Annotated in this window: 56 protein-coding genes, 1 tRNA gene and 1 pseudogene (2 of these 58 only partly in view); 40 read left to right on the plus strand and 18 right to left on the minus strand. The window is 63.7% G+C overall.

All coding sequences use genetic code 11. The features are described from left to right. On the plus strand, positions 1 to 410 hold the 3' portion of the coding sequence (locus tag ABCV34_RS14760; protein ID WP_345796972.1) for a mandelate racemase/muconate lactonizing enzyme family protein. Its footprint begins 781 nt before the window's first position; the window shows 410 of its 1,191 coding nt (coding positions 782-1,191); its start codon lies off the left edge, out of view; its stop codon occupies positions 408 to 410. Between the two features lie 150 nt (positions 411 to 560). Here the strand turns inward: ABCV34_RS14760 and ABCV34_RS14765 are convergent, their stop codons facing one another. The 5 genes from ABCV34_RS14765 to ABCV34_RS14785 form a co-directional block, all read right to left on the minus strand. Further along, the gene (locus ABCV34_RS14765; RefSeq protein ID WP_345796973.1) at positions 561 to 1,451 is read right to left on the minus strand and encodes an aldose epimerase; all 891 of its coding nucleotides are present in this window, start codon (positions 1,449 to 1,451) and stop codon (positions 561 to 563) included. Between the two features lie 15 nt (positions 1,452 to 1,466). Next, on the minus strand, positions 1,467 to 2,333 hold the full coding sequence (locus ABCV34_RS14770; protein ID WP_345796974.1) for an ABC transporter permease: 867 nt from the start codon (positions 2,331 to 2,333) through the stop codon (positions 1,467 to 1,469). Positions 2,334 to 2,337: 4 nt separating this feature from the next. Beyond that, positions 2,338 to 3,213 (minus strand): sugar ABC transporter permease, encoded by an 876-nt coding sequence (locus tag ABCV34_RS14775; protein ID WP_345796975.1) that lies wholly within the window; start codon positions 3,211 to 3,213, stop codon positions 2,338 to 2,340. Next, complete coding sequence (locus ABCV34_RS14780) at positions 3,210 to 4,289, minus strand: ABC transporter ATP-binding protein (protein ID WP_345796976.1); 1,080 nt, start codon at positions 4,287 to 4,289, stop codon at positions 3,210 to 3,212. The genes ABCV34_RS14775 and ABCV34_RS14780 overlap by 4 nt, the downstream gene beginning before the upstream one ends. A 71-nt stretch (positions 4,290 to 4,360) precedes the next feature. Then, positions 4,361 to 5,503, minus strand: a complete 1,143-nt coding sequence (locus tag ABCV34_RS14785; protein ID WP_345798801.1) for an extracellular solute-binding protein — start codon at positions 5,501 to 5,503, stop codon at positions 4,361 to 4,363. Positions 5,504 to 5,868: 365 nt separating this feature from the next. Between ABCV34_RS14785 and ABCV34_RS14790 the strand changes: the two genes are divergently transcribed. From ABCV34_RS14790 to kdgD, 3 genes are all read left to right on the plus strand, one after another. After that, positions 5,869 to 7,143, plus strand: a complete 1,275-nt coding sequence (locus ABCV34_RS14790; protein ID WP_345796977.1) for a glucarate dehydratase family protein — start codon at positions 5,869 to 5,871, stop codon at positions 7,141 to 7,143. Between the two features lie 83 nt (positions 7,144 to 7,226). After that, a complete protein-coding gene (locus tag ABCV34_RS14795) occupies positions 7,227 to 7,970 on the plus strand; it encodes a FadR/GntR family transcriptional regulator (RefSeq protein ID WP_345796978.1) in 744 nt (247 codons plus the stop codon). A gap of 285 nt (positions 7,971 to 8,255) precedes the next feature. Continuing rightward, positions 8,256 to 9,167 carry a 5-dehydro-4-deoxyglucarate dehydratase gene (kdgD, locus tag ABCV34_RS14800; protein WP_345796979.1) on the plus strand — a complete coding sequence of 304 codons (912 nt, stop codon included), beginning with the start codon at positions 8,256 to 8,258 and terminating at the stop codon, positions 9,165 to 9,167. A gap of 30 nt (positions 9,168 to 9,197) precedes the next feature. Here kdgD and ppc read toward each other — a convergent pair whose 3' ends face one another. Further along, positions 9,198 to 12,047, minus strand: coding sequence for a phosphoenolpyruvate carboxylase (gene ppc / locus ABCV34_RS14805; RefSeq protein ID WP_345796980.1), 2,850 nt, complete (start codon positions 12,045 to 12,047; stop codon positions 9,198 to 9,200). A 115-nt stretch (positions 12,048 to 12,162) separates the two neighbouring features. Here ppc and ilvD (ABCV34_RS14810) point away from each other — a divergent pair, with 115 nt between their 5' ends. From ilvD (ABCV34_RS14810) to nadE, 4 genes are all read left to right on the plus strand, one after another. Next, a complete protein-coding gene (ilvD, locus tag ABCV34_RS14810; protein ID WP_345796981.1) occupies positions 12,163 to 14,019 on the plus strand; it encodes a dihydroxy-acid dehydratase in 1,857 nt (618 codons plus the stop codon). Between the two features lie 5 nt (positions 14,020 to 14,024). After that, positions 14,025 to 14,711 carry a Crp/Fnr family transcriptional regulator gene (locus ABCV34_RS14815; RefSeq protein WP_345796982.1) on the plus strand — a complete coding sequence of 229 codons (687 nt, stop codon included), beginning with the start codon at positions 14,025 to 14,027 and terminating at the stop codon, positions 14,709 to 14,711. Between the two features lie 111 nt (positions 14,712 to 14,822). After that, a complete protein-coding gene (gene ilvD, locus ABCV34_RS14820; RefSeq protein WP_345796983.1) occupies positions 14,823 to 16,511 on the plus strand; it encodes a dihydroxy-acid dehydratase in 1,689 nt (562 codons plus the stop codon). A 189-nt stretch (positions 16,512 to 16,700) separates the two neighbouring features. Next, positions 16,701 to 17,507, plus strand: coding sequence for an ammonia-dependent NAD(+) synthetase (nadE, locus tag ABCV34_RS14825; protein WP_345798802.1), 807 nt, complete (start codon positions 16,701 to 16,703; stop codon positions 17,505 to 17,507). On the opposite strand, the gene ABCV34_RS14830 is transcribed toward nadE, so the two are convergent. Then, the gene (locus tag ABCV34_RS14830) at positions 17,494 to 18,480 is read right to left on the minus strand and encodes an LLM class flavin-dependent oxidoreductase (protein WP_345796984.1); all 987 of its coding nucleotides are present in this window, start codon (positions 18,478 to 18,480) and stop codon (positions 17,494 to 17,496) included. The genes nadE and ABCV34_RS14830 overlap by 14 nt on opposite strands. Beyond that, positions 18,480 to 18,935, minus strand: coding sequence for a PaaI family thioesterase (locus ABCV34_RS14835; RefSeq protein ID WP_345796985.1), 456 nt, complete (start codon positions 18,933 to 18,935; stop codon positions 18,480 to 18,482). Before ABCV34_RS14835 ends, ABCV34_RS14830 begins: the two co-directional genes overlap by 1 nt. A 98-nt stretch (positions 18,936 to 19,033) precedes the next feature. Between ABCV34_RS14835 and ABCV34_RS14840 the strand changes: the two genes are divergently transcribed. Then, positions 19,034 to 19,999: an EamA family transporter gene (locus tag ABCV34_RS14840; RefSeq protein WP_345796986.1), complete on the plus strand. Its 966-nt coding sequence runs from the start codon at positions 19,034 to 19,036 to the stop codon at positions 19,997 to 19,999. 66 nt (positions 20,000 to 20,065) lie between these two features. Here the strand turns inward: ABCV34_RS14840 and ABCV34_RS14845 are convergent, their stop codons facing one another. Then, positions 20,066 to 21,493: an L-serine ammonia-lyase gene (locus ABCV34_RS14845; protein WP_345796987.1), complete on the minus strand. Its 1,428-nt coding sequence runs from the start codon at positions 21,491 to 21,493 to the stop codon at positions 20,066 to 20,068. A 213-nt stretch (positions 21,494 to 21,706) separates the two neighbouring features. Here ABCV34_RS14845 and ABCV34_RS14850 point away from each other — a divergent pair, with 213 nt between their 5' ends. The 4 genes from ABCV34_RS14850 to ABCV34_RS14865 all read left to right on the plus strand — a co-directional run bounded on the left by ABCV34_RS14850 (position 21,707) and on the right by ABCV34_RS14865 (position 24,582). Next, the gene (locus ABCV34_RS14850) at positions 21,707 to 22,699 is read left to right on the plus strand and encodes a helix-turn-helix domain-containing protein (protein WP_345796988.1); all 993 of its coding nucleotides are present in this window, start codon (positions 21,707 to 21,709) and stop codon (positions 22,697 to 22,699) included. A gap of 44 nt (positions 22,700 to 22,743) precedes the next feature. Next, positions 22,744 to 22,828 (plus strand) — tRNA-Leu (locus tag ABCV34_RS14855). 42 nt (positions 22,829 to 22,870) lie between these two features. Continuing rightward, complete coding sequence (locus ABCV34_RS14860; protein WP_345796989.1) at positions 22,871 to 23,539, plus strand: DUF6088 family protein; 669 nt, start codon at positions 22,871 to 22,873, stop codon at positions 23,537 to 23,539. Continuing rightward, a complete protein-coding gene (locus ABCV34_RS14865; protein WP_345796990.1) occupies positions 23,536 to 24,582 on the plus strand; it encodes a nucleotidyl transferase AbiEii/AbiGii toxin family protein in 1,047 nt (348 codons plus the stop codon). Before ABCV34_RS14860 ends, ABCV34_RS14865 begins: the two co-directional genes overlap by 4 nt. 23 nt (positions 24,583 to 24,605) lie before the next feature. Here ABCV34_RS14865 and ABCV34_RS14870 read toward each other — a convergent pair whose 3' ends face one another. Then, a complete protein-coding gene (locus tag ABCV34_RS14870; protein ID WP_345798803.1) occupies positions 24,606 to 25,088 on the minus strand; it encodes a DUF882 domain-containing protein in 483 nt (160 codons plus the stop codon). Positions 25,089 to 25,225: 137 nt separating this feature from the next. After that, positions 25,226 to 26,686, minus strand: a complete 1,461-nt coding sequence (locus tag ABCV34_RS14875) for a L,D-transpeptidase family protein (protein ID WP_345796991.1) — start codon at positions 26,684 to 26,686, stop codon at positions 25,226 to 25,228. Positions 26,687 to 27,243: 557 nt separating this feature from the next. On the opposite strand from ABCV34_RS14875, the gene ABCV34_RS14880 reads away from it, so the two are divergent. The 21 genes and pseudogenes from ABCV34_RS14880 (at position 27,244) to arsB (ending at position 44,595) form a co-directional block, all read left to right on the plus strand. Then, complete coding sequence (locus ABCV34_RS14880) at positions 27,244 to 27,633, plus strand: hypothetical protein (protein WP_345796992.1); 390 nt, start codon at positions 27,244 to 27,246, stop codon at positions 27,631 to 27,633. A gap of 58 nt (positions 27,634 to 27,691) precedes the next feature. Beyond that, the gene (locus tag ABCV34_RS14885) at positions 27,692 to 28,780 is read left to right on the plus strand and encodes a methyltransferase (protein WP_345796993.1); all 1,089 of its coding nucleotides are present in this window, start codon (positions 27,692 to 27,694) and stop codon (positions 28,778 to 28,780) included. A gap of 10 nt (positions 28,781 to 28,790) precedes the next feature. Continuing rightward, the gene (locus tag ABCV34_RS14890; protein ID WP_345796994.1) at positions 28,791 to 29,525 is read left to right on the plus strand and encodes a beta-ketoacyl synthase chain length factor; all 735 of its coding nucleotides are present in this window, start codon (positions 28,791 to 28,793) and stop codon (positions 29,523 to 29,525) included. After that, positions 29,522 to 30,298, plus strand: a complete 777-nt coding sequence (locus tag ABCV34_RS14895) for a lysophospholipid acyltransferase family protein (RefSeq protein ID WP_345796995.1) — start codon at positions 29,522 to 29,524, stop codon at positions 30,296 to 30,298. Before ABCV34_RS14890 ends, ABCV34_RS14895 begins: the two co-directional genes overlap by 4 nt. 10 nt (positions 30,299 to 30,308) lie before the next feature. Beyond that, complete coding sequence (locus ABCV34_RS14900; protein ID WP_345796996.1) at positions 30,309 to 30,566, plus strand: phosphopantetheine-binding protein; 258 nt, start codon at positions 30,309 to 30,311, stop codon at positions 30,564 to 30,566. Continuing rightward, the gene (locus ABCV34_RS14905; RefSeq protein WP_345796997.1) at positions 30,563 to 30,847 is read left to right on the plus strand and encodes an acyl carrier protein; all 285 of its coding nucleotides are present in this window, start codon (positions 30,563 to 30,565) and stop codon (positions 30,845 to 30,847) included. The genes ABCV34_RS14900 and ABCV34_RS14905 overlap by 4 nt, the downstream gene beginning before the upstream one ends. A 5-nt stretch (positions 30,848 to 30,852) precedes the next feature. Then, positions 30,853 to 31,431, plus strand: coding sequence for a hypothetical protein (locus ABCV34_RS14910; RefSeq protein WP_345796998.1), 579 nt, complete (start codon positions 30,853 to 30,855; stop codon positions 31,429 to 31,431). A gap of 14 nt (positions 31,432 to 31,445) precedes the next feature. Continuing rightward, complete coding sequence (locus ABCV34_RS14915) at positions 31,446 to 32,792, plus strand: AMP-binding protein (RefSeq protein WP_345796999.1); 1,347 nt, start codon at positions 31,446 to 31,448, stop codon at positions 32,790 to 32,792. Continuing rightward, positions 32,789 to 33,154, plus strand: coding sequence for a hypothetical protein (locus ABCV34_RS14920; RefSeq protein ID WP_345797000.1), 366 nt, complete (start codon positions 32,789 to 32,791; stop codon positions 33,152 to 33,154). Before ABCV34_RS14915 ends, ABCV34_RS14920 begins: the two co-directional genes overlap by 4 nt. Next, on the plus strand, positions 33,151 to 34,896 hold the full coding sequence (locus ABCV34_RS14925) for a glycosyltransferase (protein ID WP_345797001.1): 1,746 nt from the start codon (positions 33,151 to 33,153) through the stop codon (positions 34,894 to 34,896). Before ABCV34_RS14920 ends, ABCV34_RS14925 begins: the two co-directional genes overlap by 4 nt. After that, complete coding sequence (locus ABCV34_RS14930) at positions 34,893 to 35,309, plus strand: thioesterase family protein (protein ID WP_345797002.1); 417 nt, start codon at positions 34,893 to 34,895, stop codon at positions 35,307 to 35,309. The genes ABCV34_RS14925 and ABCV34_RS14930 overlap by 4 nt, the downstream gene beginning before the upstream one ends. Then, positions 35,306 to 35,992 (plus strand): outer membrane lipoprotein carrier protein LolA, encoded by a 687-nt coding sequence (locus ABCV34_RS14935; RefSeq protein ID WP_345797003.1) that lies wholly within the window; start codon positions 35,306 to 35,308, stop codon positions 35,990 to 35,992. Before ABCV34_RS14930 ends, ABCV34_RS14935 begins: the two co-directional genes overlap by 4 nt. After that, a complete protein-coding gene (locus ABCV34_RS14940) occupies positions 35,964 to 38,285 on the plus strand; it encodes an MMPL family transporter (protein ID WP_345797004.1) in 2,322 nt (773 codons plus the stop codon). The genes ABCV34_RS14935 and ABCV34_RS14940 overlap by 29 nt, the downstream gene beginning before the upstream one ends. Further along, positions 38,279 to 38,845: a DUF3261 domain-containing protein gene (locus tag ABCV34_RS14945; protein WP_345797005.1), complete on the plus strand. Its 567-nt coding sequence runs from the start codon at positions 38,279 to 38,281 to the stop codon at positions 38,843 to 38,845. The genes ABCV34_RS14940 and ABCV34_RS14945 overlap by 7 nt, the downstream gene beginning before the upstream one ends. 1 nt (position 38,846) lies before the next feature. Next, entirely contained in the window at positions 38,847 to 40,037 is a 1,191-nt protein-coding gene (locus tag ABCV34_RS14950; protein WP_345797006.1) for a beta-ketoacyl-[acyl-carrier-protein] synthase family protein, read from the plus strand. After that, positions 40,034 to 40,507 carry a 3-hydroxy-fatty acyl-ACP dehydratase gene (locus ABCV34_RS14955; protein ID WP_345797007.1) on the plus strand — a complete coding sequence of 158 codons (474 nt, stop codon included), beginning with the start codon at positions 40,034 to 40,036 and terminating at the stop codon, positions 40,505 to 40,507. Before ABCV34_RS14950 ends, ABCV34_RS14955 begins: the two co-directional genes overlap by 4 nt. Further along, positions 40,504 to 41,241 carry a 3-ketoacyl-ACP reductase FabG2 gene (locus ABCV34_RS14960; RefSeq protein WP_345797008.1) on the plus strand — a complete coding sequence of 246 codons (738 nt, stop codon included), beginning with the start codon at positions 40,504 to 40,506 and terminating at the stop codon, positions 41,239 to 41,241. The genes ABCV34_RS14955 and ABCV34_RS14960 overlap by 4 nt, the downstream gene beginning before the upstream one ends. Then, positions 41,238 to 42,464, plus strand: coding sequence for a beta-ketoacyl-ACP synthase (locus tag ABCV34_RS14965; RefSeq protein ID WP_345797009.1), 1,227 nt, complete (start codon positions 41,238 to 41,240; stop codon positions 42,462 to 42,464). The genes ABCV34_RS14960 and ABCV34_RS14965 overlap by 4 nt, the downstream gene beginning before the upstream one ends. 97 nt (positions 42,465 to 42,561) lie before the next feature. Then, a complete protein-coding gene (locus ABCV34_RS14970; RefSeq protein WP_345797010.1) occupies positions 42,562 to 43,224 on the plus strand; it encodes a 4'-phosphopantetheinyl transferase superfamily protein in 663 nt (220 codons plus the stop codon). Between the two features lie 95 nt (positions 43,225 to 43,319). Then, a pseudogene (locus ABCV34_RS14975) lies at positions 43,320 to 43,439 on the plus strand (transcriptional regulator); the annotation flags it as partial. A 58-nt stretch (positions 43,440 to 43,497) separates the two neighbouring features. Continuing rightward, a complete protein-coding gene (gene arsB, locus ABCV34_RS14980; protein ID WP_345797011.1) occupies positions 43,498 to 44,595 on the plus strand; it encodes an ACR3 family arsenite efflux transporter in 1,098 nt (365 codons plus the stop codon). 51 nt (positions 44,596 to 44,646) lie between these two features. Here the strand turns inward: arsB and ABCV34_RS14985 are convergent, their stop codons facing one another. The 3 genes from ABCV34_RS14985 to ABCV34_RS14995 form a co-directional block, all read right to left on the minus strand. Next, entirely contained in the window at positions 44,647 to 45,273 is a 627-nt protein-coding gene (locus tag ABCV34_RS14985) for an epimerase (RefSeq protein ID WP_345797012.1), read from the minus strand. A 195-nt stretch (positions 45,274 to 45,468) separates the two neighbouring features. Continuing rightward, positions 45,469 to 46,392: a DMT family transporter gene (locus ABCV34_RS14990; protein ID WP_345797013.1), complete on the minus strand. Its 924-nt coding sequence runs from the start codon at positions 46,390 to 46,392 to the stop codon at positions 45,469 to 45,471. Continuing rightward, positions 46,389 to 47,300: a LysR substrate-binding domain-containing protein gene (locus ABCV34_RS14995; RefSeq protein WP_345797014.1), complete on the minus strand. Its 912-nt coding sequence runs from the start codon at positions 47,298 to 47,300 to the stop codon at positions 46,389 to 46,391. Before ABCV34_RS14995 ends, ABCV34_RS14990 begins: the two co-directional genes overlap by 4 nt. Before the next feature lie 139 nt (positions 47,301 to 47,439). Between ABCV34_RS14995 and wrbA the strand changes: the two genes are divergently transcribed. The 5 genes from wrbA (at position 47,440) to ABCV34_RS15020 (ending at position 51,417) form a co-directional block, all read left to right on the plus strand. Then, positions 47,440 to 48,033 carry an NAD(P)H:quinone oxidoreductase gene (gene wrbA, locus ABCV34_RS15000; RefSeq protein ID WP_345797015.1) on the plus strand — a complete coding sequence of 198 codons (594 nt, stop codon included), beginning with the start codon at positions 47,440 to 47,442 and terminating at the stop codon, positions 48,031 to 48,033. Positions 48,034 to 48,147: 114 nt separating this feature from the next. Continuing rightward, the gene (gene ypfH / locus ABCV34_RS15005) at positions 48,148 to 48,897 is read left to right on the plus strand and encodes an esterase (RefSeq protein WP_345797016.1); all 750 of its coding nucleotides are present in this window, start codon (positions 48,148 to 48,150) and stop codon (positions 48,895 to 48,897) included. Between the two features lie 77 nt (positions 48,898 to 48,974). Further along, positions 48,975 to 49,937, plus strand: a complete 963-nt coding sequence (gene msrP / locus ABCV34_RS15010; RefSeq protein WP_345797017.1) for a protein-methionine-sulfoxide reductase catalytic subunit MsrP — start codon at positions 48,975 to 48,977, stop codon at positions 49,935 to 49,937. Next, positions 49,937 to 50,557 carry a protein-methionine-sulfoxide reductase heme-binding subunit MsrQ gene (locus ABCV34_RS15015; RefSeq protein WP_345797018.1) on the plus strand — a complete coding sequence of 207 codons (621 nt, stop codon included), beginning with the start codon at positions 49,937 to 49,939 and terminating at the stop codon, positions 50,555 to 50,557. The genes msrP and ABCV34_RS15015 overlap by 1 nt, the downstream gene beginning before the upstream one ends. 38 nt (positions 50,558 to 50,595) lie before the next feature. Continuing rightward, positions 50,596 to 51,417: a DUF2520 domain-containing protein gene (locus tag ABCV34_RS15020; RefSeq protein WP_345797019.1), complete on the plus strand. Its 822-nt coding sequence runs from the start codon at positions 50,596 to 50,598 to the stop codon at positions 51,415 to 51,417. A 32-nt stretch (positions 51,418 to 51,449) separates the two neighbouring features. Here ABCV34_RS15020 and ABCV34_RS15025 read toward each other — a convergent pair whose 3' ends face one another. From ABCV34_RS15025 to ABCV34_RS15040, 4 genes are all read right to left on the minus strand, one after another. Next, positions 51,450 to 52,190, minus strand: a complete 741-nt coding sequence (locus tag ABCV34_RS15025) for a MipA/OmpV family protein (RefSeq protein WP_345797020.1) — start codon at positions 52,188 to 52,190, stop codon at positions 51,450 to 51,452. 106 nt (positions 52,191 to 52,296) lie between these two features. After that, the gene (locus ABCV34_RS15030) at positions 52,297 to 53,025 is read right to left on the minus strand and encodes a gamma-glutamyl-gamma-aminobutyrate hydrolase family protein (protein ID WP_345797021.1); all 729 of its coding nucleotides are present in this window, start codon (positions 53,023 to 53,025) and stop codon (positions 52,297 to 52,299) included. Next, positions 53,022 to 53,657, minus strand: a complete 636-nt coding sequence (locus tag ABCV34_RS15035) for a 2-hydroxychromene-2-carboxylate isomerase (RefSeq protein WP_345797022.1) — start codon at positions 53,655 to 53,657, stop codon at positions 53,022 to 53,024. Before ABCV34_RS15035 ends, ABCV34_RS15030 begins: the two co-directional genes overlap by 4 nt. Positions 53,658 to 53,661: 4 nt before the next feature. Further along, positions 53,662 to 54,372, minus strand: a complete 711-nt coding sequence (locus ABCV34_RS15040) for an FAD-dependent oxidoreductase (RefSeq protein ID WP_345797023.1) — start codon at positions 54,370 to 54,372, stop codon at positions 53,662 to 53,664. A 217-nt stretch (positions 54,373 to 54,589) separates the two neighbouring features. Between ABCV34_RS15040 and ABCV34_RS15045 the strand changes: the two genes are divergently transcribed. Next, positions 54,590 to 55,379, plus strand: partial view of an FAD-dependent oxidoreductase gene (locus ABCV34_RS15045; RefSeq protein WP_345797024.1) — the 5' portion only. The gene runs 467 nt beyond the window's last position; 790 of the gene's 1,257 nt are visible here — the first part of the coding sequence; the start codon lies at positions 54,590 to 54,592; its stop codon lies beyond the right edge, outside the window.

Here is a 55,379-nt window from a genome sequence, read left to right on the forward strand (position 1 = left end):
ACGCGGCGCTGGCGGCAACGTTCGACACGCCGATCGCCACCGGCGAGATGCTCACCAGCTTTCGCGAGCATGCGGAACTGATCGAGGCCCATGCGTCGGACTTCTTTCAGCCCGACGCGCCCCGTGTCGGCGGCATCACGCAGTTCCTGAAGATCATGCAGCTGGCCGACTATCACGGCCTGAGCATGGCGCCGCACTTCGCCATGGAAGTCCACCTGCATCTGGCGGCCGCCTATCCGCGCGAACCCTGGCTGGAACACTTCGAATGGCTGGAGCCGCTGTTCAACGAGCGTCTGGTGATGAAGGACGGGCGCATGCTGGTCCCGAATCGACCTGGCCTGGGCTTCACCCTCAGCGATCAGGCGCGCGCCTGGACGACGGAAACCGCCGAGTGCGGCAAGCGCCCTTGATCGTTTGCTGACGGGAACCGGAAGGGGCGGCGATGAGCCGCCCTTTCGTTTTTTTTGAACCGCCCTTGCAGTGTCAAGCGGAGGGAGCGAACCCGTGTGCCGCAGCAGACCCGTGCCGCGTCAGTGTATCGCCCGCGTGTGTCGAGTGCTTCAGCGCTGGATGTTCAGTGTCATCCCGACGCTCAGTGTTTCACCAGGATCCAGTGTGATGAGCCCGGTCCCCGGGGCGCCGGCCGCCGCCAGATTGACCGCGTCGCAGACATGGGTGGCGGGCTCCACGCACAGGTAGCGCCCGGCGTTGCAGTGCAGAACGACGTGATCCAGTGGACCCCGGACCCGCAGGGCCAGGCCCGGGCCGGATGGCCATTGGATCGCGGCATGACCCGACCAGCCTGACAGGAAGGCGGTCCAGGTGGTGTCGGTGCGCTGCCAGGAATCCTGGCGATTAGGTCTGGGAAAGAGCGCCAGTTCCTGTTCATGTGCCCAGTCGGTGGTGGCATCCAGCCGCGTGCCGCAGGCCGTGAAATAGGGGTGCAGACCCAGGCCCGCCGGCATGCGTCGGGGATCCTGATTGCGCAGGGCAAGCTCGATATCCAGACCTTCAACCGACAGCCGGATGGTCTGGCGCAGGGACCAGGCCCAGGGCCAGCCATCGTCCCCCGCCGGATGGTGGACTTCCAGCACGGCCAGATCCGCTTCCGTCTGGATCACATTCCAGGCCATGCGTTGTGCTTGCCCATGCAGGGCATGCGGGTGACCGGGCAGCGGATCGACTTTCAGAGTCCGGCCTTCCCAGCGCAGGCGGGCGTCGCGAATGCGGTTGGAAAAGGGGGCCAGGGGAAACAGGCCGCCTTTGGGCCATTCGTGCGCCGGCCAGTTAGTGGCTTCGATGGGCACCAGCCATTCGCGGGGCCCTTCAGGCAGATCGGTGGTCCAGTTCAGGATGCGGCCGCCTGCGGCGGGCGCTACCCGGACCCGATGCGGACCCTGGTTCAGGGTCAGGCATCGGTCCGGCTCGGCGTCCATCCAGGGGGGCATCATGGCCGGTTGTCCCGGTCATGCCTCACGTGGCGCATCCTTGACCCGGCTGACCAGTTGGGTCGGGCTGACGAAGCGCAGGGCGATCAACACCCAGACCATGGTGATGGCCATGTAGATCATGGCCATGGCGTCGATCGCCTGCGGTGCCCGCACCCCCGTCGAGAAGACGGCATAGTACAGGGCGACCACCAGTGTCTGGGAGTCGGGTCCGGCCGTGAAGAAGGTCAGTTCGAACATGCTGATGGTGCGCACCAGCACCAGCAATCCCGCAGCCAGCATGCCGGGCACCAGCAGGGGCGTCAGCACGTGGCGGAAATACTGATAGGTGTTGGCGCCGAAGATCCGCGCGGCGGATTCCAGGCCTGGGTCGATCTGTTCGATGAAGGGGGTCATGACCAGGATCACGAAGGGCAGGGCAGGCACCAGGTTCGACAGGATGACCCCCGCCAGGGTGCCGCCCACACCGACCTGATACATGGCCGTGGCCATCGGAATCCCGTAAGTGACGGGTGGGATCAGCATGGGGATGATGATCAGCAGCATCACCAGCCGCTTGCCCGGGAAGTTGGCGCGGGCCAATGCGTAGGCCGCCGGCACCCCCAGCGCGATCGAGAGGACGACGACCGAAACGACGACTTCGAGCGTGACCAGCAGGATGTGGCTCAGCTGGAATTCATCCCACGCGCGGCCGTACCAGCCCAGCGTGAAGCCTTCCGGCAGCAGGGTTCCGAACCAGCGGGTGGCGATGGAATTCACCACCACCGTGGCGATCATGAAGACCACGTTCAGCAGAAAGAACCCCATGACGGTCCAGACTGTGGCGCGCCACAGCCAGCCCCAGCGTCGGCGGCCGCCAGGCGCGGTATGTGTGTTGACGTTCATGTGTTTACCCCTTGCCACTGGTGGCCGGCCCGGTATAGAAAGCCCGCCGGAACGCGAAGATTGCGCAAACGATGAGCAACTGCGCAAAACCCATCACGATGGCGATCGCCGACGCCATGCCGTAGTCGTACTGTTCGAAGGCTGCCTCGTAGGCGGCGATGGATATCACCCGAGTGGGGCCCGCCGGCGCGCCCAGCAGGATCGCGGACGGGAAGACCGCGAAGGTCTGCACGAAGGACAGAGCGGCGGCCATGCTCAGGCCGGGCACCAGCAGCGGCAGGTAGATCAGGCGGAACTGCTGCCAGCTATTGGCGCCCAGCGTACCCGCGGCCTTGGCCAGCGTCGGGTCGATGCCCGAGATGTACGAAAGCGTCAGCAGAAAGACAAACGGAAAGTCGGAGATCACCAGGGAGATCAGCACGCCCCAGTAGTTATGTGTCAGCCGGACTTCGGGTGTGTACAGATGCAGGGCGTGCACCGCCTGCGAGAACCAGCCTGACGGGCCGAAGTACGTCAGCATCCCGTCGGCGATCAGCACGGTTCCCAGGGTGATGGGGATGACCAGAATGGTGGTGACGATGCGCTGCTTGCGGCTGTTGCGGCGCAGGGAGAACGCAACTGGGACGGCCATCCCGACGTTGATCAGCGTCGCCGGCGCGGCGAGCTTGAAGGTGGCCCACAGCGTGCCCCATTCGGTCGACGTCGTGAAGAAGTGAATATAGTTGGCCCAGATGTTGGTGCCTTCCATGGGCTGGAATGAAATGACCACGCCGTACAGGAATGGATAGACAAAGAGCGCCAGCAGCAGCACGACTGCGGGGGCGACCAGCCAGCCCCGGCGATCCCCTCTGGGTGCCAGGGAGAGATCTGCGGCGCTCATGCGGCCTCCGCATAGGCAAGCACCCGATCGGCAGGAATATGCAGGCGGATCCGGTCGCCGGGCTGGAAGTTGCCGCCGATGCGCACGAACAGTTCGCCGATTTCGCTGTTCACGACCAGCAGCGAACTGCGTCCGCCGAACTCGATGTGCTGGACGGTGGTGTCGATGCAGTTGTCCTGGCCATCGGCCGCGACCTCGAAATCGTCGGGCCTCATGGCGACGGCCACGGTCTGCGTGTCCGTCGGCACCGACATCGCCTCGCCGTTGAGTCGGACCGGTCCCTGAGTGACCGTGATCCGGTCGCCTTCCTGACGGGTAACCTGGAAGGGCAGCACGTTGCGATAGCCCATGAAGCGCGCGACGTGCAGATTGCGCGGGCGGCCGTAGACTTCGCGCGGGGTGCCGACCTGCTGGACGCTGCCTGCGCGCATCACGACGATCCGGTCGGCCATCGACAGGGCCTCGTCCTGGTCGTGGGTGACGTAGATCGTGGCGCGTTCCAGCTGGCGGTGAATGCGGCGGATTTCCGCGCGCATCTCGACTCGCAGCTTGGCGTCCAGGTTGGACAGAGGTTCGTCCATCAGGATCACGGGCGGCTCGATGACGATGGCGCGCGCGATGGCGACTCGCTGCTGCTGCCCGCCCGAGAGCTGACCGGGCAGTTTGGATTCGTGCCCTTCGAGCTGGACCAGCGTCAGCGCGGCCTTGACCCGGCTGGTGATCTCGTGCTTTGGTACGCCGCGCATACGCAGGCCGAAGCCGACGTTGTCGAGAACGCTCATGTGCGGAAAGAGGGCGTAATTCTGGAAGACCATGCCGAACCCACGCCGTTCAGGAGGCAGCACGTCGATTCGTGTGTCGTCCAGCCAGATACTGCCGGAGCTGAGTTCGGCCAGTCCGGCCAGGCAGTTCAGCGCTGTCGATTTGCCGCAGCCCGATGGGCCCAGCAGCGCGATGAACTCGCCGCGCCGGATGTCGAGACTGAGGTCGCGCAGGGCGGCGACATTGGAACCCGATGCCGTGGCGTACTGTCGTCCGACGCCATCCAGGCGCAGCTGTTGGAAATTTTCGTTCATGTGCAACATCCAGGGGAAAACAGGCCGCCCGCGTCCGGACAGGTGGATGCGGGCGGGTGATCAGGCCAGGTTTACTTCTTCAGGGCGCCGATGTCGGTGTCCCATTTCTGGAAGGCCGCAACCATGGCCTTGGCGTCCAGCGGAACCGCGCTGGGCCGGCGGGCGGTCAGGTCGGCATATTCCGAACGGCCATACTTCTCGATGACTTCCTGGCTTTCCTTCGGCGCGGCCGACAGCGGCACGTCGCGGATGGCCGGACCCGGATAGAAGTAGCCCGTGTCGTAGGTCATGGCCTGCTGCTTGGGTTGCAGCATGAAGTCCATGAGCTTGAACAGGACCTCCTGCTTTTTCGCCGAGACGCCCTTCGGGATCACCATGTAGTGTGCGTCGTTCACCCAGGTGAAGTTGTCGAAGGCCTGGATCTTGAAGTTGGCCGGTACGATGCCCAGCGCCCGCGGGTTGATGTCCCAGCCTGTCACGGTCACGGTCATGGTGCGGCTGCCCTGGCCGAGTTCCTTCATGATGGCCGAGGTACCACCCGGGTAGTAGGGGACGCAGTCGTTCAGCTCTTTCAGGAACTTCCAGGTGTTGTCCCAACCTTTGATCGGATCATAGGGGTCCTTGTCGCCCAGCAGGTAGGGCAGGCCCATCAGGAAGGTGCGGCCGGGGCCGGAGTTGGCCGGGCGCGCGTACAGGAACTGATTGGGGTTGGCCTTGCACCAGGCCAGCAGTTCGGCCGGGGTTTTGGGCGGATTCTTGACCTTGTCGGGGTTGTATTCCAGCAGTGGACCCGACTGCATGAAACTGACTTCCAGCCCGTAGCCTTTAGCCAGATCCTGCATCCGGGCGGCGTTGCGGTGGTACTTATTCAGGATGTCCTTGAACTTGTCCTGATGGTCGGGCAGCAGTTTGACCCACAGGTCCTGTTCGATGCCAGCGGCCAGCGCATCGGTGCCGGTCAGGACCAGATCGATGTCCGCGCGGTTGGCCTTCTGCATGGCCTTGATCTTTCCAGGCAGCTGCGGCGCCGGCGCGTTGGTGAAGGTCATGCTGGAAACCAGACCGGGATTCTGGTCACGGAAGGATTCCAGCGCTTTTTGCGTGACCGCCAGATTGCCGGCCACGTCGACTATGTTCAGCGCCACAGGTTCAGCGTGAACCGAAACGGCGGCGCATGCCAGGGTCAGGGCGCCCGCCAGCGCGTGAAATCGCATGCGTCGTGACGTCTGCTTGGTGCCTTTCATGGGTGTCTCCTTGTGTGTTCACCTATGCACGGAAAGAACCGGGTCCAGGGGAAAACAGCGCATGATGTCCCCGGGAATTGTTGTGTCCTTCCTCATAAGTCATCATATAACTTGAATTTGTCTTGGCATAGTCTATTTTTTAGGTTTAGAAGTAGAAAAATATCGTGAAAATTAATCTGCTAATGGCAACTTATTGATAAATAATGGCATTTAAGAATTTTTGACCAAAATTGGTATATTCCCTAATAGGCTGCTGGAATCCAGACCTCTACAGTCATTTCGTCATACGACATCGTAAAAACAATCACCCGGATCCGCTCCGCGGCACACCAGTCATGAAGCTCAAGACCATCAGGATCACCCCGATCGCGTTCAAGGATCCTCCGCTGCTGAATGCGGCCGGCATCCACGAACCTTACGCGCTGCGCACCATCATCGAACTCGAAAGCGACACCGGGCATGTCGGCCTGGGGGAAACCTATGGGGATGCGCCAGTGCTGGAACTGCTGCAGGCCCTGGCACCCGATCTGGCGGGGCTGGATCCTTTCAATCTGAACGGTTTGCGCCAGCGGGTGCGGGATGTCGTCGCGCGCACGCGGACCAGCGCCGGCACGGCCTTCACGCTGGCGCCGGGCACCGATCCCGCGAAGAATGTCCAGAAGCTGTATTCCGCGTTCGAGGTCGCCTTCCTGGACATGCAGGCCCGGTATCTGGGCATGCCGCTGGTCGATCTGCTGGGCGGGCGCGTGCGCGACGCGGTGCCGTTCAGCGCCTATCTGTTCTTCAAATATGCGCGCCACGTCGATGCCCACTACCAGGATGATGCCTGGGGCGAGGCATTGACCCCGGAACAACTGGTGGCGCAGGCGGAAACCATGATCGACCGGCATGGCTTCAAAAGCATCAAGCTCAAGGCCGGCGTTCTGCCGCCCGAACAGGAAGTCGACTGCATCCGGGCGCTGGCCCACCGGTTTCCGGGCATGCCCCTGCGGATTGATCCGAACGGCAACTGGTCCTTGTCCACGGCGATTGCGATGGGCGGGCAACTGGACGGGCTGCTGGAATACTACGAGGACCCGTGCCCGACGCTGGCGGACATGGCCGCCTTGCACCAGGCGACTGGCATGCTCCTGGCCACCAACATGGTGGTGACGGACCTGGATCAGTTCCGCGCCAACACCGCGACGCAGGGGTGTCAGATCATCCTGTCGGATCATCATTACTGGGGCGGCCTGCGCGATACGCAGTTGCTGGCCCGCATGTGCGAGACCTTCGGCCTGGGGCTGTCCATGCATTCGAATTCGCACCTGGGCATCAGCCTGATGGCCATGGCTCACGTGGCGGCCAGCGTGCCCTTGCTCAGCTATGCCTGCGATACCCATTACCCGTGGCTGGATCCGAACGAAGAGGTGATCGCCGGCGGGCAACTGCGCTTTCAGGATGGGGCCATCGTGCCGGGTGATGCCCCCGGGCTGGGCCTGGACATCGATCAGGATGCCCTGGCCCGATTGCATCGGCAGTATCTGGATTGCGGGATTCGTTCGCGCAACGACGCTGCGCAGATGCGAAAATACCGGCCAGGCTGGACCGGCAAGGCGCCACGGTTCTGAGTTTGTAATGGCCTGTCGTCCCTTCACCCGGTATGGGTTGAAGTATGATGACAGTCATCTAACGTCAAATATTTCCGTCCATCATGGCCACTGCCACCGCCCGCCGTTCCCGCAGTCTGACCCAGGATGTCGTGACCGCTCTGTCCGAGCGCATCCGCAACGGGGAATTCCATGTCGGCGAAAAGCTGCCGACCGAATCCGAACTGATGGAATCGTTCGGCGTCAGCCGCACGGTCATCCGGGAAGCCATCTCGCGCTTGCAGGCGGCGGGGCTGGTGGAAACCCGCCACGGGATCGGCACCTTCCTGCTGGAACCGCAGAACGAGCAGCAACTGCGCATCCGCACGGCAAACATCCTGACCATGCTGGACGTCATGGCCATCCTGGAATTGCGCATCAGCCTGGAAACCGAGGCGGCCGGCCTGGCGGCCTTGCGGCGCACGGATGCCCACGTGCATCAGCTGCGCACGATTCTGGATGAATTCGCCGAGCACGTCCGTAAAAAAACCGGCAATGCCGTCGTCTCGGACGTGGCTTTTCACCTGCTGGTGGCGACCGCGACTGGCAACCGCTATTTCCACGACATCCTCAAACAGCTGGGCAAGGCCATCATTCCCCGGACGCGGGTCGACTCGGTCGCGCACGCGGAAGGCGACCGGTCACGTTACCTGGAACGTGTCCATCTGGAACACGAGGACATCTACAACGCCATTGTCCGCAAGGATCCAGACGCCGCCAGGGCCGCCATGCGGACCCACCTGGCCAATAGCAGGGAACGCCTGCGCAAGGCCCAGGAAGTCGCGGCGCAGCAGTACCAGTCGTCCTGATCACGAATTCTGTTGTCGTACCTGTGCGCAGGCACGGGCGACGCGCGGGCGTTGGCCCACCTTGCATCCGGTCCCGATCCACCGCGTTCGATTGCCGCTCCATCGGTTCAGTGCAGACTGTGAAATGGTCTATGGGCGCCGTCTTAGGGAAAACGAGGGGTTCCAGCCATGGTCAGTGACAGTCGCTGTCATTGCGACTTCAAACTCCATGTTGTATGATAACGTATAACGTATATGCGATAAGGGGATGAAAACCCCCCTCCCTATCTACCAGAGGATGCTCTCATGATCTCTTGCCAGGAATTGAAGGAAATAATGAACGACGGGCTGCTGTCCTTTCCCGTCACGGATTTCAAAGACAACGGCGATTTCGACCCCAAGGGCTATCAGGCCCGCCTGGAATGGCTGATGCCGTACGGTGCCCGGGCGTTGTTTGCCGCTGGCGGCACGGGGGAATACTTTTCCCTGACGCTGGATGACTATTCGAAGGTCGTGGAAACTGCTGTCAAGACCTGTCGGGATCACACGCCGATCCTGGCCGGGGCGGGTGGCCCCACCCGCAACGCCATCGCCTTTGCCCAGGAAGCCCAGAAAAAAGGCGCGGTCGGCCTGTTGCTGATGCCCCACTACCTGACCGAGGCGCCCCAGGACGGCATCGCGCGCCACGTCAAGGAAGTCTGCCAGTCCGTGGACATCGGGGTGATCCTCTACAATCGCGGCCAGTGCCGTCTGTCGGCTTCCGTGCTGGAACAGCTGGCCGACGAATGTCCCAATCTGATCGGCTTCAAGGACGGCGTGGGCGACATCGAGAACATGGTCCGGGTGCGCCGCCGTCTGGGCGACCGTTTCGCCTATCTGGGCGGCCTGCCCACCGCCGAGGTCTTTGCCGCAGCCTACCGTGCCCTGGGTGTGCCGGTGTATTCCTCGGCCGTGTTCAACTTCATCCCGGCCACCGCCATGAAGTTTTATCAAGCCGTGAAATCCGGTGACGACGCCACCATCGGCCATCTGTTGGACACCTTTTTCCTGCCCATGCTGGAAATCCGCAACCGCAAGGCCGGCTACGCCGTCAGCATCGTCAAGGCGGGCGCCCGCATCGTCGGTCATCCCGCCGGCCCGGTGCGTGCGCCGCTCTCGGACCTGAATCCTGAAGAAGAAGCGACCCTGCGCGAACTGATCGAAGCCCTGCCTGCCTGATCCGCATACTGTGAGCCGCCTGCAGGCGGCTCACCCTGAGTTTCTCAGTCCGGCGGCGATGCCGTTGATGGTCATGTGGATCGCCCGCTGGTCGCGGGATTCCTGCTCGTTGGCGCGGTGCGCCGACGCGGCCCCCGAGCGCATGCGGCGCAGTAGTTCCACCTGCAGGTGGTTCAGCGGGTCGATGTAGGCGAAGCGCTCGGCCAGGGCTGCCCGCAGCGGCGCGTCGTGGGCCAGCAGGTCGTGGCCGGTGATGTCGCGGAACGCCTGCCGCGTGGCGTGGTATTCGGCCTCGATCCGGGTGAGGATCCGCTTGCGCAGCGCTTTGTCGGCGACCAGCTCGGCGTAGGCCTTGCCGATCGCCAGATCCGTTTTGGCCAGCACCTGTTCCATATTGGACAGCAGGGTGCGAAAGAACGGCCAGTCGCGGGCCATCGAACGCAAGCGTTCCAGGCGTTCCTCGCGGCCCAGGGCCTGATCGGGACCGCCTTCGTCCACATAGCGGGATAGCGCCGTACCCACGCCATACCAGCCGGGCAGCGCCATTCGGCATTGCGCCCAGGAAAACGACCAGGGAATGGCGCGCAGGTCTTCGATGCGCTGCAGTGCCTTGCGGGAAGAGGGCCGCGAACCGATGTTCAGCCCGGCGATTTCCCGGATCGGAGTCGAGGCGAAGAAGTAGTCCGTGAACCCTTCGGTGCCATAGACCAGGTCCCGGTACGTCTGGCGGGCGGTCTGCGACATCCAGGCCATGGCTTCGCCGTAGCGTGCCGCATTCTGGTCTTCGTGGCGGGCGGCCGGGGTACCCGCCAGGCTGGCCTCTAGCGTGGCGGCGACGAACAGTTCCAGGTGCCAGCGGCCGACTTCGGCGTTTTTATAGCGGCCCTGGATGATTTCCCCCTGTTCGGTCAGGCGGATCTGGTTATTCACGGTGCCCGGGGGCTGCGACAGGATCGAGTCGTAGCTGGGGCCGCCGCCGCGTCCTACGGATCCGCCGCGGCCGTGGAACAGGCGCAGGCGCGTGCGGTGTTTCTTGAAGACCTCGACCAGGCGGCGTTCCGCCTGATAGAGCGACCAGTTCGACGTCAGGTAGCCGCCGTCCTTGTTGCTGTCCGAATAGCCCAGCATGACTTCCTGGATCCCACGTTGGGCCTGCCGCACCCGGGTGGCGACTTCTGGCAGAGACAACCAGGCGTCCATGATGTCGGGGCCGCGTTCCAGGTCGGGAATGGTTTCGAACAAGGGCACGACCATCAGCCCTTCGCGGGGCTCGGTATTGCCCACCGTTGGGGCGATCAATCCGGTTTCCTGCTGCAGCACCAGCACTTCCAGCAGGTCGCTGAGGGTTTCCGTGTGCGAGACGATGGACTGGCGGATGGCGGCGGCTCCGAAGCGTCGCCGGCAGTCGGCGGCCATGCGCAGGATGGCGAGTTCCTTGGTTGTTTCGGCCGAGTATTCGATCCAGGGCGATACCAGGGGACGTGGCTCGCGCAGTTCCTGGCGCAGGATGCGGATGCGGTTGGCCTCGGACAGACGCGCATAGTGAACGGCCTTGCCGTCCAGCGTGACGCCTGCCTGGCGCATCAGTTCATCCAGCACGCGTTCGTGCACGTCGGAGCTTTGCCGCAGATCCACCGTGGCCAGGTGAAAGCCGAAGATCTCCACCGCCTGGCGCAGCTGGGTCAGGCGCAGGCGGCCGACCAGCGCGCCATGGTGCGCGTCCAGCGATTCGGCCATCGTGCGCAGATCGCCGGCAAGTTCGGCGGCGCTGGTGTAGGCGGGGGCGTCGTACGTATTGCGGCGCGCCAGCCGGCGTCCTATCAGGGTCTGCGCGGTGGCGGCCAGGCGGGCATAGATGTGGATGCAGGCGCGCCGGTAGGGTTCGTCCTGGCGATGGGGCGAAGGTTCCTGGCTGCCCGCCGCCAGCGCGGCCAGTGCCGGGGTGACCTGCATCAGGGATTGGGAGACCGACAGCCCGGCGCCCAGTTCATGCACCTCGGTCAGATAGTGGCGCAACGCGTGCGCGCACTGGCGCAGCAGCGCCTGTTCCAGGGTGGAGGCATCCACGTTGGGATTGCCGTCGCGGTCGCCACCGATCCAGCTGCCCATGTGGACAAAGGGCGGCAGCGGCGTATTGTCCACGTCGAAGACCGAGCGCGGCGCTTTGCGCAGCAGCGCGCCCATGTCCATGTGCAGCTGGGGCAGGGTGCTGAAGAAGGTGCTGGTGTAGTAGGACAGAGCGTTGTCGATCTCGTCCAGCACGGTGAGCTTGGTCTGGCGCAGCATGCGGGTTTGCCACAGGTCCGCGATCAGGCCCGTGAGGCGTTCGTGCCGATGTGCGGCTTCCAGGGGGGTTCGCGGTGCGTCCATGTGGCGCAGATGAAGCGCGACGGCCTGATGCAGGTCCAGCGTGCTTTTGCGCTGGACTTCGGTCGGGTGGGCCGTCAGCACGGGCACGATGCAGGCCTGCGACAAGTGCTGACGGATGCGCGCGCCCGACAGGCCGCTGGATTTCAGCCGGTCCACCGCGTGCTGAAGGCCGCCCGGCGTGGCCGGACCTTCAGCCTGCCATTGCTGGTGTTGCCGGCGGGTCTGGTCGCGGTCTTCCGCAATGTTCGACAGATGCAGGAAATAGCTGAAGGCGCGCGCCACGGAATTGGCCTCGCCGTCGGCCAGGCGCCGGATCTGGCGTTCCAGCATGCGGCCATCGCTGTCCAGCCCTTCGCGGCGGAATTTGACGGCGGCCCGGCGCAATTTTTCGATCACGTCGAAGACCCCGCGTCCCTCGCATTCCCGGATGACTTCCCCTAGCGTTCGGCCCAGCAGCCGGATGTCCTGTCGCAGCGGGGAAATGGCGTCGGGCGGGGTTGCGAGCTTCACGAGGTCTCCATCATCGGGGATTAACGAGGCGTGCGGCCAGCCTGCCCGGTTCTGTGGGCAGGAGGAACCGTTTATCATAAGCGGTTTTACACCTTCCGTTTTCAGGATCGTTTCCATGCCGCACTATCGTTCCCGTACCTCGACCCACGGCCGCAACATGGCAGGCGCGCGCGCGTTATGGCGTGCCACCGGCATGACGGACGGCGATTTCAGCAAGCCCATCATTGCCGTGGTGAATTCCTTCACCCAGTTCGTGCCGGGTCACGTCCACCTGAAGGACATGGGCCAGCTGGTGGCGCGCCAGATCGAAGCGGCCGGCGGCGTGGCGAAGGAATTCAACACCATTGCGGTGGATGACGGGATTGCGATGGGGCATGGCGGCATGCTGTATTCACTGCCATCGCGCGAGCTGATCGCCGATTCGGTGGAATACATGGTCAATGCGCACTGCGCCGATGCCATGGTCTGCATCTCCAATTGCGACAAGATCACCCCGGGCATGCTGATGGCCGCGATGCGCCTGAACATCCCGACCGTGTTCGTCTCCGGCGGTCCGATGGAAGCCGGCAAGGTCATTGCCAAGGACGGCAAGACCGTCGTGCGCAAGCTCGATCTGGTCGATGCCATGATCGAGGCTGGCGACCCCAACATCACCGACGAGCAGGCTGAGTCCGTCGAGCGCAGCGCCTGCCCGACCTGCGGTTCCTGTTCGGGCATGTTTACGGCCAATTCCATGAATTGCCTGACCGAGGCGCTGGGCCTGGCACTGCCGGGCAACGGCACGGTGGTGGCCACGCATGCGCGCCGCCGTGGCCTGTTCGAGCTGGCCGGCAGCTTGATCGTGCAGCTGTGCAAGCGCTGGTACGAACAGGATGACGCTTCGGTGCTGCCGCGCAGCATCGCGACGTTCCAGGCCTTCAGCAACGCCATGACGCTGGACGTCGCCATGGGCGGATCCACCAATACGGTGCTGCACCTGTTGGCGGCTGCCCAAGAGGCCGGTGTGGCCTTCACCATGGCCGATATCGACCGGATTTCGCGCCGCGTGCCTTGCCTGTGCAAGGTTGCCCCGGCCACGCAGGAATATCACGTCGAGGACGTGCATCGCGCAGGCGGCATCATGGGTATCCTGGCCGAGCTGGCCCGTGCCGACCTGTTGGACCTGAACGCCGGCAATGTGCATGCCGGCAGTTTGGGCGAAGCCATCCGTCGCTGGGATGTGCGCGGAGAACACGGAGAGTCCGTGGCTGATTTCTATCGCGCCGCGCCGGGGGGTGTGCCCACCCAGAGGGCGTTCAGCCAGGATCGCTACTACGAGACCCTGGATCTGGATCGTGAGGCTGGCTGCATCCGCGATCACGCGAATGCGTATTCGCAGGATGGCGGGCTGGCCGTGCTGTATGGCAACCTGGCACCGAACGGCTGCATCGTCAAGACCGCCGGGGTGGATGAGAGCATCCTGACCTTCACGGGGCGCGCCCGCGTCTACGAAAGCCAGGAAACGTCGGTGCAGGGCATTCTGGGCGGCGAGGTCGTGGCCGGCGACGTGGTCATCATCCGCTACGAAGGGCCGAAGGGCGGCCCCGGCATGCAGGAGATGCTATACCCCACGTCCTACATGAAATCCATGGGGCTGGGCAAATGCGCGGCCCTGTTGACGGATGGGCGGTTTTCCGGCGGTTCGTCCGGCCTGGTGATCGGACATGCCTCGCCCGAGGCCGCCGAGGGCGGCAATATCGCCCTGGTCGAGGACGGCGATACCATCGAGATCGACATCCCCAACCGCCGTATCCATCTGGCGATCGACGAACAGACCCTGGCGGCGCGCCGTGCGGCCATGCAGGCGCGTGGCGCGAAGGCCTGGAAGCCCGTCGACCGGCAGCGCGAAGTTTCCCAGGCGCTGCGCGCCTATGCCGCGCTGGCGACCTCGGCCGACCGGGGCGCGGTGCGCGACGTGGGCCAGCTGGGTTGATCGTCATGCGAGACGATCCGCCATTGGTTCTCGGGCACTCCCTGTTCCAGGGGGCTTCGCCCGCGGCCGTCAATCTGCTGCTGCGGGATGCCGCCAGCCTTCATGTCGAAAGCGGCGACTTCCTGTTTCACGAGGGCGACGAAGCCCTGGAATACCTGTACGTTCGCAGCGGCGAGATCGAGGTCCTGCGCCATGCCCGCGAGGGGCAGGAGCGCATGTTTCACCGGTTCGTCGCCGGCGAGTTGCTGGCCGAAACCGCCATGTTCATGAGCCATGGCCGGTATCCCATGGATGCCCGGGCGCATACCGATGCGGTGGTCCTGTGCCTGAAACGCGACGGCCTGCTGGCCGCCTGCGCCGCGTGGCCGGAATTGTCCTTGCGGCTGCTGACCCGGCTCAGTGATCGGGTCTATCAGCGGGTCAACGAAGTCGAGTGGCTCAGCGACAGCACGGCGGCGCAACGGCTGGCCGATTACCTGCTGGGTCTGTCCGCCGGACCGGACCACCAGGTGCAACTGCCGCTGACCCAGCGTCAGCTGGCGGCGCAATTGGGCATTCGCGCGGAAACGCTCAGCCGCCTGCTGGCGGACTGGGTGGCCCAGGGCCATATCGTAGGTGGGCGCCGGGATTGGGTCCTGTTGGACCCGGCCTTTCTCGAAGGTCTGGCGCGGCCTGCCCGGCGCGACTTCTGACCGGGCAGGCGGGCTCCAATACCCACGCGCCGCATGTGCGTGTCGGGCCTGTCGGCACCCGAAAGCCTTACACTGAACAATTGTGTATCGATTTTTCGAAAGGACTCCGTCATGGCCAAGCCGCTGCGTTCCTCGCACATCACCCAAGGGGTAGCCCGCGCACCGAACCGTTCGATGTATTACGCCCTGGGCTACACCGAGGACGACTTCAACAAGCCCATGATCGGCATCGCCAACGGGCAAAGCACCATCACGCCTTGCAATAGCGGCCTGCAGCCGCTGGCCGACGCGGCCGTGGCGGCGGTCAAGGCTGCCGGCGGCAATCCCCAGATGTTCGGCACGCCGACGATTTCCGACGGCATGGCGATGGGTACCGAGGGCATGAAGTATTCCCTGGTGTCGCGCGAAGTCATCGCCGACTGTGTGGAAACCTGTGTCCAGGGCCAGTGGATGGACGGCGTGCTGGTGATCGGCGGCTGCGACAAGAACATGCCCGGCGGCATGATGGGCATGCTGCGCGCCAATGTCCCGTCCATCTACGTTTATGGGGGCACCATCCTGCCGGGCAGCTACTGCGGCCAGGATCTGAACATCGTCAGCGTCTTCGAGGCCGTGGGCGAACACGCGGCGGGCCGCATGTCCGAAGAAGACCTGCACAACATCGAGACCCACGCCATTCCCTGCAGCGGGTCCTGTGGCGGCATGTACACCGCCAACACCATGAGCTCGGCCTTCGAGGTCATGGGCATGAGCCTGCCGTATTCGTCCACCATGGCCAACGTGCACCAGGAAAAGACCGATTCGGCCGCCGAATCCGCCCGCGTGCTGCTCGATGCCGTGAAACTGGACCTGAAGCCGCGCGACATCGTCACGCGCAAATCCATCGAGAACGCCGTGGCCGTCATCATGGCCACGGGCGGTTCGACCAATGCCGTGCTGCACATTCTGGCGATCGCCCATGCGGCCGACGTCGAATGGACCATCGACGATTTCGAGCGCGTGCGCCGCCGCGTGCCCGTCATCTGCGACCTGAAGCCCAGCGGCAAACATCTGGTGGTCGATTTCCACCAGGCGGGCGGTGTGCCCCAGGTGATGAAACTGCTGCTGAACGCCGGCCTGCTGCATGGCGACTGCATCACCATCACCGGCAAGACCATCGCCGAGACCCTGGCCGATGTTCCCGACGTGCCGCGAGCCGATCAGGACGTGATCCGCACGCTGGACAAAGCCTTGTATCCCGAAGGCCACCTGGCCATTCTGAAGGGCAATCTGGCCGAACTGGGCGCGGTTGCGAAGATCACCGGGCTGAAGAATCCCGCGATTACAGGTCCCGCCCGGGTGTTCGATGATGAACAGTCCGCCATGGACGCCATCCTGGCGGGCAAGATCCACGCCGGCGACGTCATGGTGCTGCGCTATCTGGGCCCCAAGGGCGGGCCCGGGATGCCGGAGATGCTGGCGCCGACCAGTGCCCTGGTGGGCGAAGGGCTGGGTGACTCCGTGGGCCTGATCACCGATGGGCGCTTCTCGGGCGGCACCTGGGGCATGGTCGTGGGCCACGTGGCGCCGGAAGCGGCGGTGGGCGGCACGATTGCGCTGGTCGAGGAAGGCGATTCCATCACCATCGACGCCCATCAACAGCTGCTGCAGGTGAATGTGTCCGACGAAGTCCTGGCCAGACGCCGCGCCGCCTGGACCGCGCCCAAACCCCGGTATCTGCGCGGGGTGCAGGCGAAGTTCGCGTTCAATTGCTCTGACGCCAGCACGGGCGCCGTGCTGGATCGCTTCGAGGATCGCTGACATCCCTGAATCGCCCGCCGCGCGAGCGCGGGCAATTCCGAAGTATCGTATGGGGCTGGATTTCCTGTGGGGATCCAGCCCTGTTCATTCCCTGGCGTTCCGTTTGGCTGATTCACCGAACGGGACGCTGGCTTGCCGGCTGGTCGGCCGATCTGGAGTATTGCTGTGTTGAATGCCGAACAACGTGCCCTGCAATTGCGGATTCGCCTGGGGCTGGGCGTGCGTGACGAATTCGATGCGCAGGTCGAAATCGAGCAGCGCGTGGATTTCCTGGCCGAACTGCTGCGCGCCACGCGCGCCCGTGCCCTGGTGCTGGGCATCAGCGGAGGGGTCGATTCGATGACGGCCGGTTGCCTCGCGCAGCGGGCCGTCCAGCGTGTCCGGGACGAAGGTGGCGAGGCCCGCTTCGTGGCCATGCGCCTGCCCTATGGCACGCAGCTGGACGAGGCCGACGCTCAGGCGGGTCTGGGCGTCATTCAGCCGGATGAAACCCTGACGGTGGATATCCGGCCGGCGGCCGATGCCATGCTGGCCGCCGTCCAGGCGTCCGGTCAGGTCTTCCGCGATGCCGCGCAGCAGGATTTCCTGCATGGCAACATCAAGGCGCGCCAGCGCATGATCGCGCAGTATGCCGTCGCCGGGGCGCGTGGCGGTCTGGTCATCGGGACCGATCACGCGGCCGAGGCCATGATGGGGTTCTTCACCAAATTCGGCGACGGAGCGGCCGACGTCACGCCGTTGGCGGGCCTGAACAAGCGCCGGGTGCGCGCCCTGGCCAGCGCGATGGGCGCGCCCGACGCGCTGGTGTTCAAAGTCCCCACCGCGGATCTGGAACTGCTCAAACCGCTGAAGCCCGACGAGGACGCCTTTGGTGTGAGCTACGAGCAGATCGATGATTTTCTGGAAGGCAGGGATGTATCCCCCGCAGTCTTCGAGATCATCGTCGACACCTGGCGGCGCAGCGCCCACAAGCGGGCGCTGCCTATTGCGCCCTGAGACTCGCGACGATCTCGTAGGATCGCAGCCGCGCGGCGTGGTCGTGCATGTTGCAGGTGAGCATCAGCTCATCGGCGCCTGTGCGTTCGACGAATGCCTGGATCTGTGCCGCGACCGTGTCCCGTGCGCCGATGGCCGCGCAGGACAGGATATGGTCCAGCAGATCCCGGGCAACCGGGGGCAGGGATTCCAGGTAGCCATCCACCGGCCGGGGCAGGCGTCCGGGCCGGCCGGTGCGCAGATTGACGAAAGACTGCTGCCACGAGCTGGCCAGAAGCCGTGCCTGATCGTCCGTGTCGGCCGCAAACACGTTGAACCCCAGCATGACGTAAGGTTTTTCCAGATGCGTCGAGGGGCGGAAATGCCGCCGGTACAGGCTGACGGCATCCATCATCTGGGCGGGCGCGAAATGCGAAGCAAAGGCATAGGGCAGGCCCAGCGCGGCCGCCAGCTGGGCACCGAACAAGCTGGATCCCAGGATCCAGACCGGAATCCGGCAACCTTCGCCGGGGACGGCATGGACCGGATTGGCGCCCTCGAAATAGCCCATCAGTTCGACCACGTCGCGGGGGAATTCATCCGCGTCTGTGGCCAGCGTGCGGCGCAGTGCCCGCGCCGTCGTCTGGTCCGAGCCCGGTGCGCGGCCCAGCCCCAGATCGATGCGGCCCGGATGCAGGGCTTCCAGCGTGCCGAATTGTTCGGCGATGACCAGCGGCGAGTGGTTGGGCAGCATGATGCCGCCCGCGCCGACCCGGATGCGTGAGGTCGCGGCGGCGATATGCGCGAGCAGTACGGCCGTGGCTGCGCTGGCGATGCCGCTCATGCCATGGTGTTCGGCCATCCAGAATCGCTTGTAGCCCCACGATTCGGCATGGCGGGCCAGATCGACCGAATGGGCGAACGATTCGGCGGCGCTGCCACCTTCGGTGATGGGGGCCAGGTCCAGGACCGAGAGCGGTATGGTGAGTGTCATCAGGCGCGGTCCGGTACGTTCATGATGGTCTGCTGCATCAGTGCCACAGGCGTCTTTTCACCGGCTTTCAGGGCGAAGACGTCCACCTGGACGATGGTCAGCGTGCGGCCGGCGCGGATGACCTGGCCGATGGCTTCCAGGGATTCGCCCTGGGCGGGCGCCAGCAGATTGATCTTGAATTCCACCGACAGCACCGTGCAGTTTTCCGGCGCCTGGGTGTATGCCGCGAAGCCGCCCGCCGCGTCTGCGATCGAGGCCGTCGCGCCAGCATGAAACAGGCCAAGGTGCTGGGTCAGCGCGGGTGAAAAGGGCAGATTTACATGGACGCGGCCCGGTGCCACGTCCCCCAGGTGCGCGCCCAGGTGCAGCATCAGGCCGGAGCGGTCGAAAAGAGCCTGGACGCGGCTGCGCAGGGTGGCGGCGTCCCGAGTGTCGGAAGTGCTGAAAGGCGTCATCGATGTGTCCTGTATAGTCGTATGCCCGGAAAGCCATGATTCCGGAAGTGGTCTCTGCTGTGTCCAAAACCGTATCCAACGATAAGCCATTTTCACCCATGTCCCAAAATACCGTCTCCACGCCGTCGTACGCCGCACAGCAGGCTGGCGGGCGGACTGTGCCGACAGCCGATTCCGGGACACCGTCATCCGCCGCGGCGAAACACCGGAAGATCCATGGGGGCGGCCGTCCGCTGGCCGTCGGGCTGGCGGTGGCCGCCATGATCAGCGTCCAGACCGGGGTGTCGCTGGCGGTGCCTGTCATCCAGGATTATGGCCCGCTCAGTACATCCAGCCTGCGCTTGTGTTGGGCGGCCCTGGTACTGCTGATTTTCGTGCGCCCGCCTCTGCATCGCTTCAGTGTGGTCCAGTGGCGCGCGGCGCTGGTGCTGGGGGCTGGCATGGCGGTGATGACGCTGGCGTTCTTTCTGGCGATCGAACGCCTGCCCCAGCATTTGACGGTGGCGCTGGAATTCTGCGGACCATTGATGGTAGCCGCACTGGGGGTGCGGGGGTGGCGCGCCCTGGCCTGGCCGCTACTGGCGGCCGTGGGCATCCTGATGCTGGCCTGGGGCGATGCGCACGCCCAATCCGGTGCTGACCCGATCGGCATGGCCTTTGCCTTGCTGGCCGCGACCGGCTGGGGCGTCTACATCGTCATGATGAAGAAGGTCGGCCATGCGTTTCCGGGGCTGCAAGGGCTGGCGGTGTCCCTGCTGGTCGCTGCGCTGCTGTCGTTGCCGTTCGCGGTGGCCGAGAGCGGTCCCGCGCTGTTTCCCGGACGGCAGCTGGCGCTGACGGCCGGCCTGGCCGTGCTGGTGCCGCTGGTGCCCTACATCCTGGAAATCCAGGCGCTGCGCCGCCTTCCCGCGGCGGCGTTCGGCGTACTGATGAGCCTGGAACCCGCCATCGGTGCCCTGTCTGGCTGGATGATCCTGGGCCAGGGCATGGGTGCCGGCCAGATGCTGGGCGTGGGCCTGGTGGTGGCCGCCAGCGTCGGGGTGGTGCGGGCCGGACGCGATTAACGGGGTCCGGCCCGGCCCGGATCGCCCGTTACGGCGTCCAGGGCCTGCTGGCAGGTGCCGGCCTGGTCAGCATTCGACCACGTTCACCGCCAGGCCGCCACGCGACGTTTCCTTGTATTTGGACTTCATGTCGGCGCCGGTCTGGCGCATGGTCTCGATCACCATATCGAGCGTCACGTGGTGCTTGCCGTTGCCGTGCAGGGCCAGCCGCGAGGCGTTGATCGCCTTGTTGCCGCCCATGGCGTTGCGCTCGATGCAGGGGATCTGCACCAGGCCGCCGACCGGGTCGCAGGTCAGGCCAAGATTGTGTTCCATGCCGATCTCGGCGGCGTTCTCGACCTGGGCGACAGTGCCGCCCTGGACGGCCGTCAGCCCGGCGGCCGCCATCGAACAGGCGACGCCAACCTCGCCCTGGCAGCCAACCTCGGCCCCGGAGATCGACGCGTTTTCCTTGTACAGGAAGCCAATGGCTGCGGCGGTCAGCAGAAAGTCCACCACGCCGTCCTCGGACCAGTCGGGGATGAAGGTGCGGTAATAGCGCAGCACCGCCGGCAGCAGGCCGGAAGCCCCATTGGTGGGAGCGGTGACCACGCGCCCGCTGGCGGCGTTTTCCTCGTTGACCGCCATGGCGTACAGATTGACCCAATCCATGGCGAACATCACGTCATCCGCGTCGGCCGGGTAGGGCGCGCGGCTGGCGCCGGACGTGACGGTTTCGGACTTGCGCTGCAGTTCCTGGAACAGCGCGGGTGCTCTGCGCCGGACCTTCAGGCCGCCCGGCAGGACATCGCCATCGACTGATCCTTGCAGACCGCAGCCGCGGTCGATCGCATCGTCCATGATGCGGGCAATGCGCAGTACGCCGGCCCGTACCTCGGCCGCTGTGCGCAGCGTCGATTCATTGGCCATCATCAGCTGGGCGATCGTCAGGCCATGCCGTGCGCATTGGTCCATGAGTTCGGCTGCGTTGGCGAACGGGTAGGGCATGGGGTCGTGTTCCGGCACCGTCTCGTCCGTTTCGATGCTGTCCAGCGCCCGGATGAAGCCGCCGCCGATCGACACGTAGCGTTCATCCAGGAGGACGTCCCCCTGCGCGTTCAGGGCGATGAAGCGCATGCCGTTCGGGTGTTCCGGCAGCGGTTTCACGCGGCCGGAAAATGCGGTTTTCGGGTCGAAGGGGACCCCGTGCCGGCCCCAGATCGTCAACTGCCGATCCCGCGCGACGGCGCCAATCAGCGTTCCGATCGCGGCGGGGTCTACCGTGTCGGGGGCTTCGCCCATCAGCCCCAGCATGATGCCCATATCGGTGCGGTGACCCGCACCCGTTTCCGCCAGGGAACCGTACAGATGGATAGACAGGCTGGCGACCTGCGCCAGCAGCCCGCGGGCATCCAGGTTGCGGGCAAAGTTGCGGGCGGCGCGCATCGGCCCCACCGTATGGGAACTGGACGGGCCGATGCCGATTTTGAAGATGTCGAAGACTGACAGTGCCATGATTGTCCTTCTGTAAGCGGGTTTGGGATTGATGTCGATTCTAGTGATCTGGAGAAATCATGATTGAACCTAGGCGACATTAATAGGGTAGGTAAGCGACATAATTGCCCATGGATCTTTTTGGATAATTCGCTGACGTATTCAAGTCATGTCTTTATACGACATAAAAAGCCAGTAAAATGAACAAATACGACATAAAGAGAGTGGGGAAATATGTACACCAGTCCCGTTTCCGTAAGACTTGGCTTCGTGCTGTTGCCGCAGTTCGCCATGGGCGCCTTTGCCGCTTTCGCCGATCTGCTGGGCCTGCTGGACGCACAGACCGATGCGTCCGGGCCTTGCGCGTGGGAAGTCGTGGCCGATACGCTGATTCCCGTCCGTTCGGCCAGCGGCATCCAGGTCGTGCCGACCGATCTGCTGGGCGACCCTCTGCGTTTCGACTACGTCATCGTCGTCGGTGGGCCTCAGGTGCCTGCGGCGTCACCTGGGCCGCAGCTGCTGTCCTGGCTGCGCCAGGCCGCCCGGGAAGGCCGCCACCTGGTGGGCCTGTGCAATGCCGTGTTCGTGCTTGCCCAGGCGGGGGTCATGGCCAATCATCGGCTGTGTGTCGGCGGTGATCTATATCGCGACTTTGCCTGGCGGTACCCGGCGTTCGCCCCGGATCTGCTGGTCACGGATCGCCCCGCCGTGTTCGACCGGCGGCGGATCACCTGCGCCGGTGGCCCATCAGTGACAGACGTGGCTGTGCGGATTTTGCGCCGTCATCTGCCGGAAGCCGACATCGGGCGAGCCCTGCGCCGCCTGCAGATCGATCCCGGCGAGCCCCATGGACAGGTCCAGCCACCACCGCCGGACGTACCCGCCGACAGCCCGCCCGCCGTACGCCGCGCGGTGCTGTTGATCCAGCAATACGCCGGCCAGGCTCTGGGCCTGGACGACCTGGCCGGGCGCCTGGGCCTGTCGCCGCGCCAGCTGCAGCGCCTGTTTCGCCAGCATTTGGGTACCACCCCGCAGGCCCATGCCCGGATCGTGCGCCTGCGCCTGGTGGCCTGGATGCTGCGACAAACGGACAAGAGCATCGCCGCCATCGCGTCCGATTGCGGCTTCGCCGACGCCGCGCACATGGGGCGGTCGTTTCGGGCGCAGTACGGCATGTCCCCTGGCGCCTGGCGCCGGCAGACAGCAGTCCTGGAAAACACCGTATAATGGCGATCCATTTCCGGGGTGATCGCTCTGTCGCCCCGACCCTTGCCCGGGTGGTGAAATTGGTAGACGCAGGGGACTCAAAATCCCCCGCCGCAAGGCGTGCCGGTTCGATTCCGGCCCCGGGCACCATCAGCCCTTTTATATGTCCGAAAAATATGTCATTCTTCGGACATGAACAGCGCATTCCCAGGCTCCGACCTCAAATCCCAGATCATCAATCGGATCAAGTCCAACTCAGCTGAAGTCTGGACGCCAGGGGACTTTGTTGATCTTGGAAACCGTTCGGCTATCGACAAAACGCTGCAGCGCCTAGCCAATGCGGGCGAACTGCGTCGCATTGACCGTGGCCTTTATGACTTGCCACGCAAAAATACGCTGACCGGCCAGCTCACGACCCCCGACTATCGGGCAGTCATCAGGGCGGTTGCTCGCCGGGATCAGGCCCGTACCGTTGTGGACGGAATGACTGCCGCCAACGACTTGGGCTTCACGACGGCAGTACCAGCACGGATTGAAGTGTTGATTGATGCCCGACTCAAACCCATTAAGCTCGGCAGGCAGGAAATCCATTTCAAGTATGCAGCGCCCAGCCGTCTCTATTGGGCTGGCCGGCCAGCAATGCGCGTCGTTCAGGCCTTGTATTGGATGCAAGATATGTTGTCGGAGGACACCGAGCGTCAACGTATCGGGGCCAGCTTGCTACGTTTGCTCAACGACCCTCAACACGGCAAGGCAATCAAGGAGGATTTGCGCTTGGGGCTCTTCACACTGCCTATATGGATGCAAACGTTTTTGCGTGGACTGCTGATGTCGGCAGATTCTAACGAGGCAGGCACATGAGTACATCAGCGTATCAACAGATCATCAGTGCCTCGCCACAAGACAGGCAGGATCTGTTTCTCACGACAGCCAACCGATTGGGCACACCTATCGGCAATGTCGAAAAAGATTTCTGGGTCTGCTGGACACTGAACGCGCTGTATCACGAGCGGCCTGCTGCAGGGCCACGGCTGCTGTTCAAGGGCGGCACATCATTGTCGAAAGCCTATGACCTGATTCAGCGATTCTCCGAAGACATCGATGTCACGGTCTTCCGCGATGACTTGGATGCGGCCGCGTCAGTAGAAGAGTTGGAGGCGCTTTCAAGCAAGAAGCGCCGTGCCAGGCTTAATGCCATCCGTGACGCTTGCCGTGCCTACATCACTGGCCCACTGCGTGCTTTTCTCAGCGAGCAGATTGCCGATGCAACCCGCGGCACCGGTCGCATCGAGATCGATCCTGCAGATCCTGATGGCCAGACCCTGTTGGTCTGGTATCCCGAAGTTGAACCTCGGGATGGGGCTTATGTGAGACCTGCGGTACGAATCGAGTCCGGCGCGAAGTCAGCGCTTGACCCGAACAACTCTGTCACGATTCAACCCTACATCGCTGAGGAGGTACCAGGACTGGATCTGGCCGTTCACGATGTAACCACCATCGACGCCGCACGTACGTTCTGGGACAAGGTGGTGATTACCCACGGCTTGCGTCGCTGGTACGATCGACGAGGCATCCTCCGGCAAGAGGGGCAGCGCGTCTCGCGGCATTACTACGATCTGCATTGCCTGTTTGAATCAGAGCTCAGCAAGTCCGTAATCGAGAACTCTGAGCTAGGCGCTGACTGTGTTCGCCATGCGCGGATGTTTTTCGATCGCCCGGATTACGATCTTGCTTCGGCTACTGTCGGCAGCTTTGCCATCGCACCGTCTGACGCCATGATCGATGCACTCCGGCGTGACTACGCCAACACAATAGCCATGATCTTCGGTCCCGCGCCGGACTTCGATGAAGTCTTGGCATCCATGAGACAGATCGAGCAACGCATCAATCTCAGGCCCGTATGAGATGGGTAGTCGAGCGCTACGCGTCAGCCGCTCCAAGACCGAACCCTACCGGTGTCGACATGGACAAAGGCGCTGCCTGGGTAGTAGCCGACCCCGCCCGCCTTCAGTTCCAGGGCCGCATCGCGCAGCTCTGCAAGCGGAACACCGGGTATGCGCAGATCCACCGCCTTGCCAACCATGTGCAGGCTGCTTTTGGCCACGCCTCCGCCGCGCGTGGTGCGCAGGCGTTCGTTCGTCTGGGGTGCCCGGTAGCCGGAAATAATCTGGTAGGGGGCGCTGGCCCCCAAAGCGACGCGCACCGCGTGCATGATGTCGTAAACACCCGGGTCCATATGACCGACCAGGCCTGAATAATGATCACGCAAAAAGTGATTCAGATCGACCAGCGCCTGCGGCACATACCGGCTTCCCACTGCGTAGGTCAGGTCGATTTTTTCGTGCGTGTGGGTATGGTCCATGGCCAACTCGCGCATCGACGTCCCCACCGAAGTCGCCCTGGCGATCATGGGAAAAGCGCATAGCACGGTCGTGCCCGATGCCGCCGCAAGAAAACGTCGGCGCGCGGGGTTGGTCTTCAAATTCATGATTGCATTGTCATCATCGGCTGCGTCCTGCTGCGGGTAACGCCCCGTGCCCAACGGTTTCAGGGACTCGGCTGGGTGCCGTGCAACGCCTGCTTCAGGCGCGCATCCTGATGATATATATCGGGAAAAAAGTACACTTTACCATCGCTCCTCACGACGACGGTGCTGTAGGCGATCAGGACCGGGACAGGGTGATCCAGACGCAAGGTGCGCGACTGCCCGCTCTCCATGGCATCGACAATCCGTTGCTGGGTCCATTCCGGGTGGTTGTGCAGTACGAACTGCGCCAGCGCGACGGGTGTTTCAATGCGAATGCAGCCATGGCTGAAATCGCGACGTGCGCGTGAAAACAATTCTGGCGCGGACGTGTAGTGCAGGTAAATGTTCTGATCGTTCGGAAAGATGAACTTGATGTCGCCCATCGCATTGCGCGGCCCCGGTCTTTGGCGGATACGCCATTCGCCCCGCTGTACGGCATCGATCGCTTCGGGCGACAGGGCATTGACGACTTTTCCGTCGCCGGAGACGAACTCGAATCCCTGCTGCGCAAAATAGCCGGGATCGCGGCGCAGACGTGGAAGCGTTTCGCCAAGTGCAATCGAGCGCGGCACATTCCAGTACGGGCTGAACTCGATAAAGCGCATTTCCTCCAGGAAAATCGGCGTGCGTGTATCCAGCGCCTTGCCCACCACCACACGCATTTCCAGATCCAGCCTGATCTTGTTTTCCTGCAGCTCATAGGCCCGCAATATAAATTCGGGGATATTCACCACGATCATGCGGGGCGCATACAGCAAGGGGGTCCAGCGCAGACGTTCCAGGGTCAGCGCCATCTGCTCGACGCGCTGCGCCGGAGTCACATTCAGTTGTGCCAATGTCGCCGGGCCCAGCACACCGTCCGCCTCCAGACCATGCCGTTCCTGAAACTTGCGGACCCCTTCCACCAGGCCACCCTCGTAGGATTCGGTCGCCACCGCGGGCGCCGGAAGATCACCCAGGATTGCCAGGCGTTCGGCGATGACGGCAAGTCCTGCATAGGCCTGGCCGGGCCGTACAGAACGGGCCGGCAGTGGCGGCAGCGGCCTTTTCCAGGCCGCGGGATCACCTAAAGCTCGATAGGCATTCATGATCAGCCGGAGCGACTCGTACATCGGAACCCGAGGCGGAGCCTCGTTCAGGGCCTGCGCCAGACGACCCGATTGACGGGCCTGGAGCACATAGGCATGGGCGTCGAATCGATTCAGCGGCGGAGCCTTGAACCGATGCTTCAAAACCTCGGGGCTGAGACGGCCCTGGACCAGGTCGGCCAGGTAATGTTCGAGCGCGGAAGTCAGGTCGGTGTCCAGCTTTGCCAGCACCCCCGGGACGGGCGCCGTCTGCGATGCGCGCTCGAAGGCCTGTGCAAGTTCGGATGCGCGATAGTCCCGTGGCCGCAAGCCCTGGGACTGCGCATCAGCCAATACCGCCAGGGCGACCCGGGCGTCGTTGTTCGGCTGAGCGCCATCAAACCATGAAGGCATTGGCGCCGAGGACACAGCGGCTGAAAAAAATATCAGGGTACCAGCCAGCACAATCGAGAATACAGATTTCGTCATCTGGGCAGCCCTGGGGGATATATTGAAATACATGAATAGCGACTGATCACGTGAGCCGACGGTATTCGCATCCATAAAAATCGACCGTTGATTCCTTTTTTTCAGCTGCAGAGATCATTCGCCCGGTTGATGGCAGCGAACAGGATAGCAAGAAAGCCGATGTCCAAGAGCACATCGGGTCTGAGATATAGACGATTTCGGGTATGTGTCTAAAGATTGGGTATCCCTTGCGCGCGGCGTAGCCGGCATGGTCGGGTTCCCCTGAATCCGTTGCAGCGCCGCCAGCGCATGCACGCATATGCGGCTGTGATCCGCGCTTGACTCATGGCGAGCCGTATCCATCACGGCGGATACGATTGGTCGCGTTTTAACACGACATTTACTTGTTGGTACAATGCGCGGTCTCTACCATCGCGCACGCCGTGCGGCCAGCCCTGACAGCAGGGTACGCATGGCGTTTTCATGTCTCACAAGGGGGTTTCATGAATCGTTTTTATCGTGTTCTGGCTATCGTCGTCTGCGCATTGGGCCTGGTTGCCTGTCAGCAGACCGTGCCTCTGCAACAGACACAGATCACCACCATTCACGCAAGCAGTCTCACCGTGGTCAAAGACGCCATCATTCAGGGTGGACTTGATCGGCAGTGGATCATGAAGCAGGTGTCGCCGGGGATCATCGATGGAAAGCTGCTCACGCGGGATCATGAAGTGCAGGTACGCATCACCTACAGCACAAGCAGCTACGAGATCAATTATGTCAGCAGTCGTAACATGAAGGCTGCCAATGGCAAGATTCATCGCAAGTACGGTCAGTGGGTACGCAATCTGGATATCGACATCCAGCGCCGCCTCGCCTTGAGCAACTCCAACTGATATTTCGGATCGTGGTTGGGCAGCAGGCTTGGCGGCCGCAGGCCCACGCGACAAGTGCATGAATGATTCTTCGCATTACGGGTACGACGCCGACTCTTTAACGGCGCTCGAGGCGATCACCGAGGCCCAGAAAATTGCCTTTGCCCCGATGGTATTTCAGGCGGCCAGCAGCTTGTGCGAGCTGGGCATACTGGATTTTCTATCGAGCCGTCGCAGCCAGGGGGCTACCCAGGATGAAATCTGCGAGCAGTGCTCACTGGATCGCTACGCTGTCGGGGTGCTGCTGGATCTGGCACTCAGTGCCCGCATCCTGTATCGCCGGGACGACCAGTACTGTCTAGGCAAGATTGGCCACTTCCTGGTGCATGACCCCATGACCCGGGTCAACCTGCGCTTCACGCGGGATGTCTGTTATCAGGGGCTGGCCGAACTCACGACCTCTTTGCGCGAAGGGCGGCCAGCTGGTCTGTCCGGGTTTGGTGAAGGCACCACGATCTATCCCCTGCTCAGTCGTCTACCGCAGAAGGCCAGGGAAAGCTGGTTTGGCTTTGACCATTTCTATTCGGATGGCGCCTTCAAGGCTGCCTTGCCCAAGGTCTTCGCCCTGAAGCCCCGCCATGTCTATGATGTGGGTGGCAATACCGGCAAGTGGGCCCTGTGTTGTTGCGAGTACGATACGGATGTCCAGGTAACGATTCTGGACTTGCCTGAACAGATTGCTTTGGCAGGCGATAATGTTGCAGCCCATGGCATGGCCGAGCGCATCCATTTGCACGCGGTCGATCTGCTGCGCGAGGTTGATTTGCCAGGCGAAGCCGACGTCTGGTGGATGAGTCAGTTTCTGGACTGCTTCTCTGAAGCGCAGATTGTGTCCATCTTGCACAAGACCGCGGCTGCCATGCAACCGCAAGCGCGCCTGTGCATCATGGAGCTGTTCTGGGACCGCCAGCCCTACGAGGCTGGTGCATTCAGCCTGAATGCCTCGTCCCTTTATTTCACCTGCCTGGCCAATGGCACCAGCCGCTTTTATGGGGCCGAGCAGTTTATGAACCTCATCCGGCAGGCCGGACTCGAGCTCGAGTCGCAATTCAATGGTCTAGGGGTGGGGCACACATTGCTGGTGTGCCGCAAGGCAACCTCTCAGTAAGGAAATCGAGATGGGTGGTATTCACTTTCGTCTGTCGGGCTGGCACGCACGCGTGCCGTTGGCCGACTGCGCCGGGTGGCTGCCACAGTCGCAGGCGCTGTCTGACGATCTCGTGGATGCGGCGGCCCCCATGCGGCATCTGTCCATGATGGCAGCGAGGCGCCTGGGGGCGGGCGATCGGCTGGTGGTCGATGGCGTACTGAGCCTTCTGGCTAGCCAGAAGGCGGACGCGCTGGTCCTGTGCAGTCAGCATGGCGAGCTTGAACGCAATGACCGCATCCTGCAGGCGCTCGCTGCCATGAACCCGGTATCACCCACCGATTTCACCATGTCAGTTCATAACGCGGCGGCAGGCACCTGCACGATCGTCGCTGGCCAGCCGCTGGTCAGCGCTTCCTTGTCAGCCGGGGTCGACACCTTTCAGCAGGCGCTCTTCGAGGTGATGGGGTTCTTTCAGGCGGGCCACCAGCGGGTTTTGCTGGCCGACTTCGAGGGACGCATTCCCGATTTCTATCAGAAGCAGGTAGGGGTGAAGCTTGCCGTGGCGCCATACGCGGTGTGCCTGTTGCTGGCACCTGGCTCGGACTGGTCCTGTCAGCCTCAGCCGTCCGACGTGGCTGACCGTGTGGCAGTGGCTGGTGCTTTGCCTCAGAGTCTGCAATGGTTGCAGGCGCTGGTGCGGGAACGGCGCGATCATGATGTGCAGGGGCAGTCGCATTGCTGGCACTGGAGCCGTACGCAGTGACTATTTCGCAGGCTCTCGGCTGGTGCTGGCGCCTGGTCATGACCGGGTTCTGCTTTCTGATGTTTGGTCTGGGCGGCTTATTACTGACGCTGCTGCTGTCCGCCTTGCTGCTGCATCGTGGCACGCGTCGCCGTCAATGGGCCCGGCACCTGGTTTCCATGAGTTTTCGTTTTTTTCTCTGGGCCTCCGCGCGGCTGGGGGTACTTGAGTTTCGCCTGCGGGGGGCCGAGAAGCTGCGAGCAGACCGGGGCTGTCTGGTGGTGGCCAACCACCCCACCCTCATCGATTACGTCATGCTGGCCGCAATCGTGCCAACGCTTGATTGCGTGGTCAAGGCGGATGTGCTGTCCAATCCGTTTTTTAGCGGCGTCATTCGGGCCGCGGGCTATCTGGTCAACAACCGGGCCGACACCTTTCTGGAGGATTGCCGTGCGCGTCTGTTGCAAGGGGCCTGTATCCTGATTTTTCCGGAAGGCACGCGTACCCGACCAGGGGAGGGCCTCCGCTTGCAGCGCGGCGCGGCCCAGGTGGCCGTGCGCTGCCCAAGCGACGTACGCCTGGTTGCGATTCATTGCAGTGAAGCCATTCTGGCCAAGCATAGCCACTGGTACGATGTCCCAGCCCGCAAGCCTGTCTTCACTGTTTCTGTCGGCGAACGCCTGAATCCCGACACACTGTTTTCCGATACCCGACCCGAGCCCTCATTGGCGGCCCGCCAGCTGACGCGCGAGCTGACCGACCGCCTGACGCAGAGCCTCCAGGGTCTCTCCTAGAGATCGTTCCATGCAAGACCTGATCCAACAAATCAAGATACTCATCATCGAGACTCTGAACCTCGAAGGCATGTCCACCGACGATATCGATACGCAGGCGCCACTATTTGGGGACGGCCTGGGGCTTGATTCCATCGATGCGCTCGAGCTGGGGCTGGCCGTGAAGAATCGCTTCGGCGTTGTACTGACAGCCGAGGCGGAAGACACCCGCCGTCACTTTCGCTCGGTGGCGACTTTGGCCCAGTTTATCGAGGGGCAAGCAGCATGAACACCCTGACCACGCTGGATTCCGCTGCGCTTCTGGACGAAATTTCGACCTTGCTCGTGCAGCTATTCGACCTTGCGCCCGAACAGGTTACGCCTGAGGCTCGACTTTATGAAGATCTCGAGCTCGACAGTATCGATGCCGTGGACATGGTGGTTCACCTGCAGAAAAAAACAGGTCGCCGGGTGAGCCCGGAGGTCTTCAAATCGGTGCGCACGGTGCAGGATGTCGTGCAGGTCGTTCAGACCCTTTTGCAGGAAAATCCCGCCGCCGAGACCGCGTGAGGTCCATGATGCCCGTGCCGATTGCACTGGTGACTGGCGTTGTGCTGGCTGCTTGGCCCGTTCTGATCTGGCTGGGTATCACCCGAGGCCAGATGCGCTGGCTGGCACCGGTGCTAGGCCTGCTGTTGCTCGCGCGTCTATGGTCTTTGCGTGGTGCCGCTGCGGGGGCGTCGCCCTTGCGAGCCCTGATCCTGCCTGGTACGGCTGGTGGCGCTGCGTTGGTGCTGGCCAGTCTACTACTGCGTCAGCAGGGCCTGCTTCTGTATTATCCGGTGGTCGTTAATGCTGTGCTGCTGGCGGTGTTCGCTGTGTCGCTGTGGCATGGTCGGCCATTGATCGAGCGCATTGCCCGGATGCGTACACCCAATCTGCCCGCAGCCGCGGTGACATATACCCGCCGGGTCACACAGGTCTGGGTCGTCTTTTTTGCCCTGAATGCCGCAGTGGCATTGCAGAGCTGCCTCTCGAACGACCTCGACTGGTGGGCCCTGTGGAATGGTGGTATTGCCTATGGCCTGATGGGTGGGCTGATGGTGATCGAGTATGGCGTGCGTTACCGGATGATCCGGCGGGCGGGGATGTGATGGGGATATTGCCCATGGCCGCGTGGTTGAATGTGAGTCGGCAGACCGACGCGGTGGTTGTGCGCAACGGAACCCGGCTTCTTTCGCGTGCTTGCCTGCGGGCGCAGGTGGTGGCGCTGGTCAGGCAGCTCGACGCCCGGCCCGAGCAGCGCTGGGCCTTGTGCTTCGACGATAGCGGCGCCTTCCTGGTGGCTCTGCTGGCGACGCTGCACGCCGGGCGCACGCCCGTCATTCCTGGGAATCTGCAGGAGGCCGCCCTGCGCGAGCAGGGCGCGTACTTCGATGCCATGCTGACCGACCGGCCTGCCTTGCAGCGGTCCTTGGGCGGACTCGACCTGACTATGCTGGATGCGCCGATGTCGGCCACCTCCGCCACCCAGACCGACGAACTGCCGCCGCTCTCGCCGCAGGCCTCGCTGGAGCTGTTCACATCGGGATCTACAGGCGCGCCGCGCCGAGTCGTGAAGACCGTGGCAGCCATGGACCGCGAGGCGGCCTGGCTGGCTGCCCAGTTTGGTGTGCAACTGGCGGGCTGCACGGTCGTGGCCTCGGTGACGCATCAACATTTGTATGGGCTCACCTTCCGGATTTTTCTGCCGATGGCGCTGATGCTGAGGCTGCATGCCAGGCAGATCCTGTACCCGGAAGCGCTGGGCGTGCTGCCCTGTGATCAGCCGCTGGCCTTCATCAGTAGCCCGGCCTTTCTCAAGCGCCTCGATGTGCGTCTGCACGCCCCCGATGTGCAGTGGCTGCTCTCCGCCGGCGGCGTACTGGCGGGGGGCGATGCTCGGCGAGCGGCTGATTGGTTGGGGGTGGTGGCTCATGAAATTTATGGCAGCACGGAAACTGGCGTGCTGGCCTGGCGCCAACGCGAACCGCTGGATGCCCGTTGGCAGGCCTTTGGCGCCGTCCAGTTTCAGGCGTTGTCGGATGGCTGGCAAGTGCAATCGCCACTCATCGATGCCCCCGAGGGGCAGGTGCTGGAAGATCAGCTTGAGTTCGACGCTGATGGCCGTTTCCGGCTGCTGGGGCGTCGTGACCGCATTGTGAAAATCGAAGAGAAGCGCGTGTCCCTGGACGAGGTCGAGGCCCGCGTGCGGGCTCTGGAAGGGGTGCGGGATGCCGTCGCCGTTTATCTCGACCGGGCCGGGCGGCAGGGACTGGGTGTGGTGTTGACGCTGTCTGCGCCCGATGGGCAAGCATGCGGTGAAAGCCCTGGTCAGCAAGCAGCCTGGCGCCAGCAGTTGCGTCGGTGGCTCGAACCCGTGGCGATCCCGAGGTATTGGCGGGTCGTCTCAAGCATCCCCTGCAATAGCATGGGCAAGCGCGTGCAGCCCCAGCTGCTGGAGCTCTTTCCATGAAGCCGGTCGAGGTGCGGCGCCAGTGGCTGGCAGCGGACCAGGTCCTGCTGTGGCTTCACTTGCCTGACGATCTGTTCTGGTTTCAGGGGCATTTCGAGCAATGCCCCATTTTGCCGGGCGTGGCCCAGGTGGATTGGGTGCTGGATTACGCGCAGGCCCTGTTTGGTGCCACGGCTTTCTTCGGCGGCCTGGATCAGGTGAAGTTTCAGTCGCCGGCCCGGCCCGGCGATACGCTGCGGCTGTCCCTGCATTGGCTTGCCGACCACCTGCGGCTGGATTTCGTGTATGAGCTGGAGGATCGCGATACACGCCACCCGATCAGTCGAGGCCGGGTGCGCTTCCTTGGACAGGGAACATCATGAACGGCAAACCCGTGACGAGCGCCCCGGGGGGCACGGCAGGTGCGGACGGCCTGCGGTGTTGTATCGTCATTCCCTGCTACAACCACGGTGCCAGCCTGCCGGCGGTCTTGGACCGCCTGGCGGCGTTTGGCCTGCATTGCTTTATCGTCGATGATGGCAGCGAGCTGGCCACCCGGGTGCGGATCAATGCCCTGGACCGGCAGCATGCCTGGGTGACGGCTCTGCATCTGCCCACCAACCAGGGCAAGGGTGGGGCGGTGCTGCATGGCTTTCAGGCTGCGCGGCAGGCTGGTTACCAGCACGCTTTGCAAATCGATGCCGATGGCCAGCACGAGATCGATGACATTCCCCGGTTGCTTGCCGAGGCCCGCCGTCACCCTGATGCGCTGGTCTCCGGGCAACCGGTGTACGACGAGTCCATTCCCAAGGCGCGGCGCTATGGCCGTTACCTCACGCACGTCTGGGTCTGGATCGAGACCTTGTCCCTGCAGATCCGGGATGCCATGTGCGGCTTTCGGGTCTATCCGTTGGCACCGGTGCTCAGCCTGGTGCAGCGGGTGCCCATGGGGCGCTACATGGATTTCGATCCCGAGGTGATGGTGCGCCTGTACTGGGAAGGGGTGCCGGTGCGCTTCGTGCCTACACGTGTGATCTATCCCGAGGGTGGGCTGTCCAATTTCGATGCAGTACGCGATAACGTGCGCATCAGCTGGATGCATACGCGACTGTTCTTTGGCATGTTGTGGCGCCTGCCACAGCTCCTTTCCCGGCGCAGGGCATCCCATTGGGCGCAGCGGGAAGAGCTCAAGGGGCTGCTGGGCATGCGCATCATGATGCGCCTGTACCAGACCCTGGGGCGTGGCGCCTTCGAGTTGGCTTTGTATCCTGTGGTGGCGGTGTACTGGCTGACCGCCGGGGCCGCGAGACGGGCGTCCCGGCAGTGGCTGGAGGCCGTGTGCCGGCATGCCGCTGCCACTGGGATGGCCTTGCCGCGCGGCTTGAACAGTTACCGGCATTTTCGCCGCTTTGCCCAGGCCATGCTTGACAAGATTGCCGGCTGGCGTGGTGACCTGGTGCTGGGGCGTGACGTGGTGCTGGCCCCTGGGACAGAGGCGGTACTGCACCCCTCGATGCGGCGCGGCACCTTGATCCTGGGCGCGCATCTGGGGGATCTTGAGGTCTGCCGCGCACTGGCGGAGCAGATGTCGGGCCAGGTCGTCACCGCACTGGTCTTTACGGATCACGCCCAACGTTACAACCAGATCTTGAAGGAGTTCTCGCCGCAGGCTACCGTGCACCTCCTGTCGGTGCGCGAGCTGGGGCCAGAGACGGCGCTCATGCTCCAGCAGAAACTGGATGCCGGCGAGTGGGTGGCGATCCTGGGCGACCGCCTGTCGGCCGGGCGCACGCGGGCGCAGGCCCAGCGCATCGTGTATGGCGCGTTCATGGGCCGCCTGGCCCCGTTCTCGGCGGGCCCCTTCGTTCTGGCAGCGACCTTGCGGGCACCGGTGGTGCTGCTGTTTGCCTTGCGCGACGGCCCGCAGCGCGTGATTCATTGCGAATCTTTCGATGCCCCGCGCCTGATGCCGCGCAGCGAGCGCCCCCAGCGTCTGCAGGCTATGGTGGACCGGTATGCCCAGCGGCTGGAGCACTACGCTTTGCTCTCGCCGCTGGACTGGTTCAATTTTTATGATTTCTGGCAGGCCCCGCACCAGGCGGATCCAGCCAAGGAGACGCCATGACTGGCGATCGCAGACAGGCTCAGATCGAGCTGACCATCCCGTTTCATGACGTGGATATGATGGGAGTCGCCTGGCACGGCCACTATGCGCGCTACTTCGAGCTTGCCCGCGAGGCGGTGCTCAATCAGATCGGCTTTGGCTACAAGGCCATGCGCGACTCAGGCTATGCCTGGCCCATTATCGATTTTCAGGTCCGCTACCGGCACGCCTTGCATCATGAACAGAGGGTGCTGGTGCGTGCGCGTATCGGAGACTACGAGAACCGTCTCTGCATCGATTATGAGATCCGCGATGCGCAGACCGGCAAGCGCCTGACGACGGCCCAGACCCGGCAGGTGGCGGTGGAAATGGCGACCGGCGAGATCTGCCTGGCCAGCCCCCAGGTACTGCTCGACAGGATGGCGGAGGTATGATGACGGCCGTTTTTCAGAAGCAGCTTGCGCGGTCCAAAGGACGGTTCAGGGACGGTGCCCGGATGTGGGCCTGGTTTGTTGGTTTAGGGATCAGTCTGTTGTGTCTGGGACTGGCACCAGTGCCGTCACATGCCTGGACGTTGAGCCAGGTGCAGCAGCAGCTGGCCAGCCGCCCGGTCGTGCGGGCGCAGTTCGAGCAGTCGCGATGGATTGGGACGATGCCCAAGCCCCTGAAGTCCAGCGGGCGCCTGATCATGGCGCGCGACCGTGGCCTGTGGTGGCAGCAGGAGCAGCCATTTGGCCTGACGCTGGTGCTGACCGATACCCGGATGATGCAGCAGGTGGCTGGACAGGCTCCCGAGGTGATGACGGCCGACTCCAGCCCCCAGATGTTTGACGTGGTGCGCCTGTTGCGAGCGGTCTTGCAGGCGGATCAGGCCGCCTTGCAACAAAATTTCCGGATGGATTTCAAGACCGTTGATTCGGGCTGGCATTTGCATCTGCAGCCCAGGACATCGCCGCTGGATCGTCTGTTTGACGCGATTGATCTGGGCGGCACGGCGCATTTGCGCACGGTGGTGCTGAAAGACCACCAGGGTGACCGTACGGAAATTCATTTCAGTGACCCGCTTCCCGGGGCTGATGTCTTAAGCAATGCCGAAACTCAGCACTTTCAATTTTAGGGCGGCGCTGCTCTGGCTGGCTGTGTGTCTGGCGGCGGCCTTCTGGCTGGTGGGCCGCTGGACGAGCGTGCCGATCAACAGCAGCGTGCTGGCGCTTTTGCCGGTGCAGTCGCAGGATGCGGCGCAAGCCGAGCTCGAAACGGCGTTCACGCGCCGGCTGGATCGCCAGGTGGTCTGGATGCTGTCCCCGGGCACTCAGCCTGATCCCCTGCTGGCGGCCCAGTGGCGCGCGCGGATGGCGGCAGTCCCTGGGGTGCTCGAGGTGCAAGGGCCCATGACCCCCCAGCTGCGGCAGCAGTGGCTGCAGTTCTTCTATACCTATCGCAATAGCTTGCTGGATGCTCAGACGCGGGCGCGCCTTCAGGCGGGGGGCAACGCTCAGGCGCAGTGGGTACTGGCGCAGTTGTACTCAGCCTTTGCCGGCGTGGGCCATCAGGAAATCGCGCGTGACCCCCTGATGCTGGTGCGCGGCACACAGATGGCGCTTCTGCAGGGGGCAGGGTCCCTGCGGCTGGTCGATGGCTGGCTGAGCACGCGTGATGCCGAAGGGCGTTTCTGGTATTTTTTGCCCGCCCAGCTGCAAGCCTCCAGTTTCGATGTGAGCCAGACTCAGGCACTGGTGACCGCGTTCCAGCGGGAAGAGACTGCGTTCCTGGCCGACCATCCTCAGGCCCGCGTGCTTTCGCGTGGCAGTCTGTTCTATAGCGAACACGCGGCGCAGCAGGCCGGGCACGATATCACGGTGATTGGCAGTGTCACGATTCTGGGGGTCGTGCTGCTGATACTGGCGGCTTTTCGCAGTCTGCTGCCCTTGCTGCTCTGTATCCTGTCGGTTGGCATGGGCGCCCTGTGGGGGACGACGCTCACTGTGGCCCTGTTTGGTGAAGTGCACCTCATGACGCTGGCAATGAGTCTGAGTGTCGTGGGGATTTCGGTCGATTATGCCCTGTACTATCTGGTCGAGCGCCGCTCGCGGGTGGTCGAGGAATCGCCCTGGTGCAGCATGGGGCGCGTGCGCCCGGCGCTTTTCATGGCGTTGGGCACCAGTGCAGTGGCGTATCTGCTGCTCACGCTGGCGCCATTCCCCGGTATCCGTCAGCTGGCGGTCTTCGCGGCGGCGGGGCTATGCGCAGCCTGCCTCACGGTTGTGTTCTGGCACCCGATCCTGGCCAGGCCCCTGCGTGCCGCGCCTGTCCCGTGTTTGCGGCAACTGGATGCGTGGCTGCAACTGTGGCGGACCCGGCGACTGGTGCGCGTGGGCGTGCCAGTGCTGCTGGCCGGGTTGGCCGTCCTGGCCCTGAGCCGGTTGCCCTTCAGTGACGATATTGCGCAGCTCCAGGAGCCTCCCGCCCGCATCCAGGCGCAGGATCGACACATCACTGAACTGACTGGCCAGAGCATGGACCAGAAGTGGTTCCTGATTGCGGGGCAGTCTCCTCAGCAGGCACTCGAACGCCTGGACGCGTTCGTTCCGCAGCTTGCCCAGGCGCAGGCGGCGGGCTGGCTGCAGTCGTATCGGGCCTTGCCGTTGCATTCCCTGAACCGGCAGGCGGAGGATCAGCAACTGCTTCAGTCGGCAGCCACCGAGGTGCGGCAGGCACTGGCGGCCACGGGTCTGGAAATGCCCCAGGCCGACACGCGCCTGACCCCGCTGGAGCCCGAGGTCTGGCTGCGCAGCCCCGCCAGTCAGGGCTGGCGTCTGTTGTGGTTGAGCCTGCCGAATGGTGCCAGCGGAGTGCTCGTGCCCGTGGCCGGAGTTCGCCAGGAGGCTGCACTGGCTGCGCTGGCGCAGCCTGCCGCGGGCATCCACTGGGTGGATCGCAAGGCAGCCTTCGATCAGCTGTTTGCCCATTACCGCCAGGTGCTCAGTCAGCTTCTGCTGCTGGCGTTGGGGGGCGTCTGTGTCGTATCCATCGTCCGGCTGGGATGGCGCCGGGGCCTGCGCACCAGCGTCCCATCGCTGCTGTCGCTGGCCCTGGGACTGGGGGCGCTGTCGCTCTTTGGACGCAGCGCCAATCTGTTCTCGTTGCTCGCCCTGGTGCTGGTGTTGGGGATTGGCATCAACTACACCATTTTCTTTGGCAATTCCAGAGGTACCCCTCGAACCTCGCTGTTTGCCGTACTGCTGGCAATGCTGACGACGCTCCTGACGTTGGGTGTGCTGGTTTTCAGCAGCACCCGAGCCATCAGCAGTTTTGGCATTGTGCTCAGTGCCGGTATTTTCGCGGCCTTCTTGCTGGCCCCTCTGGCGCTGCCCGACCAAGCGTCTCATCCGACGAATCCTTCATGTTGAAACGCCTGTTTGTCCTGATCTGTCTGCTGCTCCTGTCGGCTTGCGCCAGCGTGCCTGATGGCGTACATCCCGCAGCCTGGCTCAAGCCCGGCGTGCGTGTATCGCTGCCGCAGGCTGGGCTGACACCAGCTATCCAGGCGCATCAGCTGCTTACCAGCCGCTACCGGGAGCGTGAGCACGCGCTCATGGTTGTGCTTGATGCCGATGCCAGACGCTTGTCGCTGGTGGGGTTGTCGATGGTAGGCGTGCGGCTCTTCACGGTTCAGTATGATGAGCGCGGCCTGCAGGCACGCCAGGAGATCGTGGCGCCAGGCTTGCCGCCCGCAGCGCAGGTGCTCTCCGACATCATGCTGAGCTATTGGCCGGTCGCCGCGTGGCAGGCCGTTTTGCCCGCCGGCTGGCATCTGGTGGACGAGGGCTTGCAGCGTCAGTTGCTGGACCCACAGGGCGAGGTCGTCACGCGTGTCGATTACGAAGAGGCTTCTGGGGGACGCCGGCCTGTGCAGGTGCGGCAGACAGCTTTTGGCTACGAGATTCACATCCGGAACCTGGACGATTGAGATGATTTATTGCGCTGCCGCCGGACTATGCAGTGCCCTGGGCCACAATCTGCAAGAGACCGCCACCAACTTGGCTGCGGGCCACGCGCCCGGCATGTGGCTGCGAGATGGCTGGCTGCAGGATGGCCGGCTCGCCATGCTGGGTGGCGTGGAGGGTGATCTGCCGCCGATGCCCGATGCCTGGACGCGTCACGATTCGCGCAACAATCGCCTGTTGCTGCAGGCCCTTGGGCAGATTCACGCCGAAGTCGAGGCCAGCGTGCGGCGCTTTGGACGGGCTCGGGTGGCCGTTGTCCTGGGCACCAGCACATCGGGTCTGGACGAGTCCGATCGACATTACAGCCGCGTCGTGGGCGCCGCGGGTGCTGACGAGGGCGGCAACGGGCCGGATGGCTATCACTACGAGCAGCAGGAACTTGGCGACCCCTCGCGGTTTTTGTCCGGCCATCTTGGGCTTATCGGTCCGGCGTATACCGTCTCGACAGCCTGCTCCTCCAGCGCCCGGGCCATCATCAGTGGCTATCGTCTGATTGCTGCCGGTCTGGCCGATGCCGCCCTTGTGGGTGGGGCCGATACCCTGAGCCGCATGCCGATCAATGGCTTTGACAGTCTGGAGTTGCTCTGTACGGATCTCTGTCAGCCCTTTGCCCGTGATCGGCGGGGCATCAATATCGGCGAAGGGGCCGCACTCATGCTGCTCACGCGCGAGCCGCACGCGGTTGCGATCCTGGGCATTGGCGAATCCAGCGATGCATGGCACATGTCGGCACCCCACCCGGAAGGTGCCGGTGCGGTTCGCGCGATGCGGATGGCCCTGCAGGGTGCCGGACTGCCGGCTTCCGAGATTGCCTACATCAATTTGCACGGCACAGCCACGCAAGCCAATGATCAGGTCGAGGCGCAGGCTGTGGCGCAGGTGTTTGGTACCCGGACGCCCTGCAGCTCGGTCAAACCGCTGATGGGGCATACGCTGGGCGCGGCAGGTGCCTGCGAGGCCACCTTGTGCTGGCTGCTCCTGACGCAGCCGCTGGCCTTGCCCGCCCAGGATTTCAGCCGTAGCCCGTTGGATGATCGTCTACCTTCCTTTGGTTTGCTGCAGGCACCGGGCCTTCTGCAACGACCGTTCATCATGTCCAATGCCTTCGCCTTTGGCGGCAATAACACGAGCTTGATTCTGGGGGCCGCGTCATGAGCAGTTTTCGGCCGGTCCGCCATTATCTGCCGCACCGGGCCCCCATGCTGCTGCTTGACGAGCTGCTGGCAGTGGATGATGACACCTGTCATTGCCGGGTGACTGTAAGCCGCGCGGGGGTACTGGCTCCGTTTGTGAACGCTGATGGCGCCGTGCCGGCCTGGTTCGGCCTGGAGATCATGGCACAGGCTGTGGCGGTATGGTCGGGTTGGCACCAGCGGCGGGAAGGCGCCCAGGACATTGCTCTGGGTATGCTGCTTGGGTCGCGGCAATTCACGACCGAAGTGTCTGTTTTTGCTGCCGGCGCCGTGCTGGACGTGCGTGTGACACTGCTGGCGCGCGATGAGCGTATTGGTGGTTTCGACGCCGATATCCACCAGGGGGCAGCCCTGTTGGCCCATGCCCGGCTTACCACCTGTCAGTTGGCTACCCACGAGCTGACGGCATTATTTGAAAGAGGTTCTGGATGACTCGGGTTCGTTCGGTTCTGGTCACAGGGGCCAGCAAGGGGATTGGTCAGGCCATCGCCTGTCGCCTGGCATCCGATGGCTTTCACGTGGGGGTGCATTATCACCACGATCTGGCCGGGGCTTCCGCGACGCTGGCTCGCATCCATGAGGCGGGTGGGCAGGGACGCTTGATTCAATTCGATCAGGCGGATCGCACCGTGTGCCGCGAGGTGCTTGAGCGCGATATGGATGTACATGGTGCTTGGTATGGCATCGTCTGCAATGCAGGCGTGGCGCGGGATGCCACTTTTCCGGCGCTCACGGATGTCGATTGGGATCTGGTCATGCGGACCAATCTGGATGGTTTCTTCAATGTGGTGCAGCCCTGCGTCATGCCCATGATCGGCCTGCGCCAGGGCGGGCGCATTCTGACCTTGTCATCGGTGTCCGGCCTGATCGGTAATCGCGGCCAAGTGAATTACAGCGCGGCCAAAGCGGGCCTCATCGGCGCCACCAAGGCACTGGCCGTCGAACTGGCCAAGCGACGCATCACAGTCAATTGCATTGCACCAGGTCTGATCGACACCACCATGGTGCAGGTCGAGCCGGAGGCTCTGAAGCAGGCCATGAGCATGATTCCGGCCCAGCGCATGGGTACGGCGCAAGAGGTGGCTGGCCTGGCTTCGTATCTGATGTCCGACATTGCTGCTTACGTTACACGGCAAGTCATTTCAATCAACGGGGGGATGGCATGAACCGCGTGGCGATTACCGGTATGGGCGGGGTGACTGCCTTTGGCGAAGACTGGACCAGCATTTCAGCGCGTATTCGCGAGGGTCGCAATGCCGTGCGCCGGATGCCCGAGTGGGATATTTACGATGGGCTGGGGTCGCGGCTGGGGGCACCGGTGGTGGATTTTTTGCTGCCGGGGCACTACACCCGCAAGAAGATCCGCTCGATGGGCCGGGTGTCCTTGCTCGCCACCCGGGCCACCGAGCACGCCCTGGCCATGGCCGGGTTGGTCGATGATCCCGTGTTGACGAGCGGTGCCACGGGGGTCGCCTATGGTTCGTCCACCGGCAGCACGGGGCCCATCAGCGACTTTGCCGTCATGCTGGTGGAAAAACACACGCGCAACATTACCGGCACGACCTATGTGCAGATGATGCCGCATACGGCGGCCGTCAACGTGGGTCTGTTCTTTGGCTTGCGGGGCCGTGTCATTCCGACCTCCAGTGCCTGCACCTCCGGCAGCCAGGGCATCGGCTACGCCTTCGAGGCTATCCGCCATGGCTTGCAGACGGTGATGGTGGCGGGGGGAGCCGAAGAACTCTGCCCGACAGAGGTGGCAGTGTTCGACACCCTGTTTGCCACCAGCCAGCACAATGACACTCCGCAGCTCACGCCGGCGCCGTTCGATCAGCGGCGCGACGGTCTGGTGATCGGCGAGGGGGCGGGTACGCTGGTGCTGGAAAATATGGATCATGCCAGGGCGCGCGGTGCCCGCATCTATGGCGAGGTGATCGGCTTCGCGACCAATTGCGACGCCACGCACATCACTCAGCCCAATTGGGAGACCATGCAGGCCTGCCTGCAGCAGTCGCTGGACATGAGTGGTCTGGCCGCGTCCGATATTGGCTACATCAGCGCCCATGGGACGGCCACCAGCCGAGGGGACGTGGCTGAATGCCGCGCCACGGCCAATGTCTTTGGCGTGGATACGCCGATCTCCTCTCTGAAGAGCTATTTCGGCCATACTCTGGGGGCGTGCGGGGCGCTGGAGGCCTGGCTGGGTCTGGAGATGATGCAAGAAGGCTGGTTTGCGCCGACGATCAATTTGCGGCAGCCCGACCCCGAATGTGCCGAGCTCGATCACATCATGGGTGCAGCGCGGCCCGTGCAGACCGAATTTTTTCAGAGTAATAATTTTGCCTTTGGCGGGATTAATACGTCGTTGGTGATTCGGCGGGGCGAGTAGGTCAGTGCCCATCTCCTTGGCCATAGGCGCAGCCATCTCTGTGCCCGCATCATCGCCGGGACCTGCTGGCGAGGGCCCTGGCGCGCAGGCTCGCCTTGTGCTGGCGCCCATCGACGAGTATGGATCCGAGGCCATGGCGCAGGCGTATCTGTCCGCGGCGTTCCTGGAACAAGCCCCTGGCGATCCCGCGCCACGAGCAGCCTGGCTGGCTGGGCGAGTCCTGCTGTCCCGTTTGCTGAATCAAGGGCTGCTGCCGCCTCTGCCGGTCGCCCCGTCGGGGAAGCCGCTGCCCGTCAGCCCCGCCATGCCAGCCTTCAGCATCAGCCACAGCTGTGGTTTCATTGCCGTGCTGTTGGGCCCGGATGGCCAGTCTGTCGGCTGCGATATTGAGCGACTGCGTCCGCGCAAGGGCCTCATGGATATCGCTCGACATTATTTTTCTCCACCGGAAGTCGCCCATCTGGAGCAGTGTTCGGCCCGCATGGCTGGGATCGCCAAGGGCGGCGTCAATGAGCAGACTACCGCCTTCTGGAAGTCCTGGACCCTGCGTGAAGCTATCCTGAAGCAGCAAGAGCGTAGCGTCTGGGATATGGCTGACATCAGGCTGTGGCCCCAGCCTCCTTATAGCGACGTGCATGCCGTGCAGTGCTGGCACAAGGATGGCATATCCATTGCCTGTTGCCTGACCGAGCCGGCAGAGGTCGTCATCGAGTCTTTGCATCATCGAGCAACATCAGGAATTGACCCCCGGATTGTTTGAAGTGGCCCCGTTTGGGAATGCGACAACAATTCAGTTGTATCCTGGACTTGCCTGTGCGCAACACGCCGCTATATTATTCAACGATAGTTGAATAGTTGATTTATCGCGCTGATTTCTCATGCATGAATGACCTTTTGGGCTACCTGACAGAGCACTGCTGTCAGGGTGGCACCTGCGAGGTCAGCCCCAACGAAACCGCTTGTCAAACCTGCTGAACCAAGAAAACTCCATGAAACACCTGCATGCCCGTCTGTCTGTCGATGACCTGATGCCATGTTCTGGCCGCGCGAGCCGCACGACATCGGTCATGTGCGAGAGGAAAGCATGAGTGTCTTCGAGCGTTACCTGACCCTATGGGTCTTTCTCTGCATCGTCGCTGGCGTTCTCCTGGGACAGGCGGCCCCTGGCGCTTTCCAGATCATCGGGAATGTGCAGGTGGCCCAGGTCAACTTGCCGGTGGGACTGCTCATCTGGCTGATGATCATCCCCATGCTGGTCAGGGTGGATTTCGGCGCGCTGAGCCAGGTGCGCCGGCACTGGCGCGGCATCGGCGTGACGCTGTTCGTGAACTGGGCCGTCAAGCCATTCTCGATGGCCTTCCTGGGGTGGCTATTCATCCGGCAGGTGTTCGCGCCGTGGCTGCCTGCCGCTCAACTCGATAGTTACATTGCGGGGCTGATCCTGCTGGCAGCGGCACCGTGTACCGCAATGGTGTTCGTCTGGAGCCGGCTCACCGGCGGCGATCCACTCTTCACGTTGTCCCAGGTAGCGTTGAACGACACCATCATGGTGTTCGCCTTTGCACCGGTTGTGGGGCTGCTGCTGGGCTTGTCGTCCATCACCGTGCCCTGGGCGACGCTGCTGACCTCGGTGGTGCTGTACATCGTCATTCCGGTCATCCTGGCTCAACTCTGGCGCCGGGCGCTGCTGCGTCGTGGCCAGGCTGTTTTCGATGCCACCTTGGCGCGCGTTGGCTCGCTGTCCATTGCCGCATTGTTGTTGACGCTGGTGCTGCTCTTTGCCTTCCAGGGGCAAGCCATCATCGAGCAGCCCCTGGTGATCGCCATGCTGGCCGTGCCCATCCTGGTCCAGGTGCTGTTCAATTCGGCGCTGGCGTACTGGTTGAACCGGCGCGTGGGCGAACAGCACAATGTTGCATGCCCCTCGGCCCTGATTGGCGCGAGCAACTTCTTCGAGTTGGCCGTGGCCACCGCCATCAGCCTGTTTGGCTTTCATTCGGGCGCGGCACTGGCGACCGTGGTGGGGGTATTGATCGAAGTGCCTGTCATGTTGCTGGTGGTGCGGGTGGTCAACCGCACCCGGGGCTGGTACGCCTGTCGTGTCCAGACACCCGCCCAGGAACCGGCCTGATGAATAATGGGCAGGCTTCAGTGGCCCGCTACAGTAGTCGGGTCGCCCGTCTCAGGGGTTCACACGATCCACGTCGATCGCACTGATGGTCATATTGTCCACCACCGTGGGCATGGGGGTCATGCGGGCACTCTGCAACATGGCGCGTCCGATCGCCCGGGTCGTGGTGAACTGCTTTGGGGCCAGCCAGCACAATAGTGCCAGGATCGGGTCACCCAGCCTGTAGACCCATCGGCGGGCGGGATAAGGGGAAATTTCGCCCTGCACCGGCCGGGCGCCGCCGGGGCGCAGGCAACACAGGGGAATGCCTAATGCGCGCAGGGCCTCTTCGGCTTCTCCCTTGATCCGGAACGGCATCAGACGGCTATGGACATCGGCACCCATACCCGAGATATACAAAAATCTGCCCTGGGGGTTGGCCGCGGCGTACGCTTTAGCGACCCGGACGGTCATCTGAACGGTCACCTCGCGATAGGCTGCCTCGCTCAGGCCCAGGGGTAACGGGCCGGCGCAATACAAGCAGGCGTCCAGCCCCGTCAGATCCAACCGGCTCAGGCCGTCCTCTGAAAAAACGTCAGCCTGCAGAAGATCGACCCGTGCATCCGCGATCCGGATCGGGTGCCGCACCAGCAGGACGATCCGGTCGATCGATGTATCCTGCAAGACAGTTTTGAGCACACCCTGTCCGACCAGACCGCTAGCCCCGACAATCAAGATACCTAATCCCATCGCGCCACCTACGCTCTGTCGATACCTGTTCCGACAGCTTAGAGCAAACCGCGGTATGGGAGAAGCTCTTCCAGGTGCGGTGGATCCGTGATGGGCGCATGCCACACGGCGATTTGACCGGGTAGGACCGGTCGCCGCATGTGATCAGACCTGGCTGGGGACGCGGACGAGCGGCCGCCGGCCGCGCTGGCGCCACTCCACGTAGCTGATGGTCAGGCCGCTGAATGCAATGATCGCGATGCCCAGCCAGGTGAACTGGTCGGGGAACTGCCCCCAGATCAGCCACCCTAGCGCCGTCGCGCTGATGATCTGCAGATACAGGAAGGGCGACAGCACGGACGCCGATGCGTTGTGGTACGCGCGGATCTGCAGCCAGTGTCCCAGCGCCCCCCAGACACCGGTGCCTAAGAGAATCGCCCAGCCGGTGGGGCCCAGCGCCGCCAGCGCGGGCAATGCGTCCGGCAGGGCGAACGGCAGGCCTACAAGCAGCACCAGACTGCCGACAGCACCGCTCCAGAGCAAGGTGGTCAGGGGGTCGTCCTGGGCGAGCAGGCGGTTCGAGATGTATTGTCCGGTGATCAGGGTGGCGGTCAGCAGGCCGAACAGCGTTCCGGTCAGATCCAGGCCCGCACCCGGGCGGATGACGATGAGTACGCCGATGAAGCCCGCGATGGCGGCGACCCAGCGGGACAGACGGGCCGGTTCGCCCAGCAGCCAGGGGGCAAGGGCAAGCACCAACAAGGGCGCCAGAAAGTTGATGGACGTGGCCTGCGCCTGAGGCAGGTGGTGCAGCGCCGTGAACATCGACAGCGTCGAGCCGAGCATGAACGTGGCGCGCAGGACCTGGCGGCCGGGCCTGTGGCTGCGCAAGATGCCAGGCCCTCGCGCCGGCAGCACGAAGGCCAGCACCAGCAGGCAATGCACGATGTACCGCACGGCACTGAGCACGAGCAGCGACACCCCCAGGCCCATGATCCACTTGCCGCTGGCGTCCAGCCCGGACAGCACCCAGGTGGACAGCACCAGCTGGAGAATGCCCGCAATGGGCCTGCCGGTTGTTGTGATCATGGTTGTGTCCCGTCGGTCAGGACGGATTTCAGGACGTCGATGAATGCGATGGTGCTGCGCGACAGCAGGCGCCGGCCCAGAGTCACGCACCAGACATTGACGGAGGGCAGACTCCATTGTGGCAGGACGCGCTCGAGTTCGCCCCGGCCCAGCAGTTCGTCCGCGAAAGTTTCCGACAGGCCGACGATGCCGAGCCCCTCGGCCGCCAGTGCCTGCAGCAGACCCACGGAATTCGCTGCCAGTATGCGTTGCGGTATGCCCTCCCAGTGCTGGCCGCCGCATGACAGCTGCCACGGTTGGTACCGGCTGGTGCTGGGCGTCAGCATCAGGCCCATGTGCTCCAGCAGATCGGCTGGTTCGCGCGGCTGGCCGCTTCGTTGCAGATAGCCCCGGCTCGCGAACAGGCCGCTGCGCAGTGTCGCAATGTGGCGCGCCACCATCGTGCTGTCATCCGGCAGGTGCGTCGCGGCGCGCACGGCGACGTCGAAGCGTTCGGTGGCCAGGTCGACCCGGCGCACGGAAAGGTCCAGTTCCAGCTGGACGTCGGGATATCGCTGGCTGAACTGCGTGATCAGTTGCGTGACCAGCAGCTCGCGGTATTCCGGTGGCAGCGAGACTCGCAGAATGCCGCGTGGCACCGCGTGCTCGTGCTGCGCGGCGGCCACCGCATCTTCGTGCTCGTTCAAGAGCCGGCGGGCATGATCCAGCATCTGTTCACCGAACTCGGTCAGCACCAGGCTTCGCGTGCTGCGTTGCATCAGGCGTTCGCCCAGGGCGGTTTCCAGAGAGGCCAGGCGCCGCGACAGGGTGGCCTTGGGAATGCCGATCCTTTCCGAGGCGCGCGTGAAGCTGCCGGCCCGGACAACGTACGCGAACAGGATCAGATCGTCCGCGTGCAGATTATTCATTGCCATAGCCTGGATTGTCTCAGAAATGAAATTCTATTTGTCGAATTTGCGTATTTATTCTTGCATTCGATCCCAATAGACTGATTGATTGAAACTGACGGACAGTTCTTTCCAACTTCTACCCCCCAAGGAGCAATCCATGAGTGTGAAACTCGCCGTGATCTATTACTCGACCTACGGAACCAACGACCAGATGGCCGCCCTGGCAGCCGAGGCCGCCCGCGCCGCGGGCGCCGAGGTGCGCCTGCGCAAGGTTCAAGAAACGGTGCCCGAATCGGTTGTGGCCAGCGTAGAGGCCTGGAAGGCGCAGGCCGACAAGATGGCCGCCATCCCGACGGCGACGGCCGACGATATGGAATGGGCCAATGCCTATCTGTTCTCGGCGCCCACGCGCTTTGGCGTGCAGGCAAGCCAGATGCGCGCCTTCATCGACTCGCTCGGCGGCGTCTGGGCCAAGGGCGGGCTGGCGGGTAAGGCGGTATCGGCGATGACGTCGGCGCAGAATACCCACGGTGGGCAGGAAGCCACCCTGCTGTCCTTCTACACGACCGTGATGCACTGGGGCGGGATCGTCGTGGCCCCGGGCTACACGGACCAGTGCATCTTCAAGTCGGGCGGCAATCCTTATGGTTACAGCCACACGATGGGTGCGGAATTCACCGAGGACGACAAGGCCTCGATCGCTCATCAGGCACGCCGGCTGGTGGACATCGCCGGCAAACTGGCCCGCTGATCCGGACCCGGACCCGCATCCCGGTCGCCGCGGCCAGGCGCTGCAAAGGGTGACCGCAGCCGATCCACCGTCGGCTGCGGTATCCTGATGTCTGGCGCCCCCCAGGAGTCTCTCTTGCCTGATTCGTCCGATATGCGACCCGATCCGCTGTGCATTCTCCCGTCCGGCGACACGCCGGCTCAGTTGTTTGTCCTGCTCCATGGTGAATCCTCGGATCCGGGGCAGTTGTTGCACCTGGTGGCCGCGATCCGGGAGGCCTTTCCGCAGGCGGTCATTGTCCAGCCCTATGGACCGTTCGGCGCCGACCAAGGCCGGCGCTGGATTGCGGATGCCAGTCCGGACGCGCAATCGTATGTCGGGCTGGTCGCGGACGCCGGCGCATTGCTGACGCGCGAGGTTCTGGCCTGGCAAAGCCAGCACGGCCTGAGCGGCGAGCAAACCGCTCTGGTCGGTTTTTCGGAAGGCGCGGCAGTGGTGCTGGATGCCGTGTGCGCGGTCCCTGGCCTGGCGGGTCGGGCGCTGCTGTTTTCCACGCGTTTCGCCGCATTGCCCGAAGTCGCACCGGCCGTTTCCACACTCCACCTGCTGCATGGCGCGGAGGACCGCGTCGCTCCGGTGGATCAGGCGCGCCAGGTGCATGCCCGTCTGGCTGAACTGCAGGGTGACGTGACGCTGGACATCGCCTCGGGCGTTGGCCACGACCTGCATGCGGCGCTGATCCGGCAGGCGATCGTCCGGCTGCAGACCTGCGTGCCATTGCGCAGCTGGGAGGCCATGCTGGGTTCCCCCGATCTGCGGGTCGATGAGTACAGCGCCGATGCGCCGGGGGAAGACGGGGATGTCGGACCCAGAACGCTGCATTAAGATGGCAGGATACGGATCGCGGGCGCGGCGCGCCCGCACCGTGTGGCCTTTCGAGGCCGTTCCCACAGGAGGCTGCCATGCACGTCGAACAGAGTCGGGATATTCCACCATCCGGGATCACGCCGGAATCTGTCTGGCTTGGGCGGCGACGCTGGTTGCGGCAGATGGCGGCGGGTTCGCTTGCATTGGGGATGGGCGGCCTGGCACGTGCCAGCGCCGGTGACGGGCCAACCGGGCCGGTGCTGCCGGCGCCGCCCAATGCCCGCTGGTCGACGACCGAAAAGCCCAATAGCTGGCACGACATTACCACCTACAACAACTTCTACGAGTTCGGCACGGGCAAGGGCGATCCAGCCGAATACGCCGGGCGCATGCGACTGCGGCCTTGGGCCGTGAAGATCGATGGCGCGGTGGGCAAGCCCATGACGCTGGATCTCGACGACCTGCGCAAGCTCGCGCCGCTCGAAGAACGCGTCTACCGGCTGCGCTGTGTCGAGGCCTGGTCCCTGGTCGTGCCCTGGATCGGCTATTCGTTGTCGCACCTGCTGCAACGGGTCGAACCGACTGCGGATGCACGTTATGTCGTATTCACGAGCGCCGTGCAGCCGGATGTGATGCCCGGTGTGCGCCAGCGGATCCTCGATTGGCCCTATGTCGAGGGCCTGCGCATGGATGAGGCCATGCACCCGCTGACCTTGCTGACGTTTGGATTGTATGGCCACGATCTTCCCCCGCAGGATGGGGCGCCGCTGCGCATCATCGTGCCCTGGAAGTACGGTTTCAAGTCCGCGAAATCGCTGGTCCATATCCGCCTGCAGGCCGAACAGCCGGTGAGCAGCTGGATGCGGGCGGCACCCGACGAGTACGGCTTTTACGCCAACGTGAATCCCTCCGTACCCCATCCACGCTGGAGCCAGGCGACGGAACGGCGGATCGGGACCGGGTTTTTTGCCTCACGCATTCCGACGCTGCCTTTCAATGGCTATGCCGAGTCGGTGGCGGGGCTCTACCAGGGGATGGATCTGCGGCGGAATTTCTGATGCGATCGGGTGTGTGGTTGCGTGTTGGGGTGCATGCCGTCGGCCTGTTTCCGTTGGCTCGCTGGGTTGTGTTGGGCGCAACGCAAGGCCTGAGCGCCAATCCGCAGGAATTTCTGACCCGGTCGTCCGGCGTTTGGGCGCTGGCCTTGTTGTGGGCCGTCCTGTGCGTGACGCCGGCGCGCCGGTTGACGGGCTGGACGCGGCTCGTCAGGTACCGGCGCGCGCTGGGGCTGTATGCGTTTTTCTACACGGTACTGCACGTCATTGCCTGGGCGATCTGGGATCGTGGGGGCGCGCCCGCCGCCATGTGGACCGACCTGTGGCAACGGGATTTCATCGGTGTTGGGGCTATCGCCGTGCTGCTGCTGGTGCCGCTGGCACTGACGTCCACCAACGGATGGATCCGGCGCTTGGGGCGATGGTGGCGACGCCTTCACTGGCTGATCCATCCGGCGGCCGTCCTGTCCGTCCTGCATTTCGAGTGGATGCGCGCAGGCAAGAATGATTTTCTGGAGCCGCGCATCTACGCGGTCATCCTGGCGGTGCTATTAGGGGTTCGCTTATGGTGGTGGTGGGAAAATCGGGCGAAGCAACGCTTCGATCAGCATCGTTTGGGGTAGGCTTCATCGGTGCCGGGCGCCTGGCCCGAGCCCTGGCCTTGGCATTGCAGGGGGCTGGCGTGCCGGTTGCCTGGGTGGCCAGCCGCCATGCGGAAAGTGCCCGCCTCATGGCGCAGGGCCTGCGGGATTGCCAGGCCAGCGATATCCAGCGATTGGCGGATCAATGCGATCTGGTCTTCATCACGACCCCGGATGCCGGCATCCCTGATGTAGCCCGCGCCGTCTCCTGGCGTGCCGGGCGGATGGTCGTGCATTGCAGTGGCGCCACACCGGTGGCCGTCTTGCAGCCGGCTGCGGACGCCGGGGCGCTGATTGGCGGTTTCCATCCCATGCAGGCCTTTGGGGCCGATGTCCAGGCTGCGGTCGACAGTCTTCCAGGCTGCACGGTGGCCATCGAGGCCGCCGATGCGGATCTGAGTGCCCTCCTGCATGATCTGGCGCATCGCGTCGGGTGCGTCGGCCTGAGCCTGCCGCCTGGAGCGAGGGCGCGCTATCACGCGTCAGGCGGCTATGCGTCGCAGCACGTCCACGTTCTGCTGGCCGAAGCCGTGCGTTTGTGGCAATCCTGGGGTGCGACCGAGCAGCAGGCGCTGGCAGCGCTGCTGCCCTTGTTGCGCGGCACGGTGGAATCCCTGGCGCGCAGCGGCGTTGCCGGCGGTATGCCAGGGCCGGTCTCACGCGGCGATGCCGGGACGGTGCGCCTGCATCGTCAGGCGCTGCAGGGCCTGGATCCGGAAATGCGCGATCTATATGATCGTCTGTGCCGGCGCGGTGTCGTTCTGGCCCAGGCCGCGGGGCGCCTGGATGATGATCAGGCCCAAGTCATGGAACGGCTATTGCGGGAACTGCCTGGTGCTTGATCCGAGGGCTTTCCGTCGGACGGTCGTGCGCCTCAGAAAGCGTAGCTGCCGCCCACCAGTGTATGGAACTGGGTTTTCTGCCGGACCATCGGGCTGTCGGCCGCCTGGCCCACGAGGCGACTTGTGCCGACCAGACTGGTGAGGTTCAGCCGCTCGGTCACCGCGTAATTGACGACCACGCGCGCGGAGACGTCCTTGACGCCGGAGGTCGGCTGATAGGTTTCCAGCCCGGACTGGCGGGACTGGTCGCCGTTGATGCCGAAATAGCTGTCCATGTATTTTTCATTGGCCCAGGTGGCGCCGACGCTGGGTGTCAGGCGCACGCTTTCCGTCACAGCGTAGGGGTAGGAGACGCGCGAGTCGACCAGCAGGCCGCGATCGCGGTGTGTGACCGCCTGGGTGGCGGCGATACCGAAGACCGCACCCGCGATATTGGTGGATAGCCCCAGCCGGGCGCCGATGGCATCGGACAGGCCGCCGATGCCCGGCGGCACGTCGTCGCTGCCATATCCCCACATCATGTTCAGTCCCGCCTCCAGCGTCAGGCGCTTGGTCTGGATGAGATTCAGGCCGACGCCGTCTTCGGTGCGGGCGTAGAACCGGCCAAACTGGGCGTTGACGAGGGGGATCGTCCTGCCTTTGTATTCGTCGGATCCTTCGTAGCGCGGGATGGCGGCCACGCCAGCCCCCAGCGTCATGCGATTCTGGCCTTCGGCCTGCGCGGTGCCCAGGATCGAAAATCCCAGCAAAATCAGTGCGATGCGATGGCGCAAGGGCGTGCGACCGGATTGTCGGGGAAGGACGCAGCGAGGAAACATGATTGCAGCTTTGGTTGTATCAGGTAACGGATGTGCATCCTAGTCGTGTGCCGCGCGCCCGTCAAGGCGCGGTCGCGGCGCCGCAGCGGGACCGGATGAAGTTCAGGATCCAGCGGCCGACCAGCAGGTCGTTGACCGGCTGCCGCAGGCTGTGCCGGGCGGCCAGGATGCGCTCCGCCGACACCCCCGTTCGTCTCAGCTCCAGCAGATCTTCGAGGTAGGCGCGGGAAAATTCCGGGTGCCCTTGAATGCCCAGAAAGACATCGCCCACCTGCATCATGTAGATGGGGCAGAATCCGCTGTGCGCCAGGATGCGGCCCTGAGGCGGAAGCTCGGCCACCTGATCCTGATGGCTGGCCAGCAATTCCAGAGTCGGAGAATCCCAGGGGGACATCCAGGGTTCCTGCTGGCTCAGTGTGACCGGATAGGCGCCCAGGCCCCAGCCATTCACGCTGCGTTCCACCCGGCCGCCCAGCGCCTTGGCCATCAGTTGGTGGCCGAAACAGATGCCGACCAGCGGTTGGTGGGCCTGCCACAGCGTCCGGATGAAACGTTCCAGTGATGCGATCCAGTCGGCATCGTCGTTGGCGCCGTATTTCGAGCCGGTGGTGAGCCAGCCGTCGAAGCCGTCCGTCCGGTCGGGAATCCGCCCCTCGTGGCAGGCAAAGACCTGGAGTTCGACCTCGGGATCGACCGATCGCAGCAGGGTCTGGATCATGTCGGGATAGCTGCCGTGCCGCTCGATCAGCGGTTGCGCGACGTCATCGCATTGCAGTAAGCCGATTTTCATGTTTGTTGCCTCGCCCACAGGCGGATCGTGTCGAACCGATCGAAGCCCCAGAAGGGTTCGCCATCGATCAGCAGGAAGGGCGAGCCGAAGACGCCCAGGGCCAACGCATCGTCGTTGGCTTGGCGTAGCAGGGCCTTGACGGGTTCCGATGCGATCGCATCGGCCAGGGGCGCCGTCGCCAGACCCACTTCGCCCGCCAGCCGGAGCGCCTGGTCGGCCTGGCCGATGGGCACGTTATCCACGTAATAGGCGCGAAAGACGCGGTGGGCGTAAGCGATGGCCAGATCCGGATCGGTCTGGCTCACGTGCAGCATGATGCGCGCCGGCGCGACCGCGGCAATGGGAAAAGGGTCTGGCAACCGGAAGGGAATATCGTGCAGTCGTGCCGTGCGCAGCATATCGTGCCGGGAATAATCCCCTTTGATCGGGATTTGCACCAGGGGGGCCGTGCCGGTGGCCTGGAACATGGGCCCCAGCAGGATGGGGTGCCAGCGTGTGGCACGCCGCAGTTCCCGGGCCAGGGCGTCTATCCGCGTGCTGGCGAAGTATCCGTAGGGCGATGAGAAATCGAAGTAGAAATCGATCGCGGCGGATGCCGTCGTGGGACGACCTTGCGGGTTCCGGTTGACCATCGGATCAGTATCCTTCGAATTCTTCTGTACGGATGTTGTCCTCGTTGGCGTCTATTTTCACCAGCAGGGCGCGCATGGCCTTGACCATGCCTTCAGGGCCGGACAGGTAGAATTTCGGCGTCGCCAGATCGGGCACGTGGCGCCGGATCATGGCCGCATCGACGTGGCCGTGTTCGGCGCCGTCAGCCTGATTCTGCGTATAGACCTGCACGAAAGTGAAGTTCGCATGCTGGCTGGCCAGTTGTTTGAGTTCGTCGACGTAGGCCGCCTGGGCCGGCGTCCGGTTCGCATAGATCAGGGTCAGGTGGTGCGCCGTCCGGTCGTGCAGCGCCTGGACGATCATGCTGCGCACTGGCGTGATGCCAATGCCGCCGATGATGAAGACGGCCGGGACGGATTCGGTCTTGTGCAGCGTGAAATCGCCAAAGGGCGCGATCAGCTTGACCACCGTCCCATCCGGGGTCTTGCGAAAGGCTTCCTTGAATGGTGTACCGCGCATTCGTGTGGCCACCGCAATGTGGGGCTCGAACGGCGCGTTGACGAAGGAAAACCCATGCATGCCGTCGTGCTTCGGGGTGCCCTCGGGGCTGGGCAGCTTGATGTCGCAGAACTGCCCGGCGCGGACATCCAGCCCAGCGGGCTTTTCCAGCGTGAATTCCATCGTGCCTTCGGCAACTTCCCGTTTGCCGAGGAGCTTGACATCATAGGTCGTCATGGCTTGCCTCTCGTCGATAAAGTCGATCACGGAACGTGTTTCCGTCAATCCGCCGGCGGAACGCTGCAGACAGTATAGGTCTGAAGCTTGTGGGACGATGCCTTCATGCGGACGGTGTCAGGGGCATTCACCGGGAACGTGACCCGGGGCGGGACTGGCCGTGCGTCGGGGTCGGCAGGTCTACAATGAACCACGTCTGTTCTTCGAGGCGTGCAACATGTCCGATTCCGTTCATGGTGATGCGCGGGCCCAGGCGCCGCGCATCCTGATCCTGGGGGCCGGGTTTGCCGGCCTGTGGGCTGCCGTTGGTGCGGCCCGTAAAATATCCGGGTCGGCCCATGTCCATGGTCCGATCGAGATCCTGGTCGTCAATGCGAGGCCCTTTCACAGCATCCGGGTACGTAACTACGAACCGGACCTGGAGGTCACCAAAGTACCCCTTGCGGATGTCCTGGACCCCATCGGCGTGGCCTGGCTGCAGGCCACCGTCACCCGGATCGACGTGGCGAGCCGTCAGGTCCAGGTACGGCTGGCCGATGGCGCCTCGCGCGTCCTGGACTACACGCGCCTGGTATTCGCCCTGGGTAGCGCGCTGGTGCGCCCGGCTGTCCCCGGGCTGGCCGAACATGCGCTGGATGTGGATACCTACGAGGGCGCCCTGAGGCTGCACGAGCATCTGGCCTCTCTGCCCGCGCGGCCCGCGTCGACGGGCCGCTACACCGCCATCGTCATCGGGGCGGGGCTGACCGGCACGGAAATTGCCTCGGAACTGCCTGACCGGCTGGCCAGGGTCGCGGGCGCACGCGAAGACGTGCGGGTGATCCTGATGGACCGCAACGAACAGATCGCGCATGCCATGGGCGAAGCCCAGCCTGTGATCGAGCAGGCCATGCGCGCGATGGGGGTCGAATTGCGGCCGGCCGTCCAGGTCAGCCGGGTGACGCAAACCGGTGTGGAACTGGGGGGCGGCGAGGTCATCCCGGCATCGACGGTGATCTGGTGCGGCG

Origin of the sequence: Castellaniella sp. MT123 (assembly GCF_039614765.1) — a bacterium.
Taxonomy (GTDB): domain Bacteria; phylum Pseudomonadota; class Gammaproteobacteria; order Burkholderiales; family Burkholderiaceae_B; genus Castellaniella.

Excerpts from the sequence above, each read along its gene's own strand:
- ABCV34_RS14925 (WP_345797001.1), top strand. The coding sequence starts at position 33,151 with ATGAACGGCAAACCCGTGACGAGCGCCCCGGGGGGCACGGCAGGTGCG.
- ABCV34_RS14775 (WP_345796975.1), bottom strand. The coding sequence starts at position 3,213 with ATGAGCGCCGCAGATCTCTCCCTGGCACCCAGAGGGGATCGCCGGGGC.
- ABCV34_RS14930 (WP_345797002.1), top strand. The coding sequence starts at position 34,893 with ATGACTGGCGATCGCAGACAGGCTCAGATCGAGCTGACCATCCCGTTT.
- ABCV34_RS14780 (WP_345796976.1), bottom strand. The coding sequence starts at position 4,289 with ATGAACGAAAATTTCCAACAGCTGCGCCTGGATGGCGTCGGACGACAG.
- ABCV34_RS14790 (WP_345796977.1), top strand. The coding sequence starts at position 5,869 with ATGAAGCTCAAGACCATCAGGATCACCCCGATCGCGTTCAAGGATCCT.
- ABCV34_RS14865 (WP_345796990.1), top strand. The coding sequence starts at position 23,536 with ATGAGTACATCAGCGTATCAACAGATCATCAGTGCCTCGCCACAAGAC.
- ABCV34_RS14845 (WP_345796987.1), bottom strand. The coding sequence starts at position 21,493 with ATGGCACTGTCAGTCTTCGACATCTTCAAAATCGGCATCGGCCCGTCC.
- ABCV34_RS14920 (WP_345797000.1), top strand. The coding sequence starts at position 32,789 with ATGAAGCCGGTCGAGGTGCGGCGCCAGTGGCTGGCAGCGGACCAGGTC.
- ABCV34_RS14785 (WP_345798801.1), bottom strand. The coding sequence starts at position 5,503 with ATGCGATTTCACGCGCTGGCGGGCGCCCTGACCCTGGCATGCGCCGCC.
- ABCV34_RS14860 (WP_345796989.1), top strand. The coding sequence starts at position 22,871 with ATGAACAGCGCATTCCCAGGCTCCGACCTCAAATCCCAGATCATCAAT.
- ilvD (WP_345796981.1), top strand. The coding sequence starts at position 12,163 with ATGCCGCACTATCGTTCCCGTACCTCGACCCACGGCCGCAACATGGCA.
- ABCV34_RS15040 (WP_345797023.1), bottom strand. The coding sequence starts at position 54,372 with ATGACGACCTATGATGTCAAGCTCCTCGGCAAACGGGAAGTTGCCGAA.
- ABCV34_RS14905 (WP_345796997.1), top strand. The coding sequence starts at position 30,563 with ATGAACACCCTGACCACGCTGGATTCCGCTGCGCTTCTGGACGAAATT.
- ABCV34_RS14850 (WP_345796988.1), top strand. The coding sequence starts at position 21,707 with ATGTACACCAGTCCCGTTTCCGTAAGACTTGGCTTCGTGCTGTTGCCG.
- ABCV34_RS14875 (WP_345796991.1), bottom strand. The coding sequence starts at position 26,686 with ATGCCTTCATGGTTTGATGGCGCTCAGCCGAACAACGACGCCCGGGTC.
- ABCV34_RS14840 (WP_345796986.1), top strand. The coding sequence starts at position 19,034 with ATGTCCCAAAATACCGTCTCCACGCCGTCGTACGCCGCACAGCAGGCT.
- ABCV34_RS14990 (WP_345797013.1), bottom strand. The coding sequence starts at position 46,392 with ATGATCACAACAACCGGCAGGCCCATTGCGGGCATTCTCCAGCTGGTG.
- ABCV34_RS14835 (WP_345796985.1), bottom strand. The coding sequence starts at position 18,935 with ATGACGCCTTTCAGCACTTCCGACACTCGGGACGCCGCCACCCTGCGC.
- ABCV34_RS14900 (WP_345796996.1), top strand. The coding sequence starts at position 30,309 with ATGCAAGACCTGATCCAACAAATCAAGATACTCATCATCGAGACTCTG.
- ABCV34_RS14870 (WP_345798803.1), bottom strand. The coding sequence starts at position 25,088 with ATGATCGCCAGGGCGACTTCGGTGGGGACGTCGATGCGCGAGTTGGCC.
- msrP (WP_345797017.1), top strand. The coding sequence starts at position 48,975 with ATGCACGTCGAACAGAGTCGGGATATTCCACCATCCGGGATCACGCCG.
- ABCV34_RS14935 (WP_345797003.1), top strand. The coding sequence starts at position 35,306 with ATGATGACGGCCGTTTTTCAGAAGCAGCTTGCGCGGTCCAAAGGACGG.
- ABCV34_RS14830 (WP_345796984.1), bottom strand. The coding sequence starts at position 18,480 with ATGACACTCACCATACCGCTCTCGGTCCTGGACCTGGCCCCCATCACC.
- ABCV34_RS14940 (WP_345797004.1), top strand. The coding sequence starts at position 35,964 with ATGCCGAAACTCAGCACTTTCAATTTTAGGGCGGCGCTGCTCTGGCTG.
- ABCV34_RS14765 (WP_345796973.1), bottom strand. The coding sequence starts at position 1,451 with ATGATGCCCCCCTGGATGGACGCCGAGCCGGACCGATGCCTGACCCTG.
- ABCV34_RS14770 (WP_345796974.1), bottom strand. The coding sequence starts at position 2,333 with ATGAACGTCAACACACATACCGCGCCTGGCGGCCGCCGACGCTGGGGC.
- ABCV34_RS14815 (WP_345796982.1), top strand. The coding sequence starts at position 14,025 with ATGCGAGACGATCCGCCATTGGTTCTCGGGCACTCCCTGTTCCAGGGG.
- ABCV34_RS14945 (WP_345797005.1), top strand. The coding sequence starts at position 38,279 with ATGTTGAAACGCCTGTTTGTCCTGATCTGTCTGCTGCTCCTGTCGGCT.
- ABCV34_RS14795 (WP_345796978.1), top strand. The coding sequence starts at position 7,227 with ATGGCCACTGCCACCGCCCGCCGTTCCCGCAGTCTGACCCAGGATGTC.
- ABCV34_RS15035 (WP_345797022.1), bottom strand. The coding sequence starts at position 53,657 with ATGGTCAACCGGAACCCGCAAGGTCGTCCCACGACGGCATCCGCCGCG.
- ilvD (WP_345796983.1), top strand. The coding sequence starts at position 14,823 with ATGGCCAAGCCGCTGCGTTCCTCGCACATCACCCAAGGGGTAGCCCGC.
- ABCV34_RS14880 (WP_345796992.1), top strand. The coding sequence starts at position 27,244 with ATGAATCGTTTTTATCGTGTTCTGGCTATCGTCGTCTGCGCATTGGGC.
- ABCV34_RS14965 (WP_345797009.1), top strand. The coding sequence starts at position 41,238 with ATGAACCGCGTGGCGATTACCGGTATGGGCGGGGTGACTGCCTTTGGC.
- ABCV34_RS14960 (WP_345797008.1), top strand. The coding sequence starts at position 40,504 with ATGACTCGGGTTCGTTCGGTTCTGGTCACAGGGGCCAGCAAGGGGATT.
- ABCV34_RS14915 (WP_345796999.1), top strand. The coding sequence starts at position 31,446 with ATGGCCGCGTGGTTGAATGTGAGTCGGCAGACCGACGCGGTGGTTGTG.
- ABCV34_RS14950 (WP_345797006.1), top strand. The coding sequence starts at position 38,847 with ATGATTTATTGCGCTGCCGCCGGACTATGCAGTGCCCTGGGCCACAAT.
- ABCV34_RS14890 (WP_345796994.1), top strand. The coding sequence starts at position 28,791 with ATGGGTGGTATTCACTTTCGTCTGTCGGGCTGGCACGCACGCGTGCCG.
- ABCV34_RS14995 (WP_345797014.1), bottom strand. The coding sequence starts at position 47,300 with ATGAATAATCTGCACGCGGACGATCTGATCCTGTTCGCGTACGTTGTC.
- arsB (WP_345797011.1), top strand. The coding sequence starts at position 43,498 with ATGTTCTGGCCGCGCGAGCCGCACGACATCGGTCATGTGCGAGAGGAA.
- wrbA (WP_345797015.1), top strand. The coding sequence starts at position 47,440 with ATGAGTGTGAAACTCGCCGTGATCTATTACTCGACCTACGGAACCAAC.
- ABCV34_RS14885 (WP_345796993.1), top strand. The coding sequence starts at position 27,692 with ATGAATGATTCTTCGCATTACGGGTACGACGCCGACTCTTTAACGGCG.
- ABCV34_RS15015 (WP_345797018.1), top strand. The coding sequence starts at position 49,937 with ATGCGATCGGGTGTGTGGTTGCGTGTTGGGGTGCATGCCGTCGGCCTG.
- ABCV34_RS14955 (WP_345797007.1), top strand. The coding sequence starts at position 40,034 with ATGAGCAGTTTTCGGCCGGTCCGCCATTATCTGCCGCACCGGGCCCCC.
- ABCV34_RS14910 (WP_345796998.1), top strand. The coding sequence starts at position 30,853 with ATGATGCCCGTGCCGATTGCACTGGTGACTGGCGTTGTGCTGGCTGCT.
- kdgD (WP_345796979.1), top strand. The coding sequence starts at position 8,256 with ATGATCTCTTGCCAGGAATTGAAGGAAATAATGAACGACGGGCTGCTG.
- ABCV34_RS15030 (WP_345797021.1), bottom strand. The coding sequence starts at position 53,025 with ATGAAAATCGGCTTACTGCAATGCGATGACGTCGCGCAACCGCTGATC.